At 68.1% G+C, this 46,020-nt stretch carries 43 protein-coding genes, 1 pseudogene and 1 riboswitch (1 of these 45 only partly in view); of the genes and pseudogenes, 31 read left to right on the top strand and 13 right to left on the bottom strand.

Annotated elements, in window-relative coordinates:
* Positions 1-380: 380 nt before the first annotated feature.
* From AADH62_RS06400 to AADH62_RS06385, 4 genes and pseudogenes are all read left to right on the top strand, one after another.
* Positions 381-614, top strand: a complete 234-nt coding sequence (locus tag AADH62_RS06400; protein ID WP_300590740.1) for a hypothetical protein — start codon at positions 381-383, stop codon at positions 612-614.
* A gap of 691 nt (positions 615-1,305) precedes the next feature.
* Positions 1,306-1,500 carry a hypothetical protein gene (locus tag AADH62_RS06395; protein WP_300590741.1) on the top strand — a complete coding sequence of 65 codons (195 nt, stop codon included), beginning with the start codon at positions 1,306-1,308 and terminating at the stop codon, positions 1,498-1,500.
* A gap of 140 nt (positions 1,501-1,640) precedes the next feature.
* Positions 1,641-1,991 (top strand): annotated as a pseudogene (locus AADH62_RS06390) (transposase); the annotation flags it as partial.
* Positions 1,992-2,297: 306 nt separating this feature from the next.
* Entirely contained in the window at positions 2,298-2,687 is a 390-nt protein-coding gene (locus tag AADH62_RS06385) for a hypothetical protein (protein ID WP_341578747.1), read from the top strand.
* Here the strand turns inward: AADH62_RS06385 and AADH62_RS06380 are convergent.
* On the bottom strand, positions 2,680-3,498 hold the full coding sequence (locus tag AADH62_RS06380; protein WP_341578746.1) for an ABC transporter permease: 819 nt from the start codon (positions 3,496-3,498) through the stop codon (positions 2,680-2,682). The two genes, AADH62_RS06385 and AADH62_RS06380, sit on opposite strands and share 8 nt — an antisense overlap.
* On the bottom strand, positions 3,495-4,601 hold the full coding sequence (locus tag AADH62_RS06375) for an ABC transporter ATP-binding protein (protein ID WP_341578745.1): 1,107 nt from the start codon (positions 4,599-4,601) through the stop codon (positions 3,495-3,497). Before AADH62_RS06375 ends, AADH62_RS06380 begins: the two co-directional genes overlap by 4 nt.
* Before the next feature lie 125 nt (positions 4,602-4,726).
* Here AADH62_RS06375 and AADH62_RS06370 point away from each other — a divergent pair, with 125 nt between their 5' ends.
* Entirely contained in the window at positions 4,727-5,776 is a 1,050-nt protein-coding gene (locus AADH62_RS06370) for an enoyl-CoA hydratase/isomerase family protein (protein ID WP_341578744.1), read from the top strand.
* Between the two features lie 25 nt (positions 5,777-5,801).
* On the opposite strand, the gene AADH62_RS06365 is transcribed toward AADH62_RS06370, so the two are convergent.
* Positions 5,802-7,232 carry a D-alanyl-D-alanine carboxypeptidase gene (locus tag AADH62_RS06365; protein ID WP_341578743.1) on the bottom strand — a complete coding sequence of 477 codons (1,431 nt, stop codon included), beginning with the start codon at positions 7,230-7,232 and terminating at the stop codon, positions 5,802-5,804.
* 38 nt (positions 7,233-7,270) lie between these two features.
* A riboswitch (TPP riboswitch) is annotated at positions 7,271-7,381 on the top strand.
* Between AADH62_RS06365 and AADH62_RS06360 the strand changes: the two genes are divergently transcribed.
* The 4 genes from AADH62_RS06360 to AADH62_RS06345 all read left to right on the top strand — a co-directional run bounded on the left by AADH62_RS06360 (position 7,373) and on the right by AADH62_RS06345 (position 11,069).
* A complete protein-coding gene (locus AADH62_RS06360) occupies positions 7,373-7,993 on the top strand; it encodes an ECF transporter S component (RefSeq protein ID WP_341578742.1) in 621 nt (206 codons plus the stop codon). Its footprint overlaps the riboswitch before it by 9 nt.
* On the top strand, positions 7,953-9,470 hold the full coding sequence (locus AADH62_RS06355) for an ABC transporter ATP-binding protein (RefSeq protein WP_425355651.1): 1,518 nt from the start codon (positions 7,953-7,955) through the stop codon (positions 9,468-9,470). Before AADH62_RS06360 ends, AADH62_RS06355 begins: the two co-directional genes overlap by 41 nt.
* Positions 9,467-10,252 carry an energy-coupling factor transporter transmembrane component T gene (locus AADH62_RS06350; protein WP_341578740.1) on the top strand — a complete coding sequence of 262 codons (786 nt, stop codon included), beginning with the start codon at positions 9,467-9,469 and terminating at the stop codon, positions 10,250-10,252. The genes AADH62_RS06355 and AADH62_RS06350 overlap by 4 nt, the downstream gene beginning before the upstream one ends.
* 52 nt (positions 10,253-10,304) lie before the next feature.
* Positions 10,305-11,069, top strand: a complete 765-nt coding sequence (locus tag AADH62_RS06345) for an SDR family NAD(P)-dependent oxidoreductase (protein ID WP_341578739.1) — start codon at positions 10,305-10,307, stop codon at positions 11,067-11,069.
* A 33-nt stretch (positions 11,070-11,102) separates the two neighbouring features.
* Here the strand turns inward: AADH62_RS06345 and AADH62_RS06340 are convergent, their stop codons facing one another.
* Complete coding sequence (locus AADH62_RS06340; protein ID WP_341578738.1) at positions 11,103-12,539, bottom strand: LssY C-terminal domain-containing protein; 1,437 nt, start codon at positions 12,537-12,539, stop codon at positions 11,103-11,105.
* A gap of 182 nt (positions 12,540-12,721) precedes the next feature.
* Here AADH62_RS06340 and AADH62_RS06335 point away from each other — a divergent pair, with 182 nt between their 5' ends.
* Together AADH62_RS06335 and AADH62_RS06330 are read left to right on the top strand one after the other, a co-directional pair.
* Entirely contained in the window at positions 12,722-13,537 is an 816-nt protein-coding gene (locus AADH62_RS06335) for an enoyl-CoA hydratase/isomerase family protein (protein WP_341578737.1), read from the top strand.
* The gene (locus AADH62_RS06330) at positions 13,534-14,373 is read left to right on the top strand and encodes an NAD(P)-dependent oxidoreductase (protein WP_341578736.1); all 840 of its coding nucleotides are present in this window, start codon (positions 13,534-13,536) and stop codon (positions 14,371-14,373) included. The genes AADH62_RS06335 and AADH62_RS06330 overlap by 4 nt, the downstream gene beginning before the upstream one ends.
* Positions 14,374-14,407: 34 nt before the next feature.
* On the opposite strand, the gene AADH62_RS06325 is transcribed toward AADH62_RS06330, so the two are convergent.
* Entirely contained in the window at positions 14,408-14,884 is a 477-nt protein-coding gene (locus AADH62_RS06325) for a GNAT family N-acetyltransferase (RefSeq protein WP_341578734.1), read from the bottom strand.
* A gap of 99 nt (positions 14,885-14,983) precedes the next feature.
* On the opposite strand from AADH62_RS06325, the gene rlmN reads away from it, so the two are divergent.
* Positions 14,984-16,216: a 23S rRNA (adenine(2503)-C(2))-methyltransferase RlmN gene (rlmN, locus tag AADH62_RS06320; protein ID WP_228178356.1), complete on the top strand. Its 1,233-nt coding sequence runs from the start codon at positions 14,984-14,986 to the stop codon at positions 16,214-16,216.
* 17 nt (positions 16,217-16,233) lie between these two features.
* Here the strand turns inward: rlmN and AADH62_RS06315 are convergent, their stop codons facing one another.
* Complete coding sequence (locus tag AADH62_RS06315; protein WP_341578733.1) at positions 16,234-17,682, bottom strand: carboxylesterase/lipase family protein; 1,449 nt, start codon at positions 17,680-17,682, stop codon at positions 16,234-16,236.
* Between the two features lie 67 nt (positions 17,683-17,749).
* Between AADH62_RS06315 and AADH62_RS06310 the strand changes: the two genes are divergently transcribed.
* Positions 17,750-18,823: an aldo/keto reductase family protein gene (locus AADH62_RS06310; RefSeq protein WP_341578732.1), complete on the top strand. Its 1,074-nt coding sequence runs from the start codon at positions 17,750-17,752 to the stop codon at positions 18,821-18,823.
* 12 nt (positions 18,824-18,835) lie between these two features.
* Here AADH62_RS06310 and AADH62_RS06305 read toward each other — a convergent pair whose 3' ends face one another.
* Entirely contained in the window at positions 18,836-20,371 is a 1,536-nt protein-coding gene (locus tag AADH62_RS06305; RefSeq protein ID WP_341578731.1) for a carboxylesterase/lipase family protein, read from the bottom strand.
* Positions 20,372-20,490: 119 nt separating this feature from the next.
* Here AADH62_RS06305 and AADH62_RS06300 point away from each other — a divergent pair, with 119 nt between their 5' ends.
* Together AADH62_RS06300 and AADH62_RS06295 are read left to right on the top strand one after the other, a co-directional pair.
* Complete coding sequence (locus tag AADH62_RS06300) at positions 20,491-22,455, top strand: ABC1 kinase family protein (RefSeq protein ID WP_341578730.1); 1,965 nt, start codon at positions 20,491-20,493, stop codon at positions 22,453-22,455.
* Positions 22,455-22,952: an NUDIX domain-containing protein gene (locus AADH62_RS06295; protein ID WP_341578729.1), complete on the top strand. Its 498-nt coding sequence runs from the start codon at positions 22,455-22,457 to the stop codon at positions 22,950-22,952. The genes AADH62_RS06300 and AADH62_RS06295 overlap by 1 nt, the downstream gene beginning before the upstream one ends.
* Here the strand turns inward: AADH62_RS06295 and AADH62_RS06290 are convergent.
* Together AADH62_RS06290 and AADH62_RS06285 are read right to left on the bottom strand one after the other, a co-directional pair.
* Positions 22,945-23,763 (bottom strand): hypothetical protein, encoded by an 819-nt coding sequence (locus tag AADH62_RS06290; protein WP_341578728.1) that lies wholly within the window; start codon positions 23,761-23,763, stop codon positions 22,945-22,947. The two genes, AADH62_RS06295 and AADH62_RS06290, sit on opposite strands and share 8 nt — an antisense overlap.
* 54 nt (positions 23,764-23,817) lie before the next feature.
* Positions 23,818-24,621: a hypothetical protein gene (locus AADH62_RS06285; protein ID WP_341578727.1), complete on the bottom strand. Its 804-nt coding sequence runs from the start codon at positions 24,619-24,621 to the stop codon at positions 23,818-23,820.
* A gap of 129 nt (positions 24,622-24,750) precedes the next feature.
* Between AADH62_RS06285 and AADH62_RS06280 the strand changes: the two genes are divergently transcribed.
* The 13 genes from AADH62_RS06280 to AADH62_RS06220 all read left to right on the top strand — a co-directional run bounded on the left by AADH62_RS06280 (position 24,751) and on the right by AADH62_RS06220 (position 38,062).
* Positions 24,751-25,122, top strand: a complete 372-nt coding sequence (locus AADH62_RS06280; protein WP_228178364.1) for a VOC family protein — start codon at positions 24,751-24,753, stop codon at positions 25,120-25,122.
* A gap of 98 nt (positions 25,123-25,220) precedes the next feature.
* Positions 25,221-25,871 (top strand): GntR family transcriptional regulator, encoded by a 651-nt coding sequence (locus tag AADH62_RS06275; protein WP_341578726.1) that lies wholly within the window; start codon positions 25,221-25,223, stop codon positions 25,869-25,871.
* Positions 25,868-27,394 (top strand): MmgE/PrpD family protein, encoded by a 1,527-nt coding sequence (locus tag AADH62_RS06270; protein ID WP_292726184.1) that lies wholly within the window; start codon positions 25,868-25,870, stop codon positions 27,392-27,394. Before AADH62_RS06275 ends, AADH62_RS06270 begins: the two co-directional genes overlap by 4 nt.
* Positions 27,394-28,308: a methylisocitrate lyase gene (gene prpB / locus AADH62_RS06265; protein WP_292800902.1), complete on the top strand. Its 915-nt coding sequence runs from the start codon at positions 27,394-27,396 to the stop codon at positions 28,306-28,308. The genes AADH62_RS06270 and prpB overlap by 1 nt, the downstream gene beginning before the upstream one ends.
* 2 nt (positions 28,309-28,310) lie before the next feature.
* Entirely contained in the window at positions 28,311-29,501 is a 1,191-nt protein-coding gene (locus AADH62_RS06260; protein ID WP_341578725.1) for a bifunctional 2-methylcitrate synthase/citrate synthase, read from the top strand.
* Complete coding sequence (locus AADH62_RS06255; RefSeq protein WP_228178369.1) at positions 29,498-30,673, top strand: thiolase family protein; 1,176 nt, start codon at positions 29,498-29,500, stop codon at positions 30,671-30,673. Before AADH62_RS06260 ends, AADH62_RS06255 begins: the two co-directional genes overlap by 4 nt.
* Positions 30,674-30,765: 92 nt before the next feature.
* Positions 30,766-31,554: an enoyl-CoA hydratase-related protein gene (locus tag AADH62_RS06250; protein ID WP_292726178.1), complete on the top strand. Its 789-nt coding sequence runs from the start codon at positions 30,766-30,768 to the stop codon at positions 31,552-31,554.
* Positions 31,555-31,623: 69 nt separating this feature from the next.
* Positions 31,624-32,400: an electron transfer flavoprotein subunit beta/FixA family protein gene (locus AADH62_RS06245; protein ID WP_292726176.1), complete on the top strand. Its 777-nt coding sequence runs from the start codon at positions 31,624-31,626 to the stop codon at positions 32,398-32,400.
* Positions 32,401-32,410: 10 nt separating this feature from the next.
* Positions 32,411-33,391, top strand: a complete 981-nt coding sequence (locus AADH62_RS06240; RefSeq protein ID WP_341578724.1) for an electron transfer flavoprotein subunit alpha/FixB family protein — start codon at positions 32,411-32,413, stop codon at positions 33,389-33,391.
* 4 nt (positions 33,392-33,395) lie between these two features.
* Complete coding sequence (locus tag AADH62_RS06235) at positions 33,396-35,132, top strand: cytochrome b/b6 domain-containing protein (protein WP_341578723.1); 1,737 nt, start codon at positions 33,396-33,398, stop codon at positions 35,130-35,132.
* A gap of 127 nt (positions 35,133-35,259) precedes the next feature.
* Complete coding sequence (locus AADH62_RS06230; protein ID WP_341578722.1) at positions 35,260-36,525, top strand: sensor histidine kinase; 1,266 nt, start codon at positions 35,260-35,262, stop codon at positions 36,523-36,525.
* On the top strand, positions 36,513-37,190 hold the full coding sequence (locus AADH62_RS06225) for a response regulator transcription factor (protein WP_228178375.1): 678 nt from the start codon (positions 36,513-36,515) through the stop codon (positions 37,188-37,190). The genes AADH62_RS06230 and AADH62_RS06225 overlap by 13 nt, the downstream gene beginning before the upstream one ends.
* Positions 37,187-38,062 carry a hypothetical protein gene (locus AADH62_RS06220; protein ID WP_341578721.1) on the top strand — a complete coding sequence of 292 codons (876 nt, stop codon included), beginning with the start codon at positions 37,187-37,189 and terminating at the stop codon, positions 38,060-38,062. Before AADH62_RS06225 ends, AADH62_RS06220 begins: the two co-directional genes overlap by 4 nt.
* A gap of 26 nt (positions 38,063-38,088) precedes the next feature.
* Here AADH62_RS06220 and cofE read toward each other — a convergent pair whose 3' ends face one another.
* Together cofE and AADH62_RS06210 are read right to left on the bottom strand one after the other, a co-directional pair.
* Entirely contained in the window at positions 38,089-38,880 is a 792-nt protein-coding gene (gene cofE / locus AADH62_RS06215; protein WP_341578761.1) for a coenzyme F420-0:L-glutamate ligase, read from the bottom strand.
* A gap of 43 nt (positions 38,881-38,923) precedes the next feature.
* Positions 38,924-39,430, bottom strand: coding sequence for a GNAT family N-acetyltransferase (locus AADH62_RS06210; RefSeq protein WP_228178377.1), 507 nt, complete (start codon positions 39,428-39,430; stop codon positions 38,924-38,926).
* Between the two features lie 132 nt (positions 39,431-39,562).
* Here AADH62_RS06210 and AADH62_RS06205 point away from each other — a divergent pair, with 132 nt between their 5' ends.
* Together AADH62_RS06205 and AADH62_RS06200 are read left to right on the top strand one after the other, a co-directional pair.
* Positions 39,563-40,123 (top strand): acyl-CoA thioesterase, encoded by a 561-nt coding sequence (locus AADH62_RS06205; RefSeq protein WP_292729494.1) that lies wholly within the window; start codon positions 39,563-39,565, stop codon positions 40,121-40,123.
* A 166-nt stretch (positions 40,124-40,289) separates the two neighbouring features.
* Positions 40,290-44,015, top strand: coding sequence for a bifunctional proline dehydrogenase/L-glutamate gamma-semialdehyde dehydrogenase (locus tag AADH62_RS06200; RefSeq protein ID WP_341578720.1), 3,726 nt, complete (start codon positions 40,290-40,292; stop codon positions 44,013-44,015).
* Between the two features lie 62 nt (positions 44,016-44,077).
* Here AADH62_RS06200 and AADH62_RS06195 read toward each other — a convergent pair whose 3' ends face one another.
* Positions 44,078-44,818: a YidC/Oxa1 family membrane protein insertase gene (locus AADH62_RS06195; protein ID WP_292736064.1), complete on the bottom strand. Its 741-nt coding sequence runs from the start codon at positions 44,816-44,818 to the stop codon at positions 44,078-44,080.
* A 125-nt stretch (positions 44,819-44,943) separates the two neighbouring features.
* A complete protein-coding gene (locus tag AADH62_RS06190; RefSeq protein WP_341578719.1) occupies positions 44,944-45,216 on the bottom strand; it encodes a DUF6412 domain-containing protein in 273 nt (90 codons plus the stop codon).
* A gap of 70 nt (positions 45,217-45,286) precedes the next feature.
* Here AADH62_RS06190 and AADH62_RS06185 point away from each other — a divergent pair, with 70 nt between their 5' ends.
* On the top strand, positions 45,287-46,020 hold the 5' portion of the coding sequence (locus AADH62_RS06185; RefSeq protein WP_341578718.1) for an FAD-binding protein. 514 nt of this gene lie beyond the right edge of the window; the window shows 734 of its 1,248 coding nt (coding positions 1-734); its start codon is at positions 45,287-45,289; its stop codon lies off the right edge, out of view.

Genomic DNA, 46,020 nt, shown 5'->3' with positions numbered 1-46,020 from the left:
TCTAGAGCCTTCCAGGCATACGTGAGCGTCGTCTTGGATCGCCCCCCAGTAGCCGCCGGACGCTGCTTCGCGCCCCGGCGATCGCGGCAAAGGTCGGGTGAATCCTGCTCATTACTGAGCAGCCTCTTGCGTAGTCGGGCGTTGGTGGTGACGGACAGCACAGCGTGTTGTGGTGGTCGGCAATCCGGTTGTGCAGGAATCGCGGCGCGTTGAGATCGTTCCGAATACCCCGTAGTCATGCGGGGCCTGGGGTTCTCCAGGAGGGTAAGTGTCGAACCTGTCGTGTGCCGTTTGCGTCCTGTCGGCGGGCTACAGTTCCGATTTGTTCATCGGGAGGCATCGCTCTTTCCTAAAGAGGAGCCAGTCGGGAAGATGGTTCCATGGACATAAGCCGAGTCGACCCGCGTGACGCAGCGTACGAGATGGAAGATCCGGTCTATCGTGTCTACTTCAGTGAGCTCGGTGCCACTGATGAGTGGCAACTTGAGGGTGCATCGTCGGTAATCGAGGTCATCGACTGGGCGCGGGCCGATGGACGAGAGTTCACGGCTTACGTGGAGACCGGCTGGCCATCTGGGATGGGATTGTTGCGTGTCTTCAGCTGGGCGGGGTAGCGCAGACGCACCCCGCCCAGCCTCGGTTTAGGGCACCCAGAGGAAGCTCGAGGCTGCGCTCGGGGGCGCAGCTAGCGGCAGGAGGGGCGGCGCAGTGTTCGCCGAAGCTGAAGCTCTGAAGTAGGCGGCCCGAGAAATATGCGTACCGCTGTTCAGTGCCGGGACATACCAGGTTGTCGTCGGTCCCCAATTGACGGTACTGGTGACTTGCACGTACTGCGTGTACAAGGACTGCGCTACGATCCCCATGGTGGCAACGTCGTTGTAGGCGGTCTTTCCAAGGTACATCTGCACCTGCACTGGAATCGTGCCGGATGGACCCTTACACCGAACGCGTGACTTAGCGATGACACTGGCCGAGCCGTTCGACCAATGCGGGTTGTCGACCGTCAACAGGCACGTATAGCTTGAAGCAGCGGCCGCCGCCACGCCCCCTTCAGACCTGGACGTGGAGGTCGCCGGGACGGCGAAGACTACCTCCGAGGTGGATGATCCAGGGCTCATCAGCGCTGTTTCAGCCGGGGCTTCCGGTCCGGGCGGGACTTGTTCTGCACCTGCCGGTGATGCGATGGCGACAGTGAGAAGCGCCGCAGCAAAACCAGCGGCAATCAGTGATACTCGACGTCGACCAATTCTTCGTTCCGTATCAATCTCCTTTCTGAGACAGCAGTCACGCTAGTGACTCGCTGTAGTGCTGTCTGTAGGTAGAAAGGGGGACAAGGGATTCGGGGCGGCGGGAGACCTGGAAAACGGCACCGGGGTCGAGATCAACTCGCGCCACCACGGCAGCCCGGAGCACTACGAGGCTCTGGCCGGGACCCTCGTGGTAGAGGAGATGAGGGTTACAGGCAAGAACGTGTGGATGCGCTCGCTCCTCGTGAGTTGAGTCCCGCATAGTGTGTAGCGCGTGGTGGCTGGCCGAGCTTGTCGCTATGACGTAGACGCGGTCACCGTGTGATCCTTCGAGGAAACTCTCACATCCCTCTCGAACGGAGTCATCACGATGATCGCACCTCTTATTGTCTTATTGTCGACCGTGCGAGCGTGCTCGCTGAAGCCCTGACCGACGCATCGCCGGATCTGATGCGCTCGCTGCTGCAGACCATGATCGACGCGCTGCTGTCCGCCGACGTGGACGCCGTCGTCGGCGCCGAATGGGGCAAGCCCAGCGCCGACCGTGTCGCGCAACGCAACGGTTATCGGCACCGTGACCTGGACACCCGGGTCGGTACGATCGACGTCCAGATCCCGGAGTGGTTGCTCGCGCGCCGCAAGCGCGCCGAAACGGCGATGATCACCGTCGTCGCGGACTGCTACCTCGCAGGCGTGAGCACGCGGGGGATGGACAAGCTCGTGAAGACGCTCGGGATCCACGCGCCTAAGCGCAGACCCGAAGGGTCGGACTCTGGAAAGAGCGATCGCACGGAGCGAGCGGTGGAGCCGACCTATGATCGGATGCCGACAAGGGACCAGGAATCAGTGGAGGCTCGCTGAGGAGCTCAAGCTCCCGGTTCGGCGCGCGGGACGCCGCAGTCGTTGTCGACGGTGCAGTTGACGCGGAGAGTGCACGTGCTGTCGATCGCGCCAGAGCGTCTGCCGTTGGAGGGAGGGTGCAGAGGGATCGTTGCGGGCTTGTAAGCAAACTCCCCGTAAGGGCGGGAACGGCGCTGGCAGACTAGCTTCATGGTGACGCTGCTGCTCGACTCCTCCCAGCTGGAGGTGACGTTGTCGGGGTCGGAACGTCTGCTTGCATTCCGTCGGCAGAATGTAGACATCCCGCGCAGCACGATCGCAAAAGTCCAACTCACCGACGACGTCTGGACCTGGCTTCGCGGGGTGCCGAGTCCCGGAACGCATGTGCGCGGAGTCATCGCGATGGGCACGTGGAAGTCGGCGAGCAGCGAGGACTTCGTCGTCGTGCGAGGTCGACGTCCCGGCGTCGTGATCGACCTCGAGGGGCACCCGGACTATCAGCGCATCGTTCTCACGACGCGCCACGGGCTAGCGCTCGTTCAAGCGCTGCGGCTCGACGTCGACGGCCCTGCCGAAGACGTCGCCGACCTCGTCAGCTGACGTCGCGGCGCCAGTTCAGCGCGTAGCCGAGCACGAGCAGCACGGCGGCATAGGCGAGAAGGACGGCGCCGCCCGCCCACCATTCGAGTCCGCTCGTGCTGGTGCCCGCGCCCGCCATCTGGAAGATGCTTGCCCCGACCAGGGCATCGCTCGCTGCGCCCGGCAGGTAGTTGGTGACGGTATCGAGTCCTGACACGAACGCTCCCGCCGCGCGGGCGATGGGCTCGAGGAACTGGGTGAACACGAGCACCCCCACGACGGCAGCCACTTGGTTGCGCACAAGCGCGCCGACGCCGATCCCGACGATCACCCAGATCGTGAGAGCGAGTACGACCCGCGCGATCAGCGCCCAGGTTGAGCCCACACCGAGGTCGGTTTCGACCCCGAACGCTGCGAGGAGGCCAGCGGCCGGCCCGACGGATGACAGCGCGCCGACGATCCCGAAGCCCGCGCCCACGACGATGCCCGCGACGATCTTCGCCCACAGCACGGTTCCCCGGCGCGGTGTCGTGAGGAACGTCGCCGTGAGGGTCTTGTGCCGGAACTCCGAGGTGACCATGAGGGTTCCGAGGATGAGAGGGATGACGTATCCGACACTTGCCGCCAGTGAATACAACACCGGTGCGACTCCCTCGGTCGGAACCGGTGCGCCCTCGCCAGGGAGCATCCCGCTGCCGACGGCCCCGATCGCGAAGGCGAGCGCAGCTGCCGTGAACGCGATGTAAACAACGAGCACGAGGCCGAGCACCCACCACAGGGATGTCGAGAAGAACTTCGTGAACTCCGACCGGGTAACGGTGGCGACGGTCATCGGTTCGCCCCGTCCTCGTCGGCTCTCGCTTCAGGGTCCATGTCAGGCTCCGCCGGTCCTGTCGCGCCTTCGGGCTCGTCCGTCCCGTCAGCTACCGAGGCGATATCGGCGTCCGAGTCAGTCACGGTTTCTGCCTCCGGCTCTTCGTCAGCGTCGTCAGCGTCCGCGGGTGTCACACGTCGCGGATCATCCGTCAGCAGGAGAGGGGGCCTAGTCCCGTTGACGTACTCGAGGAAGATTTCCTCGAGAGCCGGCCCCCGGTCGGTCAGCGCCGAGAGGGCGACGCCGGCAGAGGCAGCGATCGCTCCCACATGAGCAGCGTCAAGGCCCTGCACCTGGATGCCGGTGCGCAGGTGCTCGAGCGGAGCCGCGGCATCCTCCAGTGCTGCGATAAGGGCGCCGCGGTCGGGTGCGTCGACGAGGGTGACAGGAACCTCCTGGTAGGCGAGGTCCGCAAGCGACCCCTCGAAGACGAGGCGGCCGCCCGAGATGATGAGCGCGGCATCCACCGTCTGCTGCACCTCGGCGAGCAGGTGAGACGACACCAGGATGGTCCGCCCCTCGCCAGACAGGGTGCGCAGGAACGACCGCATCCAGCGGATGCCTTCGGGATCGAGGCCGTTGGTGGGCTCGTCGAGCACGAGCACGCCCGGGTCGCCGAGCAGCGCGAACGCCACCCCGAGCCGTTGACGCATTCCGAGCGAATACCCACCGACTTTGCGTCCCGCAGCGTGCGTGAGTCCGACAAGCTCCAGCACCTCATCGACGCGCGAGCGCGGGATGCCGGCAGCCTGCGCGTACACGGCCAGATGGGCTGCACCCGTGCGGCCGGGATGGAAGCCGGTGGCCTCGAGGACCGCGCCGACAGTGTGCAGCGGATGGGCGAGTTCGTCGTAGCGGCGACCACCGATGGTCGCCGAGCCCGATGTGGGACGGATGAGTCCCAGCAGCATCCGCAGCGTCGTGGTCTTGCCGGCCCCGTTGGGTCCGAGAAACGCCGTGATGCGTCCGGGCTGGATGCTGCACGTGAGATCGGCGACCGCCGAGATCGTCCCGAAGCGCTTGGTGAGCCCCGCGAACTCCAGAACCTGTCCGTCGGGCATGAAGAGCCCCTCCCTGGGTGTGGATTGCGCACCAGTTTGGCTGACGGAGCGGTCCCGGATGCGGCACCACGCCCGAGGCGGGTCGAAGACCCCCCTTCGTGGCGGCCTGTCGCTACCGTGGAACGGTGGAGACGACGGCACCGACGGTTGAGATCGAGCAGCGCGGCGAGATCGGCATCCTCACCCTGCAACGCCCCCGCGCGCTCAACGCCCTCGACCTCGAGATGGTCGAGGCTCTCGCTGCGGCCCTCGATCGGTGGGAGCAGGACGACAGTATTCGGGCTGTTGTTCTGCGCGGCGCCGGCGATCGCGGGTTCTGCGCCGGGGGCGATGTTCGTGGGCTGTACGACACACTCATCGGCGATCACCCCGAACAGGTCGAAGCCTTCTTCCGCGCCGAGTACGCCCTCAATGCCCGGATCGCGGAGTATCGGCATCCGATCGTCGCGTTCGCCGACGGGATCACGATGGGCGGCGGCATTGGCCTTGCTGGCCACGTATCTCACCGTCTGGTCACCGAGCGATCAATGCTCGCGATGCCCGAGACACGGATCGGCTTCACGCCGGATGTCGGCGGGTCCTGGCTGCTGGGTCGCGCCCCCGGGCGGATCGGCGAGTACCTGGCGCTGACCGGAAACACCGTCGGACCTGCCGACGCCATCGAGGCGGGTCTCGCCGACCATCACGTGCCAAGCGAGCGGCTCGAGGCTCTGCTGTCGGACCTGGCTGCCGGAGCCGATGTCGACGGTGCGATCCAGGCGGTCGCGACAGAACCGGCTCCGGGAACCCTGACCCGGGAGCGGGAGTGGATCGACGGCGCGTTCTCACAGCCAACTGTCGCCGAGATCATCTCGGCGCTGCAGGGGCTGCCTGAGGATGCCGCGCGCGAGACCGCCGCGCATCTGGAGTCGCTTCCCCCGACTGCGCTCGCGGTCACGCTCGAGGCTGTGAGGCGCGCGCGGAAGCTTCCGGACCTGCGGGCGGCTCTTGACCAGGAGTACGGGCTTGTGCTGTGGTTCGGGACGACGCAGCCGGATCTCGTGGAAGGGATTCGCGCGCAACTCGTCGACAAAGACCGCTCACCGCGCTGGGATCCTGCTCCCGGTGAGGAGCTTCCCGCCGACCTTCTCGATCAGGCTTTCTCGTTCCAGCCGCCGACGCCCCTCTGGAGCTGACTCAGCCCCAGAGGCATCCCGTCTGTCAGTCGATGAGTCCGAACAGCTGCAGCGGGTGGGTAAGGCGCCACCACGGGGACGGTTGCTCGATCTCAGCGGACACGGCAGCTTCGACGGTGGTCGAGTTCACGGGGCCCGTGAGGGTGAAGGTCCCCGCGGGAGATCCGGCTTCCCACTCGTCGACCGCGAGGGCGGATGACGAACTCGACGTCGCGCCATTCCACAGGATGACGGCGGCATCCGCTGTGGTGCGGATCTCCGGGTTCGATCCCCACGCGGTCTCCACGGTCCCGACGACCGTGCCTGCCGGGATGACGTAGGGGGTCGTGAGCTCAGCTTCGAGCTGAGCCAGCAACGCCCGGGCCGAGCTGTCGCGCAGTTCGTCGCTGGGTTGGGCGAGGACGGTGGCATACGCGCGGACCGTCTGGTCACCGACGGTGATGTTCTTCGCGGTGGCCAGGTCATCGACCTCGCGGCCGTTCACAAAGAGGGACCCGGTCTTGATACCGACGACGCCGGGATCTGCGAGCAGATCGTTCGTGTTCGTGACCACTCCGGCACCGGGAAGATCGACCGACGGAGTCGCCACGATCTCGGCGATCACGGGGTTCTCGAGCGCCTTTCGTCCGAGCGCGATGACCCCCGCGGGTGTGCCCACGTTGTCGGAGTCGATGCCGGTCGGCTCCACGACCGTGATGCCGCTGATGCCGTGGGTACGCAGCCAGTCCGCGGCGGCGCTCTCGAACACCTCGTCGGTAGGCCAGAACTGGTCGGCCAGTCGAGACGCATAGTTGTTCGCGGAACCGATCAGCAGTCCCTGCAGCATCTGGTACTCGCTGAGGGAGCCGCCTACGGGAACGTTCAGGGCCGACTCGCCGCGCCCGCGATAGTTCCAATACGTCGACCGATCACGCGAATTGAAGGCGTACTCCGGGCCGGTCTCACCGGGCGCGAGCGGCTGGCGGTCCAGCACCATGAGTGCGGTCACGAGTTTCGTGATGCTCGCCAGCGGTGCGTCATCCGTCGTTGAGACCAGCGTTGCGTCGGCAGCCGTCGACTCGAACCCGTCGACGGCCACCGCAGCCGATCCATCTGCCGGCCACGCCGGCGCGGCGGCGGATGCCGTGAGAGGGGAGACATCGACGGGCCGCGCAGTCGGCATGACCGCTGTCAGCGGCCAGAGCAAAGTGACCGCGGCGTACGCCGCGACGACAGCGAGAACGACAAGGGTCGGGCCCATGACGGTTCCGCGCAGCAGTGACCGACGCGGCATCCCGTCGAGGAGATCGCCGGTGTCCGAGCGTTCCGGCGCCCGCCGCGACACGGGGGCTCCCGTGGGGCTGGCCCATTGCAGGGCGGCGGTGTCGGCGCGCTCAACGGCGACGCCCGCGGCCGCACTCGACGCCGGGTCGGCGTCGGTCGGGTCGGGGGCGGTCGGCGCCTCCGTGTCAGTCATCCCGCCCAGATTATCCGTACCTGACGCGTATACTCGGCACCACGAACCACGGGAGTCCGGTGTGCCGGGCTGAGAGGAAGCGAATCCACGCTTCGACCGTCGAACCTGATCTGGGTCATGCCAGCGCAGGAAGGAGAACAATGTCTGTTTCGTCGTCCACCCCCACCACCGTCGCGAACCGGTTCCGGTGGCGGATCGTCGATATCGTCGTCGCCAGCGTGATCGGTGTCGCATCCGGTCTGATCTTCCTGGCCTGGAATGTCGGCTACGTCGGGCCGAGCACGCTCCTTGAGCCGCTGCTGCCGGGCATCCAGGGTCTGCTGGACGGGCCCTGGCTCTTCGCCGGAGTTCTGGGTGCTCTCGTCATCCGCAAGCCGGGTGCCGCCATCTACACCGAGCTGCTCGCTGCCGTCGTCTCGGCACTGGTCGGCAACCAGTGGGGCGGGTTCCTGACGCTCGAGGCCGGCTTTGTGCAGGGTCTCGGCGCCGAGATCATCTTCCTGATCTTCGCCTACCGCGTCTGGACACTGCCGGTGGCCATCCTCGCCGGCGCTGGCGCAGCCCTGGCCGGTGGAATCAACAATCTGATCCTCTGGTACGCGGGGGCAGACGTGACCTTCACGATCGTGTACCTCATCAGCACCGTGATCTCTGGGGCGGTGATTGCTGGCCTTCTCTCGTGGCTGCTGGTGCGAGCGCTCGCCGCCACCGGAGCACTCGATGCCTTCCCGGCCGGTCGCGAGGTCCGGCAGCGCGTCTGACGTGACGGCACAGTCTCCCCAGATCCCTTCCGCTCCGCGCCATTCCGTCGCCGTCGGCATCGACGGGTGGGGGTGGCGGCACGGGAGCCGGCGGGGGTGGGCCCTGCGTGGGCTCGACCTGCGGATCGAGCCGGGCGAGCGTGTACTGCTGCTCGGGGCGTCGGGGTCTGGCAAGTCGACGCTCGTCCGGGCGATCGCCGGCGTGCTCGGCGCGGACGAGGGCGAGAGTGAAGGCTCCATTCGCCTCGACGGTGTTTCGCCAAGCGCGGCGCGCGGCAGGGCCGGCCTCGTGCTTCAGGACCCCGACTCTCAGGTCGTTCTTGCGCGCGTGGGCGACGAGGTCGCGTTCGGATGCGAGAACCTCGGCGTCCCCCGCGACGAGATCTGGCGGCGCGTGCGCGAGGCACTCGAGCTGGTGGGACTCGACGTGCCGCTCGATCACTCCACGAGCGCCCTGTCCGGAGGGCAGAAGCAGCGGCTGGCGCTCGCCGCTGTCGTTGCAATGCGGCCAGGGCTCATCATCCTGGACGAACCCACCGCCAATCTCGACCCCGACGGCGTCGTGCAGGTGCGGAATGCCGTGGCTCGCGTCGTCGAGCAGACGGGGGCAACCCTCCTTGTCGTCGAGCACCGCGTGGCGGCCTGGGAGTCGCTCGTCGATCGCGTCGTGGTCCTCGAGGCGGGCGGCGTCGTCGCCGATGGATCGCCCGAAGCGGTGTTGCGTGAACGAGGCGACGAACTCGCCCGGTCCGGTGTGTGGGTCCCGGGGCATCGACCGGCATGGCCGCCCCGGGTCACCCGCTCTCGGGGATCCGTTCTCGTGTCGACGGATGACCTCGTGGTTGCGCGCGTGCCGGGGCATCCGGTCGCCGAGATCCCTCACCTGGAGGTGACGGCAGGGGTCGCGACGGCCATCACCGGGCCCAACGGCGCAGGCAAGTCCACGCTCGGTCTGACCCTTGCGGGGCTGATCCCGCCCGCGTCGGGGACGGTCATACCCTCCCCGGCTCTTGCGGACGGTCAGCGCGGTCACCCTCACCAGTGGCCTTCGCGCGCGCTGCTGACGCGTCTCGGCATGGTGTTCCAGGACCCCGAGCACCAATTGCTCGCACGGACTGTTCGCGGCGAGCTCGAGGTCGGACCCCGCGCCCTGGGGATCGCGGAGTCCGAGGTCACGGCGCGGGTCGATGAGCTGCTGCACCGGCTGCGGCTGGACCGCCTCGCCGAGGCGAATCCGTACACACTCTCGGGGGGCGAAAAGCGCAGGCTCACGGTGGCAGCAGCCCTCGCGACGCGGCCGCGTGTGCTCGTTCTCGACGAACCCACGTTCGGCCAGGATGCTCGCACCTGGGCCGAGCTCGTCGCGCTCCTTGCGCGGGTGCGCGACGAGGGCTCGGCGGTCGTGACGATCACGCACGATCTCGAGGTCGCCGATGCCCTGGATGCCGACCGCTTCGTGCTGGGTGGGGCGTCGTGATCGACATCCACATCGCCGCACCTTCGCGGGTGGCGCGACTGAACCCGGTGGCCAAGCTCCTCGCGATCGTCGTGCTGACGATTCCGCTCGTGCTGACCCTGGATGCGGTATCGGCGGGGGTGGCGCTCGTGATCGAACTCGCCCTGTTCGCCTTCGCTGGCCTCGGCTGGCGGCAGTTCTGGCGGCGCACCTGGATCGTCTGGCTGCTCGCGCCGTTGACCGGCGTGACAATCGCCCTGTACGGCCAAGCGAGCGGCCACATCTATGCAGAGTGGTTCGTGGTGCGGATCAGCGAGGGGTCGCTCACCCTGGCGCTCGCGACGATGCTTCGAGTACTCGCGATAGCGCTGCCGTCGGTTGTTCTCTTTGCCACCGTTGATCCGACCGACCTGGCCGATGGGCTGGCGCAGGTGCTCCGTCTTCCGGCCCGATTCGTCCTCGGTGGGCTCGCTGGGCTACGGATGGTCGGCTTGTTCGTCGATGACTGGCGTGCTCTGGAACTCGCGCGCCGATCACGCGGCGTCGCCGACCGTGGCCGCATCCGTCGCTTCCTCGGGATGGCCTTTGCCCTGCTCGTGCTCTCCATCCGCCGTGGCACGAAGCTCGCTGTGGCGATGGAAGCCCGCGGCTTCGGGGCGCCCGGCCCGCGGACGTGGGCGCGAGAGTCTCGCTTCGGGCTGGCCGAGTGGTTGCTCGTACTGCTCGGTGCCGCAATCGCCGCTGTCGCCGTGACCGCCGCCGTCCTGACCGGCTCCTGGAACTTCATCCTCGGCCCGTCCTGAGCCGGACGTCGCCTCGGTTGTAGCCTGGTGCGCGACATCGAAGGAGAGTCGGATGAAGGTCACTGGTGCTGCAGCTCTCGTCACCGGCGGAGCGAGCGGTCTGGGATTGGCAACGGCGGAGCGGCTCGCCGCTGGCGGTGCGCTGGTGACGATTGTCGATCTACCCGGGTCGCCTGGCGCCGAAGTCGCTGACAGGCTCGGTGGCACGTTCGCTCCGGCCGATGTCACGGATGCTGAAGCCGTGCGCGACGCGGTGGCAGTGGCGTCGGCATCCGGTCCGCTGCGGGTCGTCGTCAACTGCGCCGGGATCGCGCCCCCGGCCAAGGTTCTCGACCGTGACGGGGAGCCGTCGTCGATCGCCGCGTTCGAGCGGATCGTGCGCATCAATCTCGTCGGCACGTACACCGTCGTCGCCCAGGCTGCGGCAGCGATCGCGAGGACGGAACCGGATGCCGAGTCCGGCGACCGCGGCGTGATCATCAACACCGCCAGCGTCGCCGCGTTCGATGGGCAGATCGGGCAACCGGGGTATGCCGCCAGTAAGGGTGGCGTGCACGCCATGACGCTGCCGATCGCACGAGAACTTGCCCGTCACGCCATCCGTGTCGCAACGATCGCTCCCGGAATCATGGAGACACCGATGCTCGCAGGTCTGCCTCAGGCGGCGCAGGACTCGCTCGGTCAGCAGGTGCCGTATCCCGCACGGCTCGGCCGGCCGACCGAGTACGCGGCGCTGGTCATGAGCATCGTCGAGAACGGCTACCTCAACGGCGAGACGATCCGCCTCGACGGAGCGATCCGGATGGCGCCCCGCTAGCGGCTCCCTCTGCGTCGGGTCTCTGTAGCGGCCTCAGCGGCGCCGTTCGCGACGTCGAGAGTAGGCGGCAGCGCTGCGACTGGAGAGCGCGAGCAGAATCAGCACATCGAGACCGACCGCGAGCAGAGACGTTCGAAGCGTCACGTCCTGCTCCCGCAGGAACCAGGTCGTGAATGCCGTCGATATCGAGATGACCGCGAAGACCATGACGATCAGGCGTGCCCAGTTGCGGCCCCACCACAGCGAGAGCACAACGCTCACCTGAACCGCAAGGCTCACACACATGAGGGCGATCACGATCCAGAGGGCGAACTGTTCCTCTTCGGCGGTGAGCACATCGCCGGCGAAAGCGAGGTCGGCGCTGTCCATCACGTCGGGCCACTCCAACCACAGCCCGATGATCAGAGCGATGCCGGCGAGCACGCGCAGCAGCACCAACAGAGTTCCTGTGGTGATCGTGGCGGGTCGGCGCATCCGGGGATCCCGGGTGAGCGGGGCGAACAGTGTGGTCGGCGGTTCGAAAGCTGCCCGCTTGCGGGGCAGCCCCTGCGGGGCTTCCGTCGCCGCCGCAGATTTCAAGACACCCACGCTGCTATCAGAAGCCGGGAGGGACGCATCCGTGGTGTCGGGGCCTGTTTCGATGGCGGCGGCCTCGGCTACCGCCAGGGGGCGCAGATCCAGGATCGGCAGGTCGCCGTCGGTGCGGATCGAGTCGCCGCCGCCGTTACGAGCGTGATAGCTCGTCGAGAAGTCTTCGATGATCTCGACACGGATCGTCGGGTCCGCGGCGAGGAGCGAACTGACGATGTGGTCGCGTTCGACATCCGTGTCGGCGTCAATGCGGTGGGTGACCTGGAGCGTGAACAGCGACAAGCCGACGGAACTGTCGAAGGTGCCAGCCGCCAGCCACTCGACGCGGCGACCGCCGGGGAGCGGCCAGTCGTCAGGGCACCGCCAGAACCGCACATGGTGACGCTGCGCGGGATTGCCGTCGACCTCTTGCTGGTAGGCGAAGTCCTGCATCCGGCCGAAGAGGAACAACGGGCTCACGGGCGCCCGGTGGTAGCTGCGCCGAGTGAGCGTCGAGGTCACGATCCGAACCGATGAGCGCAGCGTCACGGGATCGGCGAGAGTCCAGCCCGCCCGCTCCATCGCCTCGTGCAGCGCAGCCGCCTCGCCCATGAAGGCAAGGTTGACGGGATCGCCGAGCAAGCCGTCGCTGGTGCGGGTGCGTCCGATGAAATAGCCGGGTACGTAGATCGTGGTGAGAATGCGGTGGATGCGCGGCAGGACCAGGTAAGCAAGCAGCGCCCAGAAGGCGATCGCGACGAGGATCCCCCACCACCCGACACGGAACGACTCGGTCAAGCTCAGGTACGCGAGCCACAGCGCCGAGATGCCGGCGAACACGAAGAAGAACCAGTCGAGCGCGACTCCGATGGAGTAGCTGCGCCGCCGTTCTCCGCTCACGCCGCCACCCTACCGCCGCTGGCCCTGCGGATCGCTGCTTCGTCGCCGGCAGATATGAGTGGGACGCAGTGTCACAGATCGTGAAACGCGGGCTCGCGCGCGATGGTGGCGAGAGTAGAGTGGCGGGAGGTTTCAAAGGGGAACGCCGTGTGGCCGCACCCTCACCGCTGAAGGAGGCTGAGATGAGCGATTCCATCCGGGTCGAGGTCGCCGATGGCCTCGCCCACGTCACGCTGAACCGCCCCGCACGCCTGAATGCCGTCGACTTCGAGATGGGCCGTCGGTGGCGAGATGTGGCTGTCGAGCTCACCGGGGATCCCACCGTGACAGCGATTCTGCTGGATGCCGCAGGCCCCGCATTCTGCGCGGGCGGCGACGTTGTCGCGATGTCCGAGGCCGACCCCGGTGACGGGAGCGCGGGTGAGGCAGTCACCGCCATGGCGCGGATCATCCACCAGGGGATCCTCACCCTGGTGTGCTCGTCGACCCCGATCGTCGCGGCAGTTCAGGGAGCGGTGGCCGGCGGCGGTCTCGGGCTCATGCTCTGCGCCGACTACATCGTCGCCTCCGACGCTGCGCGATTCGTGAGCAAGTACGCCAACATCGGGCTCACCCCCGACCTCGGCGTCTCCACCCTGCTCCCCGCGGCGATCGGGCAGCGCCGCGCACTCACGCTGCTGCTGCAAGATCGCTCCCTCACCGCCGACGAAGCCCTCGACTGGGGCCTTGTGAACGAGGTGGTTCCCGCTGACCGGGTGGCCTCGCGCGCTCACGAGGTTGCCGAATTCTGGCAGTCAGGCGCTGCCGCGGCCTTCGGCGAGGCGAAGCGTCTTGTGCGCTCCGGTGCGGGCCGCGCCTTCGCGCAGAATCTCGAGGACGAAGCGCAGACGATCGGGGACCAGTTCGTCACTCACGAGGCCCGCACGCGAATCGCCGCATTCGCTGCCGCCTCGCGCACGCCGAAGAACGACGCCGCCACCAGGAAGGACCACGCGTGACCGAGAAGAAGCTTGCTGGAAAGACAGTTCTGCTCTCCGGCGGTAGTCGCGGGATCGGGCTGGCCATCGCACTGCGGTGCGCCGCCGACGGCGCGAACATTGCGATCCTCGCGAAAACTGATACGCCGCATCCGAAGCTTGAGGGCACTGTCCACACCGCGGCAGATGCGATCGAGGCCGCAGGTGGTCGCGCCCTCCCGATCGTCGGCGACGTCCGCAACGATGACGACGTCGCGGCGGCGGTGCTCAAGACCCAGGGTGAGTTCGGCGGCATCGACGTCGTGGTCAACAACGCGAGCGTCATCGATCTGTCGGGCTCTCTCGACCTTTCCGCCAAGAAGTACGACCTCATGCAGGGTGTCAACGTACGGGGCACGTTCATGCTGTCGCGGGCAGCGGTCCCGATTATGCGCGAGGCCGAGAACCCCCACATCCTGTCGCTGTCGCCGCCCCTGAACCTCTCGCCGCGGTGGCTTGGCGGGCACACGGGATACACGCTGGCGAAGTACGGGATGACGATGGCGACCCTCGGGATCGGTGCCGAGTTCGCGAAAGACGGCATCGCGGCGAACACGCTCTGGCCGCGCACCACGATCGCGACAGCAGCCGTGCAGTTCGCCCTCGGCGGCGACCAGATGATGAAGGTCAGTCGCACCCCCGAGATCTACGCGGATGCCGCGTACGAGGTGATCACGAAGCCTTCGCGGGAGTACACCGGCCAGACGCTGATCGTCGAGGACGTGCTGGAGGCCGCGGGTGTCACTGATTTCTCACGCTATGCTGCCGTGCCGGGCACCCCGGATGACCGGCTGTTCCCCGACATCTTCCTCGACTGACACGGGGTTTCGGCGACGGATCAGCCGCGGATGATCAGTCGAGTTTCTTGCGCAGGAACACCTGCTCGATGCCATCATCGCCCGGCACGCGCTCGCTTTCGACATACCCTTCGCGCTCGTACAGGCGCAGATTCGCCTCCGACAGCGACCCGGTGAACAGCTCTGCCGCCGTCGCGCCGGCTTCCCTCCCCCTCTGCTCGACGGCTGCCAGCAGTGCGGTGCCGGTTCCCTCACCCTGCTGATCGGGGGCGATGGCGAGCCGCCCGATGAGCAGCAGCCCGCCGCTCTGCTGCGCGCGGACGGCTCCGACGATCCGGGGTCCGCGCAGGGCGACGCAGCCGAGGTTCTCGCCCAGTTCCGCAGTGATCTCGTCCAGTGTCTGGGTCAACGGAGGCATGTGCGGGGTGCCGTAGATGAGCGCCTCTTGTACGAAGGCGGCGCGCTGGAGCGTGAGCACCTCGCCGGCGTCGTCGGGGGTGATCGGGCGGATGTCGAGATCGTCGTGGGCCACGACCTCACGGTACTGGGCAGGTCCCCTCGCGGGCAGGGCTTGACAGGGCTTCGCCGGTCGAGCAGGGTCGCGCGGCATCCGCTCGCTTACCCTGGAGTCATGGCTCGCGCGCTCCCTCCCACGTCCTCCGGCGCGCCTCAGGTGCGCCCAGCCACCGAAGGATGGCAACAGAAGAAGGATGCCGAGGGCCGGCCACTCTTGCAGTTCGCGAGCCCCAAACGCGGCAAGCCTCCCGTGCACCTGGCCGATCTGACTCCCGAACAGCGCGTCGAGAAGGCCAAGGAACTCGGTCTTCCGGGCTTTCGCGCCGGTCAGCTTGAGCGCCATTACCTGACCCGCTGGACGAGCGATCCGGCAGAGATGACCGATCTGCCGGCATCCGGTCGTGAGGAACTTGTCGCGGGGCTGCTGCCGCCGCTGCTGACTGAGGTGCGCCGGCTCGACACCGACAAGGGCGACACGATCAAGTTCCTCTGGAAACTGCACGACGGTGCGCTCGTCGAGTCGGTTCTCATGCGGTACCCGGGTCGGATCACCCTGTGCGTATCAAGCCAGGCCGGATGCGGAATGAACTGCCCGTTCTGCGCGACCGGCCAGGCGGGGCTCACCCGGAACATGTCGGCTGCCGAAATCGTCGACCAGGTGGTGCGCGCCAATCAAGCGATCGCCCGAGGTGAACTCGGCGGCAAGCGCAGCACCGATCAGTCGCTGGAGCGGGTGTCGAACATCGTCTTCATGGGGATGGGGGAGCCGCTTGCCAACTACGCCCGTGTCATGCAGGCGGTTCGGGTGATGACCGACAAGAAGCACGGCATGGGCATGAGCGCTCGTGGCATCACGGTGTCGACAGTGGGACTTGTGCCCGCGATCACCAAACTTGCCGCCGAAGACATCCCGGTCACCTTCGCCCTTTCTCTGCACGCTCCCGACGACGAACTGCGCGACGAACTCATCCCCGTGAACTCGCGGTGGAAGGTCGACGAGGCGCTGGATGCCGCCCGCGGATACTTCGAGCGGACCGGGCGGCGCGTATCGATCGAGTACGCCCTCATCAAAGACATGAACGACCATCCGTGGCGGGCCGACCTGCTGGCGCAGAAGCTCAACGCGCGCGGGCGCGGTTGGGTGCACGTGAACCCGATTCCGCTCAATCCGACGCCAGGTTCCATCTGGACGGCATCCGAACCGCACGTGCAGAACGAGTTCGTGCGGCGCCTGAACGCCGCGGGCATCCCGACGACACTGCGGGACACGCGCGGCAAAGAGATCGACGGCGCGTGCGGGCAACTGGTCGCTACCGAGGACGACGAGGCCGCGGCGTCAGCCTCGTGACCGTCTCGTAAGTCCCGTCAGGATGCCGGTCTGAAGGCGTCCACGGCCGCAGCGCGCGGGAGCGGCAGCGTCCGCGAGTCGACATCGAAGACGCGCACGCGGCGGCCGGGGGCAAACGGCTCCCATCCCGGGTCGCCGTCGCGGATCATCCGCACCCACGCGCCGTGCATCTCATCCGCGAGGCGCTGCGGCGGAGCATCCCCGGCCATCCGGATGCTGTCGGGATTGCCCACGCCGTCGAAGACGAAGCCGAGTTCGAGAGCGTGCCCGGCGCCGAGGCCGTCGACCGGGCTCTGCCAGGCGAACTCGTAGACGAAGGTCGGCGCCGTTCGGCGATCCGCCACCTGGGTCATCGGCGCTCGCAGCATCGAGTCAGTGAGCGCTTGCCCGAGCCGGTCGCCGGTGCCGGCATCCGGGAACGCGGCCCGGTAGGCGCGCACCGCGGCACGCGGGATTCTCAGGGCAAGATGGCCGAGGCTGGCCTGCCACGGCGAGATCTTCGCGAGCGCGTCGGGCGTGAACCAGAGCCGGTACTCGTCGGTGTTGGTGCCGATGAGGATAGGGGCTGAGGCCGTGGGGAGTGCCTGGCGAGGGGATTCGGGGAGGCTCTCGGGGTCGCGGGCCAGCAGGAACCCGGGTGCGCCCCGCAGCGGCGAGCTGCCGGCAGCCTGTGTCGTTCGCGCCGCCAGCAGCTCGGCCGGCGACAGCGCCGCAAATGCCTCGCGCGTCGCCGGGATCCCGAGCCGCTTGGCGAGCGCGCGGGTGACCCGGCCCGCCCGCTTCGGGTCGACGGCATCCAGGGGCCCCGACTCGATGATTGCGCCGGCGATGAGGGGCGCGGTGTCGGGTCGGGAGAGGAGCGCGGCGACCAGCGCCCCGCCGGCAGACTCTCCCATGAGCGTGATGCGCGAGGGGTCTCCACCGAACGCCGCGATCTCAGCGTGCGTCCAGCGAAGGGCCGCAGCGATGTCTTCGAGGCCGAGATTGCGCGGGGCATCCTCGAGCACCGAGAAACCCTCGGACCCGAGGCGGTAGTTCGCCGAGACGAACACGACTCCGTCGCGGGCGAAGCTCGACCCGTCGTACCCGGCGATCGAACTCCCGCCGCGCTCGAACGCGCCGCCGTGGATCCAGAGCACGACAGGCAGCGGCCCGGATGCCGGGTCGGTCGCGTCCGTCGGGGCCCAGACGTTGACGGTCAGGATGTCTTCGTTGGTGCCGTCGCTGGTCAGGCTCGGCAGGAGTTCTCCGATCCTGCCGCGGTAGGGCGTTTGCGGTGCCGAGGGACCGAACTGCGTCGCATCGCGCACCCCGGTCCAGGCGTCCGGCGCTGCGGGCAGCCGGAACCGCCGCGGACCGAAGGGAGGGTCGGCGTACGGGATGCCGAGGAAGCGACGGATGCCGTCCGTCACGCTCCCGCGGAGTGTTCCGGTGCTGATGGTCGTTTCGATTGCTTCGGTGCCCACGCCCTCAGGGTAGGCCGTTCCATCACGGGCCGGCCCCGCTGTCGCGGCGCGGCGATAGCGTGGAGCAATGGTCAACTATCGCTATCTCGGCAACAGCGGCTTCAAAGTCACAGAGATCACCTACGGCAACTGGATCACCCACGGCTCGCAGGTCGAAAACGACGCAGCCATCGCGACAGTTCACCGAGCACTGGACCTCGGCATCACGAGCTTCGACACCGCCGACGTGTACGCGAACACGGTCGCCGAGCAGGTTCTCGGCGAGGCGCTGAAGGGCCAGCGTCGGGAGTCGCTCGAGATCTTCACGAAGGTCTACTGGCCCGTCGGGCCGGGCGGCGCCAATGACTCGGGTCTGTCGCGCAAGCACATCATGGACGGCATCCACGGCTCGCTCGAGCGGCTCGGAACCGACTACGTCGACCTCTACCAGGCGCACCGGTACGACTACGAAACCCCGCTGGAAGAGACGATGCAGGCCTTTGCCGACATCGTCCGGCAGGGCAAGGCGCTCTACATCGGCGTGAGCGAGTGGACGGCCGAGCAGCTGCGCGCCGGGCACGCGCTGGCCAAGGGTCTCGGCATCCAGCTCGTTTCGAACCAGCCCCAGTACTCGGCGCTGTGGCGCGTCATCGAGGGGAAGGTCGTTCCGACCTCCGAGGAGCTCGGAATCTCGCAGATCGTCTGGTCGCCGATGGCGCAGGGCGTGCTCAGCGGCAAGTACCTGCCCGGTCAGCCGGCTCCCGCCGGTTCGCGGGCCACCGACGAGAAGAGCGGCGCGGGCTTCATCAAGCGGTTCATGACGGATGACGTGCTCAGCGCAGTGCAGAAGCTGCATCCGGTAGCCGAGCAGGCGGGTCTGACCCTGCCGCAGCTCGCGATCGCGTGGGTGCTTCAGAACCCCAACGTGTCGGCGGCTCTCGTCGGCGCCTCGCGTCCCGAGCAGCTCGACGACACCGTGAAGGCGTCAGGCGTGACGCTGGATGCCGACACGATGGTGGCGATCGATGACGCTCTCGGCTCGGTGGCCGAGACCGATCCGGCGCTCACCGAAGAGTCCTCGCCACCGTCCCGCCATAAGGGCGCGACGTCTGGCACCGTCCCGCCCGTGAGGGCGCGACGTCTGGCACCGTCCCGCCCATAAGGGCGCCACGGCTCAGGGGAAGGCGAGAACCTCGTCTCCCCAGCCGGTGCGCAACTCGTGATCGAGGTCGGGGACCACACGGTCCGCGGCCTCGATCACGAGCGTTGCGCGGGTATCGACATCGAATGCCGGCCACTCCACGGCGCCGTCGGCGTTCGGGGCCTCCCCCGTGGCGAACGCCGTCCATCGTTGCTGCATTCTCGCCGAGATCCGTTCGGCCTCATGGCGGCCGCCGAGTCGGAAGCTGATGTCGTGCGCGCGGCGGCCGAACGTGCCCCATACGTAGGGGAGCTCGGTCGCGTGCGTTGCGCCGATGCGCAGCAGGTGCAGCATCGGCGTCGCGTGGTCAAAGCGGTAGAGCCAGACCGGCGCGACGCGGGAATGGCCCTCGACGGCCCAGAGCGTCGGCATCCGGAATCCGATGTCACGGGCGATTCCCAGCCCGACCGCGTGGTGACGAACGCCCTCGTACGCTGAGAGCACCTGCGCCATCGACGGCAGGTCGATACCGGGGCGTTCGGTGCCGAGTTCGGCGAGCATCTGCTCGATCTGCTCCTCGCGGATGGGCATGAGCGGTGACTTCATCATCCGGAAGAGGGATGCCTCGTCCTTGTTTGTGCCGATCAACAGCGGTACCGGCAGACCACGCCCCTCGGCAAGGACTGTCGCCGGCGCCTCGGGCAGCAGGTCACCGTCGATCACCGGACCGAACGCGATCGTTCCCGGATGCTGTGCCGGGACTTCCGCGAACACCGTCATCCCGGCTTCGACGATCGTGTCGACCGGCAGTGTTCGCAGATCTGCCGGGGCGGGATTACCGACCGCCGCCAAGAACAGGTCGGTGACGGTCTCGGCCCGGGCCGCGTCGTAGACGCTCGAGACCGGCGAGGATTCGGCGATCGCGCGCGAGAAGAGCCCCGCAGCGCTCGGGACGGCGAGCAGCGTCGTCACGAGGCCCGCGCCCGCGGACTCGCCGAAGACGGTCACGCGCTCGGGGTCGCCCCCGAACGCTGCGATGTTCCGCTGCACCCAGCGCAACGCCAGCATGACGTCCTTCAGGGCGAGGTTTCCGTCGAAGGGATGCTCCGGGGTGGACTTGCTCGACAGATCGAGGAATCCGAGCGCGCCGATGCGGTAGTTGATCGTCACTACGACCACGCCGTGGCCCGCGAGGGCTTCGCCGTCATAGACCGGCTGGCTGCTGGAGCCGAACGTGTAAGCCCCGCCGTGCAGCCACACCATGACCGGAGCCGGAGCATCAACATCCGCCCCGCTCCAGACGTTCAGGAAGAGGCAGTCCTCGTCGAAGATCGGGTCCGGCCCGAGGTCCATGGCCGGATTCGCCTTCTGCGGTGCGGCGGGCCCGAAGCTTGTCACCTCGACCGTCACGCCGGCATCCAGCGGCTCGGCCGGAACAGGGTCGCGCCAGCGGGCGTCGCCGGTCGGGGCCTGGGCATAGCGGATGCCGCGCCAGACGCGGATGCCGCCTGCAAGCTCCTCTCCGGCGAAGCGCCCGGCGGGTGCGGCTGCAACAGGGGTCTCGTCCATGGGGGCCTTCCGGGTCTGGTGAGAGGGCGGCGTCGCGAGACAGCGTAGACGGTGGCGCTATGCGGCCGGGTTTCGGTGCAGTTCGTGCGCCCGGATCATGCTGCTGACACAATCGGGACATGCCGATCTGGCTTGCTGTCCTTCTGCTCACTGCCGCCTTCGCTGCGCTGTCCGCATGGGTCAGCAGGCGACTCCTCGACGCCCAGATCGGATGGGTTCGCGCTCTCGTGACCTCCGCCGTGGTGTTCCTTGGCTCACTTCCGCTGACAGCGTGGGTGTTCGAGCAGGCCGACGTCATCGACGGTGATCGCGTCGTCGTCGAAAGCCCGATCGTGGTGGCCTTCGTCGCCCTCGTACTCGGCTGGATCTTCGCCGTCGTCGTCGTCATCCTCGTCACCCTGGAGTTCCTCTGGCCCAGTCGCCCGCTCGGAAATCCGGTGACGATCGTCCGGGAGGCGTTCCGTCGCCGCGATCGCGCCCGCCGATACGCGCAGATCGTTGCCATCGCCTCCCGGCACGGCCTGGGAATGTACCGCGGCCGATCGGATGCCGCGCGAGACGCGTTGCCCCAGGCGCTGGTGGCGGCCCTGGCCGAGGCCGGCGTCACCTTCGTCAAACTCGGCCAGGTGCTCTCGACGCGCGAGGACGTGCTGCCGCGAGACCTCATCGAAGCGCTCTCGACGCTGCAGATGGACTCGACCCCGATTCCCTGGCCGGAGGCCGAAGCGGCGATCCGTGCCGAACTCAGGCGGCCGATCACCGAGGTGTTCGCAGAGATCGAGTCGGAGCCGATGGCTGCGGCATCCGTCGCCCAGGTGCACGCCGCGACGCTGGTGTCGGGCGAGCGCGTCGTCGTGAAGATCCAGCGGCCCTCCGCACGCGCCCAAGTCACCACCGATCTCGACATCCTCGAGCGCCTCGCGCGTGATGCCGAACGTCGCACTGCGTGGGCAGCCGACTATGGTGCCGTCGCCCTTGTCGCCGAGTTCTCGCGCGCACTCACCGAGGAGCTCGACTATCGCATCGAGGTGGCCAACGCCGAGATGCTGCGGGGCGCCATCGCGAAGACGCACGCGATGCCGTTGCGGGTTCCCCGGGTCTTTCCGGATCTGTGCACCCAGCGAATGATCGTGCAAGAGCGCATCGAGGGGGTGCCCTTCGGCAAGCTCCCCGAGGGAGCGGTGGAGCCGGGCGCAGCCCGCGCGCTCGCCGACGGGGTCCTGGATGCCGTGTTCGAGCAGATCGCCGTGCGCGGGGTCTTCCACGCCGACCTGCATCCGGGAAACCTGATCCTCTGCGATGACGGAGAGGTAGCCCTGATCGATTTCGGCGCCGTGGGCATACTGGAGGCCAGTATGCGGCGCCTTCTTGTGCCGCTGCTGACAGCGATCGCCGCCGACGATGATCAGGCCGCCACCGATATCGTGCTGCTGCTGTGCGAACCCGACCCGGCGGGCGCCGATCAGGCAGCGCTGCAGCGTGATGTCGGAGCGATCATCACTCGGGTTCGCAACGCCCCCGCGGGCGAGGATGTCTTCCGGCTTCTGCTCGACACCCTCCGCCACCACCGACTGGCGATGCCCCCGTCTCTGCTGCTGGTATTCCGGACTCTCGGCTCGCTCGAGGGGAGCCTCCGCCGGGTGTATCCGGGGTACGACATGGTCGGTCAGGCGCTTGCGCGGGCACCGCACTTCGCCCGCAGCATGCTGTCGCTGCGTACCGCAGCGCTGTCGGCGCAGACGCAGCTCGTGCTCGCTCTGGAGCAGGTGCGCCGCGTGCCGCGGCGCCTGGAGAACATTTCGCGCTCTCTCGAACAGGGCACCTTCTCGGTGCGCCTTCGCTCGTTCGAGGGTGCGGGTGAGCGGCGATGGATCGAGGGAATGCTCGGCCAGGTGACGAGCACGCTCGTCGGTGTGACTCTGCTGGCCACGGGCATCGCCCTGGCGATTTCCTCGGGCGGACCGCAACTGACCGAGGACGTTCCCCTGTTCCCGTTCCTTGGCAGTGTCGTCGGCCTGGGCGGTCTGCTGCTGCTCGTGCGGAGCCTTCGCGCGGCGCTGCGGCGCCGAGACGGCGCCGGCTGATGCCGGTAACGAGCGCCGGCTTGCTGGTGTATCGCCTCGTAGTGTCCGCGTCGGGTGGCTCGAGCGCGCTCGAGGTACTCATCGCCCACATGGGTGGACCGTTCTGGCAGCGCAAGGATGCCGGAGCCTGGACGATCCCCAAGGGCGAATATGACCCGGCGGAGGAGTCCCCACTTCAGGCCGCGCGGCGCGAGTTCCGTGAGGAGCTCGGGATCGATCCGCCGGATGGCCCTGTGGTCGAGCTCGGGTCTTTCGCGGCATCACGCAAGACGGTCAGCGTCTTCGCCATTGAGGACACCGGGCTCGATATCTCGCGCCCGGTCTTCGGGGAGTTCGAGCTCGAGTGGCCGCCGCGATCGGGGAGGACGGTGAGCTTTCCCGAGGTCGATCGTGTCGAGTGGATGCAACCTGCCGTTGCCGCCGAGAAGCTCACCGCGTCACAGCGACCGGTGATTGCTGCACTTGCTGCAGCGCTCGGTGCTCACGGCGTCAGTTGACCGGGTCCGGCGGTGCTGAGTCGACGAAGACGCCGACGCGGTCGCCCTCCAGGACGAACTGCAGCGAGGACCCTTCTCCGAAGCGTTCCAGAGCCTCGGCCGGCGAACCCGCATGGATCTGTAGTGACGCGGTCGGCGGGAAAGTCCCGGCGCCGCATCCGTAGTACGTCGGCCCGTTCGGAAAGCCCGACTCGTCGTCAACGTCCTCAGTTCTGAAGGCGACAAGGCACTCGCTGTCGACGCCGTCGCTCGAGTTCGTGGCCGTGATCAGCGTGTAGCCCGCGAACTGGAATCCCACCGGGGGTGTGTCGGTGTTCCCAAACGGCGGGGCTGTGGCTGACGGGTCGGGATCGAGCGCCGCAATCTGTCGCGCTCCCGAGCCCTCGGAGATCACCGGAATCGAGGCGAGGCCCCAGGTGACGGATGCGGCGAGCGTCGCTACCGCCATCACCGAAATGAGCCAGAAGGCGCGCGCGAGCGGGGGCACGCGGGTGAGCGGCGACCAAGCCGCGCGGGCACCTGATTCGCTGGCCCGTTCGGTGCTGCGGGGGACTGCCGTGCCCGCGGACTCCTGATCGCCGGTGCCGGCCGCCGCTGCCGCGGACGATGGGGCACCCCCTTCGGTGCTGGATGCCACTGACGACGTACCTGGGACCGCACCGCTGCGCTCCGGCCCTCGCTGCTCGCTGCGCAGCTGCGCTTCGAGTTCCTGCAGTCGGTCGTAGGCGACCGGGTCGCGCAGGATGTCGGCGTCGGGACCGTAGGCTCGCGCGCGCAACGCTTGCAGCTCAGCGGCGGCATCGTCGTTCATCGCTTCATGCTCGCATGACCCGTGCTCGCTGACGGTGTCGCCCGCGTCCGGAAGCTAGGCCGCGGTCGCGCCGCCGTCCCAGAAGACACCGATCCGGTCGTCCTGCAGAACGAACTGCAGTGCGCCGCCCTCGGGGAATTGCGCGCGCAAGCGCTCCGGCGCTGTGTCATCCAAGGGAACTTCGATCGTCGCGGGGAAGGCCCCGGCCCGGCATCCGTAGTAGAACGGCCCGTTCACGCCTTGACCATCGGCAGTCAGGTCGTCTTCGTCCAGCCCGATAAGACACTCGCTCTCCCCGTTCGGGCTCATGGCCGACGATTGCGCCATCAGAAGCCCGTAGTACTCGTAGGCGATGGCCTGCTCCGACGTCGTGCCGAAGAATCCCTCGGGTATCGCAACGTCGTCATCGATCTCGAGAGTGGCTACCTGACGGCTCGCGCTTGTCTGCGAGATCATGGGAAGAGACGCGAGTCCCCAGACGATGGATGCCGTCAACGCAATCGCCGCTGCGATCGACACGGCGACGATGGCGGTCGCGACAGGTGGCAGCCGCGAGGTCAGCATGCGCACCAGTGCCCACAGGCGGCGTGTCGCCGGGTCGTCTGCGGCTTCGGCGTCGAGGTCTGCGGCGGGCGCATCGGGCGATTGTGCCTCGGCGGCTGGGCCTGGCTCGCGGCCCGTTCCGGATGCGCTGGACGCCGTAGCCACCGGAGGCCGCTCTGCCTCGCGCTCCGCTCGAAGCTGTGCTTCAAGTTCCATCAGGCGCGAGCTGGCGGCGGGGTCCTCGAGCAGGTCGGCGTCGGGGCCGTATGCCCGGGCGCGGAGCCTCCGCAGTTCGGCAGCCGATGCGTCATCCATTGCCTCATCGTCGCACGGTGTGCATTGCAGGTTCGGCGTGACGAACGCCCTTGTCAGTGCCCCGCGCGACGATCAGACTTGCACCGTCGGGTGAGTCCCGGCTGCTCAGCACTCATCGAGGAGAACGACATGGCACACGGTGACATCACGCACATCGACATTCCGGTCGCCGACATGGCGGCAGCGACAGCGTTCTACGAACGGCTCTTCGGGTGGCAGATCCGAGAGGCTCCCGGTTTCGAGGGCTACCCGATGTGGCAGGCGCCGAACCAGATCAGCGGTGGGGGCCTCGCCCCACGCAGTGAGGGCTTCACGCAGCCGCGGTCCTACGTCGAGGTGGATTCGATCGACGAGACTGTCGCGTCGGCGACGGATGCCGGTGGCGCCGTCTTGATGTCGAAGCAGCCGATCGATGACACGAGCTGGTGGGCGGTCATCAGCGACCCCGACGGGAATGTCATCGGCCTGTACGAGGGCTCGCCGGGAACGGACGGCTCCTAGCGAACCGTCGCTCTTTGTATACCTAGAGCTATCACAGGAACCAGTATTGATAGCTGGATAGCTTTTGTGTATACATGGAGGCGGGGAAGGGAGAGTCGATGCGAGCGAGCGATCGTGCGTACCGGACGCTCCTGACCGAGATCCAAGACGGCCTCCTACCCGCGGGTGCCGTGCTCGGCGAAGTCGAGCAGGCGGCCCGCCTCGGTGTGAGCCGTACGCCACTGCGTGAGGCGCTCGCGCGCCTGGCTGCAGACGGGCTCGTCGTGCAACAGTCGCCGAGGGTCACTGTCGTGTCGGACGTCGATGCTGATGACATCCGTGCCCTGTTCGAGTTCCGCCGGGCGCTCGAAGAAGCTGCTGCGCGCCTCGCGGCGACCCGGGCAGACCCGGCCGAGTTCGCGGAACTTGCCGCGGAGTTCGACAGGACGTCACTGCGCGGTGAAGGCCGCGAGCACTACTACGACCTGATCGCGCGGTTCGATGCCGCCCTCGACGATGCCGTCGACAACATCTACCTGAGCTCGGCGCTTCGTACGATCCGCACCCACCTCGTGCGCGTTCGCCGCCTCGCCCGCGAGAATCCCGCACGGCTCTCCGCATCCGTCGGCGAACATGCGCTGATCGCGCACGCGATCGCCGCGAAGGATGCCGACCTCGCCGCGCACGCGACCCACGTGCATCTGCACAACGCCCTGACCAACATCCTCGCCTCCCTGGCTGAGGCCCGCACCGAACCCGGAGCAGCATGACAATCACGCACCACGTCCGTGTCCACCGCAGCGACGAGAACCTTGCCCGCGAGGGACAACTCGCCTGGCACATCGCGGAGGTTGCCGCCGACCCGGTAGCGGTCGAACCCGAGGTCGTCGACATGATCATCAACCGCGTGATCGACAACGCCGCGGTTGCGGCGGCATCCCTCACTCGCCGACCGGTGAGTGCTGCACGACAGCAGGCGCTCGACCACGCGGTGTCGGTCAGCGGTGCCGGATCGACGGTCTTCGGCTGCGCGAACGAGCGTCGCACGAGTCCGGAGTGGGCGGCGTGGGCAAACGGAGTCGCGGTGCGTGAGCTCGACTACCACGACACGTTCCTGGCTGCCGAGTACTCTCACCCGGGTGACAACATCCCGCCGATCCTGGCCGTCGCCCAGCACGTCGGGGCCGATGGTGCCGCGGTGGTGCGGGGTCTCGCGACGGGCTACGAGATCCAGATGGACCTCGTGCGCGCGATCTCGCTACACAAGCACAAGATCGACCACGTCGCACACCTCGGTCCGTCGGCAGCTGCCGGCATCGGCACCCTCCTGGGCCTGTCCGTCGAGACGATCTACCAGGCCGTCGGGCAGGCCCTGCACACGACCACCGCGACCCGCCAGTCCCGCAAGGGCGAGATCTCGACGTGGAAGGCCCACGCCCCTGCCTTCGCCGGCAAGATGGCAGTCGAAGCCGTGGACCGGGCGATGCGCGGTGAGACGAGCCCCAGCCCCATCTATGAGGGCGAGGACGGCGTGATCGCCTGGCTGCTCGATGGCAAGGATGCCGCCTACGAGGTGCCGCTTCCGGCGCCGGGCGAGTCCAAGCGGGCGATCCTCGACTCCTACACGAAGGAGCACTCGGCCGAGTACCAGGCGCAGGCGTGGATCGACTTGGCCCGCAAGCTCGGTACCGAGCGCCCCGAGCTGCGCGACCCCGCCAACATCGCGAGCATCGTGCTGCACACGAGCCACCACACGCACTACGTCATCGGCTCGGGGGCGAACGACCCGCAGAAGTACGACCCGCAGGCATCTCGCGAGACCCTCGATCACTCGATCCCGTACATTTTCGCGGTCGCGTTGCAGGACGGCGCGTGGCATCACGTCGACTCGTATCTTCCCGAACGTGCCGCACGGCCCGACACGGTGGAGCTCTGGCGCAAGATCACGACGGCCGAGGATGCCGAGTGGACGCGCCGCTACCACTCCGAGGACCCCGACGAGAAGGCCTTCGGGGGTCGCGTGGAGATCGTTATGGCCGACGGTTCCACCGTTGTCGACGAGATCGCTGTTGCCGACGCGCACCCGTTGGGCGCGCGGCCGTTCGCTCGCGAGGACTACGTTCGCAAGTTCCGGCTGCTTGCCGAGCCCGTGCTCGCTCCCGAAGAGATCGAACGGTTCCTCGACCTCGCCCAGCGCCTCCCTGAGCTCTCGGCAGACGAGGTCGGGCAGCTCAACATCGTCGCGAGAATCGGTGTTCTCGCCTCGGCGCCCGCGCCCAAGGGGCTCTTCTGATGCTCTACAGCCAGACATCCGCGGCCGAGAAGCGAAGGCTGTTTCGGGAGCGCCTTGCGTCGGGAGAGCTGTTGCGATTCCCGGGAGCCTTCAACCCGCTGTCGGCGCGCCTGATCGAGCGCAAGGGCTTCGAGGGGGTCTACATCTCCGGTGCCGTCCTTGCGGCCGACCTCGGGCTCCCCGACATCGGCCTGACGACCCTCACCGAGGTCGCGGGCCGCGGGCAGCAGATCGCCCGGATGACCGAGCTTCCGGCGATCATCGACGCCGACACCGGGTTCGGCGAGCCGATGAACGTGGCACGCACCATTCAGACCCTCGAAGACGCAGGCCTTGCGGGCACCCACATCGAGGATCAGATCAACCCCAAGCGGTGCGGTCACCTCGACGGGAAGGCCGTCGTCGATGCTGACACCGCGGTCAAACGCATCCGTGCCGCCGTCGACGCGCGTCGGGACGAGAACTTCCTCATCATGGCTCGCACCGACATCCGTGCCATCGAGGGACTGGATGCCGCGATCGACCGCGCGAAGGCGCTGGTGGATGCCGGTGCCGACGCGATCTTCCCCGAGGCGATGCGTGATCTCGGCGAGTTCGAGCGGATGCGTGCGGCGCTGGATGTGCCGGTGCTCGCGAACATGACCGAGTTCGGGAAGAGCGAGCTGTTCTCGACGGCGCAGTTGCGCTCGGCCGGGATCAACATTGTGATCTGGCCGGTCTCGCTGCTGCGGATCGCCATGGGCTCCGCGGGGCGTGCGCTCGATGAGTTGGAGACGAAGGGGCACCTGCGCGACAGGCTCGACGAGATGCAGCACCGCGCCGACCTCTACGACCTGATCGATTACGAGCAGTACAACCACTTCGACTCGAGCATCTTCAACTTCACTGTCTCTGCACCCATCACGAAGGAGTGAGCATGGCCGACACCGACATCAAGAAGGGGCTTGCCGGCGTCGTCGTTGACTACACGGCAGTCAGCAAGGTCAACCCCGACAGCAACAGCCTGCTCTACCGCGGATACCCGGTTCAGGAGCTCGCCGCCACACAGCCTGTCGAAGCCGTCGCGCACCTGCTGTGGACCGGCGAGCTGCCCTCAGACGAGCAGCTTGCCACTCTGCGCAAGACGGAGCGCGAGAACCGCGCACTGCAGCCCGACGTGAGGGCCGCGATCGATCTCATCCCGCTCGATGCTCATCCGATGGATGAGGTGCGCACAGCCGTCAGTGTCATCGGGGCGCGTGAGACCCGCGGCATCGTGAATGTCATGGACGCGGTGGGCACTCCGCAGCAGAACCTCGAGCGCAGCATCCGTCTCTTCGGCGAACTTCCGGCGATCGTCGCCTACGGGCAGCGGCGCCGCCACGGGCTCGAGCCGGTCGAAGCTCGCGACGATCTGGACTACGCCGCGAACTTCCTCTGGCTGACTTTCGGTGAAGAAGCGGACGAGGTCGTCGTCGAAGCGTTCAACCGCTCGATGATCCTGTACGCCGAGCACTCATTCAATGCGTCGACATTCACTGCCCGCGTCATCACCTCGACCCTCAGCGACCTTTACTCCGCAGTGGTAGGTGCGATCGGCGCGTTGAAGGGACCCCTGCACGGTGGCGCGAACGAGGCAGTGCTGCACATCTTCGACGAGATCGGCTCGGCCGAGAACGTGTCAGCGTGGCTCGACACGGCTCTCGCCGAGAAGCGCAAGATCATGGGCTTCGGGCATCGCGTGTACAAGCGCGGTGACTCGCGCGTTCCCACCATGAAGGCGGCGCTCGACACCCTTGTCGCCCACTACGACCGCCCGGATGTCGCAGCCCTCTACGACGCCCTCGAATCGGAGTTCGTGGCGCGTAAGGGCATCTACCCGAACCTCGACTACCCGTCGGGTCCGGCCTACAGCCTGATCGGCTTCGACACGCTGACCTTCACGCCGCTGTTCGTCGCTGCCCGCGTTGTGGGCTGGACCTCACACATCATGGAGCAGCAGGCCTCGAACGCGCTCATCCGGCCGCTGTCGGCCTACAACGGCCCCGATGAGCGCCACATCGAGGGCTACGTGCCCGACACCTCCGCGATCAACGTGCAAGAGCGCCCGGAGGAGGCCACCGAGTGACCACCGCCGTCATCGTCGACGTCGTCCGGACGCCCTCCGGTCGGGGCAAGCCCGGAGGCGCGCTCTCCGGTGTGCATCCCGTCGACCTCGCAGCCGGCACGCTGACCGCGATCCTCGAGCGCAACGGGCTCGAGTCGCGCCAGATCGATGACGTCCTGATGGGGTGCGTCAGTCAGGTCGGCGACCAGGCCGCCAACATCGCTCGTCAGGCTGTTCTTGCGGCGGGCTTCGACGAGTCGGTGCCGGCCGCGACGATCGACCGGCAGTGCGGCTCGAGCCAGCAGGCTGTGCACTTCGCGGCCCACGGGATCATTGCCGGTGCCTATGACGTCGTGATCGCGGCGGGCGTCGAGTCCATGAGTCGCGTTCCGCTGGGATCGGCTGGTGCCGGCGGTGCGGATGCCGACGGCATCCGTCGCCGCTACCCTGAGGGCCTCGTGAACCAGGGCGTCTCCGCGGAACTTATCGCGGCGCGGTGGGGCCTCGGACGAGATGAGCTCGACGCGTATGCTGCCCAGTCGCACCGACGGGCCGCCGAAGCCGCGGCGGCAGGCCGTTTCGCGGCCGACGTGCTGCCGGTCGTCACGCCGGGCGGGCTCGTGGACGCCGACGAGACGATTCGAGCCGGCACGTCCGCCGAACAGCTGGCGAGCCTTGCGCCGGCGTTCCGCACACCGGAACTCGCCGAGCGCTTTCCCGACGTCGACTGGCGGATCACCGCGGGAAACTCGTCGCCGCTGACGGATGCCGCCTCAGCAGCGCTCATTATGAGTGAGGAACGCGCGAATGCGCTGGGCCTGACGCCTCGCGCCCGCTTCCACGCCTTTGCCGTGGTCGGCGATGACCCGATCATGATGCTCACCGCACCGATCCCGGCAACCCGGAGGATCCTCGACCGGGCAGGGCTCACGATCGATGACCTCGACGCCTACGAGGTGAACGAGGCTTTCGCGTCAGTACCACTTGCGTGGCAGCGGGAACTCGGCGCCGATCCCGACAAACTCAACCCGTGGGGCGGCGCGATCGCGCTCGGGCATGCGGTCGGCGCATCCGGAACCCGCCTGCTCGGGACCCTCCTGGCTTCGCTCGAACACAGCGGCGGACGCTACGGACTGCAGACGATGTGCGAAGGCGGCGGGATGGCGAACGCCACCATCATCGAGCGGCTGTAGCCAACCGACAATCGGTTGGCGACACCGCCTGTGGATTCGGCAGGATCGATCCGGACGGCACGCCCCAGCGACACCGAAGAAGGAGAGCGAACGTGACCGAGAACACCGGTGATTTCCAGACGATCTTGGTCGACACGCGCGGTCGCGTGGGCTGGATCCAGCTGAACAGGCCCGAGGCGCTCAATGCGCTGAACTCGACCCTCGCCACCGAGCTTGGCGCGGCAGTGGCAGCTCTCGATGCCGACGAGCAGATCGGATGCATCGTGCTGACCGGTTCGGAGCGCGCCTTCGCCGCGGGAGCCGACATTAAGGAGATGGCCGACAAGACGGTGCGCGACATGACAGTCGACAGCCCCTTTGTCGGCCTCGAGGCCCTTGGCCGGGCCCGCACACCGATCGTCGCCGCCGTTTCGGGCTTCGCACTCGGAGGCGGGTGCGAGCTCGCGATGAGTTGCGACATCATCCTCGCCGCCGACACCGCGAAGTTCGGGCAGCCGGAGATCACCCTGGGAGTCATTCCGGGCCTGGGCGGCACGCAGCGCCTGACCCGCGCGATCGGCTACTACAAGGCCGCCGAGCTTGTCCTGACGGGGCGCATGATGGATGCCGTCGAGGCCGAGCGCGCGGGCCTCGTATCCCGAGTGGTTGCGGCCGCAGATCTTGCCGACGAGGCGATGGCGGTCGCCGAGTCGATCGCCGCGAAGTCACTGCCCGTGGCCTACGCGGCCAAGGAAGCCCTGCGCGCCTCACAGGAGAGCGGACTTGCCGAGGGGCTGAGGTTCGAACGGCAGGCGTTTGCCGCACTGTTCGCCCTCGACGACCAGAAGGAAGGGATGGCCGCTTTCCGCGAGAAGCGCGCCCCCCGATTCACCGGCCGGTGACCGATTCACCCGCACGGATTCGCCCTGGGCTGGCGCGACCATAGACTCGATGCAAGAAGGAGGAGCGCGATGAGGATTCTCGTCCTGGTGAAAGAGGTCCCCGACACGTGGGGGGATCGAGTACTGAATCTCGAGACGGGACTGGCCGATCGAGGCGCAAGCGATGCCGTCATCGACGAGATCGGTGAGCGCTCGCTCGAGGTCGCGCTCTCGTACGCGGACGCCAACCCCGGCACCGAGGTCGTCGTCGTGATGATGGCGCCGGAGTCGGCAACCGGATCGGTGCGCAAGGCGCTCGCCATGGGGGCAGCATCCGCCGTGCACGTCGTCGATGACGCGCTGCTGGGTGCCGATCTGGGGCTCACCGCACAGACCCTGGCCGCCGCGATCTCACGGGCCGGGTTCGACCTCGTGATCACGGGAAACCAGTCCACCGACGGATCGGGTGGGGTCATGGCGGCGATGCTCGCCGAACTGCTGGATGTGCCGAGCATCACGAGCATGAACTCCGTGACCATCACCGAATCTGAGGTCTCGGGTGAGCGGTCGGTCGACGGTGGGTCGATGACGGCATCCGCTGCTCTTCCCGCCGTGATCTCGATCACCGAACGGCTGCCCGATGCGCGGTTCCCGAACTTCAAGGGGATCATGGCGGCCAAGAAGAAGCCGGTCGACACGGTCTCGCTCGCTGACCTCGGCGTCACCGCCGATGACCCGGATGCTGCTCGCTCGATCATGATCGCGGTGGCGCAGAAGCCGCCGCGGGCGGCGGGCGTGAAGGTCGTCGACGAGGGCGATGCGGGCGTGAAGCTCGCCGAGTTCCTGATCTCGAACCGGTTGGTCTAAGGGGCAGATGATGGTGGATATTGCAGCTGATGCTGTTCTGGTCGTTCTCGATGTCACGCCCGGCGGCGCGCTCGCCGCAAGCGCCGCGGGCCTGCTGGGTGCTGCGGCCGGCGTGGGAACCCCCGTCGCGCTGATCGTCGGCGAGCACGCCGAGACCCTCGCGCCCACGGCCGCTGAACTCGGCGCCGCGCTGGTGCTCACCGCCACGCCAGAGGGCCAGGGGGCGGCGCTGGGTGTGCCGGCGACCGATGCGGTGGCTGCCGCCGCGGCGCTCGTGAATCCTGACGCCGTGCTGCTGTCGCACTCGATCGAGTCGCGCGAGACCGCGGGCCGGTACGCTGCCCGGTCTCGTTCGGCGCTCTGCGTGGATGCTGTCGGCGTGACCCGCGACGACGAGGGAATCGTGGCGCACCACTCCGTGTATGGCGGCGCTTACAACGTCGAGGCAGCGGCTACCTTCGGTGCTCCCGTCATCACGGTGCGCCAGGGCTCGATCGATGCGCGAGCGGAGGCTCAGCCGCTTGTCGCCGAGAAGCTCGAGGTGGCGGCATCCGGGCGCAAGGCCGCGACCATCGGGTCTGTCGAAGAGGTCGTGGTGACCTCGGCGCGGCCTGAGCTGCGTGGCGCCGCCAAGGTCGTCTCGGGCGGGCGTGGCCTCGGCTCGGAGGAGAAGTTCGCCCTCGTCGAGGAACTCGCCGATGTGCTCGGCGCCGCCGTCGGTGCATCGCGTGCTGCGGTCGACGCCGGCTACATCGCCCAGTCCGCGCAGGTCGGTCAGACCGGTGTCTCGGTTGCTCCGCAGCTGTATGTCGCGCTCGGCATCTCCGGAGCGATCCAGCACAAGGCCGGCATGCAGACGGCCAAGACGATCGTCGCGATCAACAAGGATGCCGACGCCCCGATCTTCGAGATCGCCGATTTCGGCGTCGTCGGAGACCTCTTCACCGTCGTGCCGCAGTTGATCGAGACGCTGCAGGCGAAGAAGGCCTGACCCCATGGCGACCTACGCGCGCACCCTGCGGCGCGGGCTGCCCCGCATCCCGGGCGGCGACCCCTGGCCGCCCGCCGGTGAGACGCCCGGCGGGGCGGCCGCGGAGTCCGCGGAAGCCCCCGCACCCTCCGCGGCCACGCCGGCTGCGGCATCCGTGCCTGCCGGCGGCTCACACGAGAGCGGCAGTTCTGCGCAGGAGCTGCGGAAAGATGCGCCGCAGTCGCACGAAACTGCCGCACCCGCAGGGGTCGCCGCAGCGACGGATGCCGCCACAGTCGCGCCGGCTTCACGGGCTGTGCGCCGGGGTCTGCCCCGCGTCCCCGGCGGCGAGCCGTGGCCGCCGGCCGCGCCGTCCCCCGAGCGCGGCACTTCTGTGCAAGCGCTGCGGGAAGATGCACAGCAGTCGCACGAAACTGCAGCACACACGGGAGTGACCGCCACGGCGGTGACGGATGCGGCATCCGGCGTTCCCGAGTCTCGCTTGCCGCAACACGCCGCGTCGGCGACGGACGAAGCGCGGTTTGCGGCAAACGAAGGTGCCGCGCGCCCGGTGCGCCGAGGCCTCCCTCGCGTTCCCGGCGGCGAGCCGTGGCCGACCGCCGAGATGGTCGCGGCGATTGCAGCATCCAGCGCCGAGGCTCGGTTGCCCGAAAACGCCGGCTCCGACGACGACGCACGGCGTGTTGCGGCAAGCGAAGCGCACCCGGATGCCGCCCCTGCCGAGACCTCAGTGGTCAGTGCTCCGGCACATGACGTCAGCGTGCCGCTCCCGTTCACGCCGACGGTCTGGGAGGGGGCATCAGCCCGCACGCGCCCCGCGCCGCGGCCAGAGCCCGCCCGCGTCGGCCCGTTCACACGGGCGCAGTGGGCAGGCGCCGTCATCGTGGGGGGCCTCGGGCTGCTCTTCGCTGCGGGCATGGCGGTGCTTGCGGTGCGCTGGCTGCTCTCGCTTGATGGGATGCAGGACTTCCTTACGACCTACCCCGGCGAGTACCACCTGCCCGAGGGAGCTCCCGTGGGCTTCCCGGCGTGGCTCGGATGGCAGCACTTCTTCAACGTGTTCCTGATGGTGCTGATCATCCGGTCCGGCCTCACCATCCGCACCGAGAAGCGCCCGAGCGTGTTCTGGGCGCCGCGGAACAAGCCCAAGGGCAAGGTCAGCCTGACGATCTGGTTCCACCAAGCCCTCGACATCCTGTGGATCGTGAACGGCCTCATCTTCGTGGTGCTGCTGTTCGTGACCGGACAGTGGATGCGGATCGTTCCCACAAGCTGGGAAGTGTTCCCCAATGCCCTGTCGGCGGCGCTGCAGTACGTGTCGCTGGATTGGCCGACCGAGAACGGATGGGTCAACTACAACTCGCTGCAGCAGCTCGCATACTTCACGACGGTGTTCATCGCGGCTCCGCTGGCGATCATCACCGGCGTGCGGATGAGCGGGATCTGGCCGAAGAACGCGAAGGCGCTGAACCGGGCCTACCCGGTCGAGTGGGCACGCACGGTGCACTTCCCCGTGATGCTGTACTTCGTCGCGTTCATCATCGTCCACGTCATCCTGGTCTTTGCGACCGGGGCCCTGCGCAACCTCAACCACATGTACGCGGCCACCGACGCCGAGAACTGGGCCGGTTTCTGGCTGTTCGTCCTGTCGATGATCGTGATCGCGGCAGCGTGGGTTGCGGCGCGCCCGCTCGTACTGGCGCCGATCGCGCGCCTGTTCGGCACGGTGTCCAGCCGCTGACGGGGTCGGGTTCGGGCGGCATCCGTCAGGACCCGGCGAGCCCGGCCGGATGTCGGGGGTTATCCCCCCGTGATTCGACCGGCTGGCAGGGACGCGGAAAGCGGATGCCGGAACCTACCGTGGAGGCATGACGACAACGTATTCGCCACCTCGGCCCGTCGCGACGCCCGCGCGCGTGGCTGGCGCGATCGCCCAGCTCGCCGCGCTCGGTGTGATCGGCCCCGGGGTGTTCGCCATTCTCATGACGCTTCTGGGTCTCGGCCTCGGGCTTCTGCCCGTGATCGGGATCGGGCTCCTCTTCCTGCTGGCCTTCGTGTACGTGCTGTTCGCGCTGAGTTGGCTCGAGAACGCGCGCATCGACGGGCTCTACCGCTTCGGACTTCCTGCGCGTCGCCCCCGCCGCAGCCCCAAGCCGGGATTCGGTGGCTTCCTCCACACGATTTGGCTGCAGTTCATCGACCCGGGCATGTGGCGCGCTGTGGCAAACGGCGCGATCGCCACCATCCTCGGCTGGATCGTGCTGAGCCTCGTCGGCGTCACGGCATCCGGTGTCGCGCTCGCGTTCTCGCCCCTGTACGCCGGAACAGCGGATGCCGTTCGCCTCGGCAGCACGTGGATCGATGTGTCCACGGCGTGGGCGGTCCCGGTCGGCATCGTCGTGTCGCTGCTGGCGCTGGCGACCATCGTGGGTCTTGCCATCTTGCACGGTGTGCTGGCCCGCGCGATCATGATCCCCTCGCGGGAAGCGCTTCTGGCTGAGCAGGCCCGGCAGTCCCAGGCGCAGCGTGCCGGGGCTGTGCGCGCCGCCGACGTCGAGCGCACCCGGATCGAACGTGACCTCCACGATGGCGTGCAGCCGCGGCTCGTGTCGGTGGGGATGACCCTGGGGCTGGCGCAGCAGAAGATCGATTCCGATCCCGCAGCCGCGAAGGAACTCATCTCCGAGGCCCACACGTCGACGAAGGCGGCGATCACGGAACTGCGGCAGCTGGCGCGCGGCATCCACACCTCCGTGCTCGACGACCGCGGACTGGATGCTGCGCTATCCGCCCTGGCTGCCCGGTCGCCCGTGCCCGTTGTGCTCGACGTGAGGATCACCGAGCGCTGCGCACCGACAGCGGATGCCGCCGCCTACTTCGTGATCGCGGAAGCGCTCACCAACGCGGCAAAGCACTCGCGTGCGACCGAAGCGCGGGTGCTGGTGCGCCAGCGCGAGGGAGGAGTGCTCTGGGCCCGCGTCGAAGACAACGGCATCGGCGGTGCCCAGGTCATTCCCGGCGGGGGACTGGACGGCATTTCGAACCGTGCTCTCGGCGCCGGCGGCACCTTCTCCGTCGACAGTCCCGTCGGCGGCCCGACGACCGTGGAAGTGAGCCTGCCATGCGCATCGTGATCTGCGAAGACTCCGTCCTGCTGCGGGAGGGTCTGGTCCGCCTGCTCGAGGATGCCGGGCACGAGGTGGTCGCCGCCCTCGGCGACACCGACGGCCTGACCGACGCGGTAGCCGACCTCGACCCCCAGCTGTGCATCCTGGACGTTCGCCTTCCCCCGACCCGCACCGATGAAGGCATCCGTGCTGCAGTCAGCCTTCGCGCGTCGCGCCCCGATCTTCCCGTCCTGGTGCTCTCGCAGTATGTGGAGGAACGGTACGCGAGCGAGCTCATCGCCGGACGCGGCGGCGCCCTCGGTTATCTGCTGAAAGACCGGGTCGCCGACGTGGCCGAGTTCCTCGAGTCCGTCGACGACATCGCGGCGGGAGGGACTGTCTTCGACCCCGAGGTCGTCGCCCAGTTGCTGGGCAGGCGAGCCCGGGATGAGCGGATGCAGCGGCTGACCGACCGCGAGGCCACGGTGCTCGCACTCATCGCCGAAGGAAAGTCCAATCAGGCCATCGGGCGGACCCTCCACATCAGCGAGGGCAGCGTCGAGAAACACATCACGGCGGTCTTCCAGAAGCTCGAACTCGAGCAGGACGACTCCGGCAACCGGCGGGTGCTCGCGGCCCTCGCCCACATCGCTCACGGCGGGATGCCGCCCCAGACGGGAGAATTGTCATGACCACGAACCTCACACCGCCACCCGCTCCCACTTCGCCGCAAGGCCCCGATGCCCCGGCTCCCGGCTCCGAGCCCGCGTCTTCCGGACCACGCGGATCCTCCACCGTCGTCGCGATCCTGATCATCGTCCTCGGCGCGCTGATCGTGCTCGGCACGATCGTCGGTGCGGTGTTCAGCACGATCCGGGCAGCTGCCGTTTCCACTGCCTCGTCGACTGTCGCCGTGGCTGGAGTCGACGCCCTCTCGATTGAGTTGAACGCCGGGTCGTTGACCGTCGAGTACGCGGATGTCGACGAGGCAGAGCTCGAGGTCACCGCACCCTTCGGTGGTGATCGCTGGACTCTCGAGCGTGCCGGTGACACCCTCACGGTCGCCTCCCCGAGCTGGGAATGGGGGATGGGCTGGATCTTCGGCGGCAGCGGCCGCGCCGTGCTCGTCCTGCCTGACAGTCTCGAGGGCCTCGACGCCGACGTGCAGATGGCGGCTGGGTCACTGCGCGCCGACGGCGACTTCGGTCTCGTCGACCTCACTGTCGGTGCGGGGGAGCTCACGCTCGACGGATCCGCCGAGGACGTGTCGGGCGACCTGTCTGCGGGGCGCGCAGTGCTCAACCTCGCGGATGTTGACACCGCGGACCTGACGGTCAGCGCCGGGTCGATGGATGCCGCGTTCAGTGGGGCTCAGCCCAGCGACATCCGTGCCGGAGTGAGCGCGGGTTCGCTCACCCTCGTCGTTCCCGACGGGGCGTACGACGTCACCTCTGACGTCTCAGCCGGCAACTTCCGCAATCAGCTCGGCAGCGATCCCGGCGCTGACAGCACGATCTCAGTGGAGGTCTCGGCCGGACAGGTGATGCTGCGCGCCGCACGCTGATGCGAAAAGCGACGGAGGGGGGAAGCTCAGAGCTTCGCCCCTCCGTCGCCGTCGATCGCCTCCCGAGCCGCAACGAGCCCCGCGGCGCGGCCGGCGGCGTAGGACTCGGCGGCGCCGGTGTGGAACATGTCGTGCTCGCGTGCTCGGATGATCGAATGGGCACCGGGCAGCTCGAGCGAACCCACGAGGTCGCTTCGTCCCCGAATGACCGCAACCGGCGTGCGTCCGGTCTTTCCCTTCACAAGGTCGGCAGCTGCAGCGAGCTCGTCGGCCACACACGGCATCGTCACCACGAGCGGCCGGCCCTCGGCATCCGTGCCGCCGCGCAGGTCGTCGAACACTCGGATGCCGGCCGCGCCGATCGCGGCATCCGTCTGGCCCTCGCGCCACGCGCGCCCGAGGGTGTCGCTGATGATGACGCCGACCTCGGCGCCGGTTGCCTCGCGTAGCCCCGCGGCGAGGGCGCGGGCCGAGGCATCCGGATCGATGGGAAGCAGCAGCACCGTCCCGTCGGGCGTGTTTGACGCGTCGACGCCTGCGGCCGCCGCGATGATTCCCAGACGGTTCTCGACGATGCGGGTGGTATGACCGGATGCCGCGACCCGGGTGGCGACGACACGCACAGTCTCGGCGGTGATCGCTTCCTCGCGGTCGGCGGCGGCGACGAATCGATCTTCGGCCTTCGAGACGATCTTGGAGGTGACCACCAGGATGTCACCGTCGACAAGCGAGTCTCCGGCGGCGGCGCCGATCAGAGCGACGAGGTCATCTCCGGCGACGATCTCGCGAATGCCGTCGAGCGCCCAGATCTGCAGCATCGTCACGGACGTTCAGTTCGTGTCGAGCCGTCACCTCGGGCGGTCACCGGACGAAGCGCACCTCGGTGAGCGACTCGCCGAGGAACGCCTCGTCGTGGGTTGCTCCGTCCAGAGCGAAACCGTTTCGGGTGTAGAACCGATGTGCGCGGGGGTTATCAGCGGCGACCCACAGGTACACCCCTTCGCCCTCTTCGATCGCTGCGTCGAACAGGAGCTGGCCCACACCGGTGCCGTGGAACCGGTGCAGCAGATAGATGAAGTACAGCTCGCGCTCACGCGGAGCATCCTCGTCCCGGGCCGGCCCGGAACCGACGAAGCCGATGATCTCGCCGTCGACGAGCGCCGCGCTCATGCGGTATTCCTCACCCTGGGCTGCCCAGTGCGTCCACAGCTCGGCAAGTCTCTTCGGTGAGACGTTCTCGAGAGCTGCCTTGCTGATGAGGTGGTCGTAGGTCTCGTGCCAGCACGTCGCGTGGACGCGACCGAGTTCCTGTGCGTCGACATCGCGCACGGGCCTGACGATGACATCCGTCTGCGTTTCGGCGTTCATGGCCAGACTCTACGCGGGCGATCACGCGGGAAAGAAATCGGCGCAAAGCCGGGGCGGATGCGGCGGGTTTGTGCTGTGGGAATCCCACAACGGCGTACCCCGTCGATGCGTTCTCCCCTAGCATCGCCCCTCGTGAACGTGATGTGGCGAACGATGCTGGTGATCTGGCGAGCCCGGTGGCGCAAGCGCCGAGAGGGTCTGGTCTCACCCACGGGCGTTGCGCGGATTCGCTTGACGACGCTGCCGACAGATATCGACATCCTGCGCCACATGAACAATGGACGATATCTGTCGCTGTTCGACCTCGGCCGGTGGGACTTGCTGGTGCGCTCAGGCCTGCTCGACGCGATGCGGGAGCAGGGTTGGTATGCCGTGGTCTCGAGCGAGACGATCTCTTTTCGCAAATCCCTCCAGCTCTGGCAGCGTTTCGACGTCGAGTCGCGCTTCATCGGTCACGACGATAAGGCGCTGTATCTGGAGCATCGCGCGGTCGTAAACGGCGAGATCTTCGCCCGCGCGATCATCCGGTCGCGGATGCTCAAGCGCGCGGGCGGCACGGTCAGCCACGACGAGTTCTTCGCCGCCGTTGGCCGCCCCGACGACACCCCGGACGTCTCGTCCTGGATCCACGACTGGGCAGCGGCATCTGCCCTCCCGCCCACCAAGGCCGAGGCGCCCAGCATCTGGGCCTGATCGGGCTCGCGGACGCGGCGTCGCTAACTCCTCAGCCCCGGGCCTCATGGCGGGGTTTATTGCGTTCCGGATGCTGATTCGGGGCGGAGTTGCGGAGTTAGCCACGTCCCGAGAAGACCGCCCCGCGCAACCTGTTCCGCGGGCCGGCCGGACGTAGGCTGATCGCATGCAGGAGACCCCCGACCCGGCGCCACCCGCGCCGTCGGGCGACCTGGCGCAGCGCGCGATCGACCTCGCCGCACGCTGGGTTGCCGAAGCCGCCGAGTTCCCCGCTGATGCCTCGGCCCAGCGCCTCGCCGGAGTCCTGAAAGATCCGAACGGTCTGCCGTTCACGATCGGCTTCGTCGACGGTGTCATGCGGCCCGAGAGTCTCACTGCGGCAGCATCCACGCTCTCTCGCATCGCGCCGCTCGCGCCGGAGTTTCTGCCCTGGTACCTCCGGGGGGCCGTGAAGGTCGGCGGGGCGGTCGCTCCCGTGCTCCCTTCGCCTGTCGTGCCAATCGCCCGCCGCGCCCTGCGCGAGATGGTCTCGCACCTCGTCGTCGACGCTCGCCCCGAAAAGCTCGGGCCTGCGATCGCAGCGCTGCGCGAGGGCGGCGCGAAACTGAACCTCAACCTGCTCGGCGAAGCCGTTCTCGGCGAGCGTGAGGCGCTGCGCCGGCTCGAGGGCATCCACGACCTCATCCGTCGCCCCGATGTCGACTACGTCTCGGTGAAGGTCTCGGCGATCGCGAGCCACATCTCGATGTGGGCCTTCGATGAGATCGTGGATGCCGTCGTCGAGCGCCTCACTCCGCTGTACCTCACCGCCGCGACGGGGCTGCCTGAGAACGGCGGCCGCACCTTCATCAACCTCGACATGGAGGAGTACCGCGACCTCGACCTGACGATCGCGGTGTTCACTCGCATCCTTGAGGATGAGCGGCTCCGCGACCTCGAGGCGGGGATCGTGCTGCAGGCCTATCTGCCCGATGCGCTCCCCGCGCTGCGGGAGCTCACGGCCTGGGCGCGCCAGCGCGTCGCGGGCGGCGGTGCTCGCATCAAGATCCGGCTCGTCAAGGGCGCCAACCTCGCGATGGAGCGGGTGGACGCGATCATGCACGACTGGCCCCTGGCGACCTACGACCGCAAGCTCGAGACCGACGCCAACTACCTGCGGTGCCTCGACGAGGCGTTGCAGCCGAAGAATACGGATGCCGTGCGGCTCGGCGTCGCGGGGCATAACGTCTTCGACATCGCATACGCGTGGCTGCTGGCCGGCGAGCGCGGAGTACGCGAGGACATCGAGATCGAGATGCTCCTGGGCATGGCGCAGGGGCAGGTCGCGGCGATCTCGCGCGAGGTCGGACACGTGCTCCTGTACGTGCCGGTTGTGCACCCGCAGGAGTTCGACGTTGCGATCAGCTACCTGGTGCGCCGACTCGAAGAGAACGCGTCGAGCGAGAACTTCCTGTCTGCTGCGTTCGATCTCGCCGACGACCCCGCGCTGTTCGAGCGGGAGCGGGATCGTTTCGTCGCGTCGCTCGAGCGCTCCACTGAGCCGGGGCTGTCGACCGGCCCCAACCGCCGCCAGAACCGGGGGGCGGAGGAAACCGCCGACGGCGCTGCCGAGTCCCGCATCCTTCGCGACGCTCCTTCGCCGCAAGCCGGTGGCCTGACACAGGCTGTGCTGGGGATCGCGAGTTCCGCGACATCCGACGACGGCATCGCCCGCTTCGGTGGGGTCGAATACGTCGAGACCGCGATCTACTCCGCGACCGAGTCGGACGGTGTAGCCGCGGGCGCGCCGGGGTTCCGCAACGCGCGTGACACCGACCCGGCGCTCCCGGCGAACCGCGAGTGGGCGCGGCACGTGCTCGAGCGCATGGCGGTGTCGACGGCAGGGGATGCGACGATCGAGGCATCTCGGGTCACGGATGCCGATCGGCTTGAGGAGATCATCGCCGGAGTCCGCGACGCGGCATCTCGGTGGGGCGCGATGCCGGCGGCCGACCGATCGGCAGTGCTGCAGGCCGCGGCGCGGGCATTGGAAGCCCGGCGCGGCGAACTGATCGAGGTCGCTGGATCCGAGACGGGCAAGGTCTTCGCTGAGGCGGATGTCGAGGTGAGCGAGGCTGTCGACTTCGCGAACTACTACGCCGCGACCGCGCGAGAGCTCGATCGTGTCAGCGGTGCGGTGTTCGTGCCCGCGCGCCTCACGGTGATCACCCCACCATGGAACTTTCCCATCGCGATTCCCGCGGGCGGCGTGCTGGCTGCGCTCGCCGCGGGCTCGGGTGTGATCTTCAAACCGGCGCCGCAGGCGAGACGCTGCGCTGCGGTGGTGGCGGAGGCCCTCTGGTCGGCTGGCGTGCCCCGGGACGTCCTCGCCCTGGTTGACATTGACGAGGGTGGCCTCGGGCAGCAGTTGATTTCGCATCCGGATGTCGACCGCGTCATCCTGACCGGCTCGTTCGAGACCGCATCCCTGTTCCGCTCTTGGCGTCCTGATCTGCCCCTTCTCGCTGAAACGAGCGGCAAGAACGCCATGGTCATCATGCCGTCCGCGGACCTCGACCTCGCGGCATCCGATCTCATCAAGAGTGCCTTCGGGCACGCGGGGCAGAAGTGTTCCGCAGCATCGCTCGCGATACTCGTCGGCCCGGTCGGGCGCTCGGAGCGCTTCGCGCGGCAGCTCGTGGATGCCGCGACCTCGCTGCGGGTAGGACCACCGACCGATCCGCGCTCCGAGATGGGGCCGGTGGTCGAACCGCCCCGCGGCAAGCTGGAGTGGGCGCTGACGACCCTCGATGAGGGCGAGCAGTGGCTCGTCGCCCCCGAGCCGCTCGACTTCGGGCCCGAGTTTGCCGGCCGGTTCTTCCGCCCCGGCATCCGGGTCGGGGTTCAGCCGGGGTCGCGCGTGCACCTCGAGGAGTTCTTCGGACCCGTGCTCGGGATCATGCACGCGAACTCCCTTGCCCACGCGATCGAGCTGCAGAACGCCGTCGCGTACGGCCTCACCGCGGGTCTGTACACGCAGAACCCCGACGATCTCGCGCTGTGGCTCGACCGCGTCGAGGCCGGCAACCTTTACGTGAACCGCGGGATCACGGGAGCGATCGTGCAGCGTCAGCCGTTCGGTGGCTGGAAGCGCTCGTCGGTCGGCCCCGGCACGAAGGCGGGCGGACCGAACTACCTCATCGGCCTCGGCAGGTGGCGGGGGACGGATGCCGGCGCGCCGTCGTCGACGCTGCACCTGCGCGGCCTCGATTCGCGGATCACGACGGTCATCGAAGCTGCTCAGGCATCGCTCGACTACCCCGCGTTCGAGTGGCTTCGCCGCGCCGCGCTCTCGGACGCCGTAGCGTGGAACGAGGAGTTCGGGCGGGTGACGGATGTCTCGCGGCTGGGCGTGGAGCGAAACCTCTTCCGCTACCGGCCGGTCGAGGTCGCGATCCGGGCGACGGGGGATGCGACGTGGCAGGCGCTGCTGCGTGTCATCCTTGCCGGCATCCGTACCGGGTCGATGACCACCGTCAGCGCGCCCGTCGGGCTGCCCGCGGCGGTGCGCCGCGCGCTGAGCGAGCAGGACGTGAACGTCTTCGTCGAGACCGAGAACGAGTGGCTCGCCCGCGTCGCCCGCCCCGAGCAGGACGTCGCGGATGCCGTTGCCGGCGAGCCCCGGCCGACTCGCCCGCCCCGGGTGCGGCTGGTCGGCGGTGTCGACGCGGTGGCGGTGCTGCATTCTGCGCTCGCCAAGGCCGTCGGTGGGGATCCGGATGTCGCGATCTATGACAACGAGGTGACAACGGCGGGCCGCATCGAGCTGCTCCCGTTCCTGCACGAGCAGTCGATCACCATCACCGCCCACCGCTTCGGCAACCCCGACGCGTGGTCGGCGGACGTCATCTGAGGGGCGATGGTGGTCGCAACGGCGCAGATTCTGCGTAACGCGGCGCCGTTGCGAACGCGACATCACTCAAGCGGGTAGCGACGCCGCAGAACCCAGCGCTGGCCGAGCGTCCAAGTGACTGTCACGGCGAGATAGAGCGCGGCGGCCAGTGGCACGAACGCCGCGAACACGACGGACAGGTACGGCAAGAACCCGAGCGCACGCTGCACGCCGCCGGATGCCAAGGGCGAGGCATCCGGCTCTGCGGGAACCGCCGGGCGGAAAATGCGCCGCGTGACCTCGGCGACTGCTGCCATCAGCACCATGAGCGTGCCGAACACGACAGCCGTCTCGACCGAGAAGGCGCCGGCGGACCCCACGAGGCTCGTACCGAGAGATACGCCGAAGAGATGCTCGGTCAGCAGGTCGTTCGGATGGTTACCGACGATGCTCCGGAGGAACACGGCGTAGATCAGGCCGACGATCGGCGCCTGGATCAGGGCGGGCAGGATGCCGGCAAGCGGTGAGGTGTTCTCATCGCGATACAGCTGCATCATCTCGCGCTGCATCCGCTCGGGGTTCTTTCGGAACCGCTTCTGTATCTCGCGCAGTCGGGGAGTAATTTGCATGCGCACCTGCTCAGAGCGGGCCTGGGCTATGCCGGCGGGAATGAGCGCGGCGCGGACGAAGAGGGTGATGATGACGATCGCGAGGGCGGCGGAGGCAGCTCCCGCGACCGGGCTGAGGAGGGCAGACAGGCCCATGAGGGTTCGGTAGGTGGTGTCGAGAAGAAAGGCGAACGGAGGAAAGGCGAACAGGTCCACGGCGGACTCCCGGTAAGTCGATGACGGATGCGGGTGCGTCTGGCCGCAGGGTCGTCGAACGTCCGGCTGCACGCCGTGAGGGGGGCGTGCGTGAACCCCGGAGGAGGTGAACGAACGGGTGCGGCCTAGGCCGCGAGTCCCGGCGCCCTCGGGCGGGCGTGACCCTCGGCATCCGGGTCGCTCTGCTCTACGAGCGCGGAGGGGTCGATCTCTCCGCCGGCTCGGGCAAGCCGTTGCTGCGCTGATCCCGGCCGCGCGATCGCGTGAAGGGCGAGGACCGCGAGCGCAATCGTGGTGACGACGACAACCGCGAGCGTCACGGTGTTCGCGTCGGCGAGGGTCAGCAGGCCGAGCGTCGACAGGATGAGCGCGAGCAGCGCAGCGGTCGCGTTACGCATCTGTCGGCCTCCTCTCGCCAGTGACACGCTAACACCGCGCTGCGTGGCATGCGCGTGCTGGAATGGGGGCATGGCCGAGAAGAACTGGGCGGGGAATCTCACGTATCGGGCGGCGGCGGTGCGGGAGCCCGCGAGCCTCCGCGAGCTCTCCGACATCGTCGCCCGGACTCCGGGGGTCCGGGCGCTCGGTAGTCGCCACTCGTTCAGCCCCATCGCCGACACGGACGGAACACTCGTGTCGCTCGCGAGGATGCCACGCGAGATCGAGATCGATACGGATGCCGGGACAGCCCGGGTATCGGCGGGGCTTCGGCACGGCGACCTGGTGCCGGCCCTCGATGCCGCCGGGTTCGCGCTTGCCAACCTCGCCTCGCTGCCGCATATCTTGGTCGCCGGCGCCGTGCAGACCGGGACGCACGGTTCGGGAGATCGGATCGGGTCGCTTGCCACCCAGGTGCTCGGCGTCGAGATGGTAACCGCCGACGGCGAGGCGCTGACCCTGCGGCGCGGTGATCCGCAGTTCGACGGAGCGGTCGTGGCACTCGGAGCGCTCGGCGTCGTCACGCATCTGACGCTTGAGCTCGAGCCGGCATACGAGATCGCGCAGACGGTCTACGACGGCGCCCGCTGGGACGACGTGCTCGCAGGGTTCGACGCGATCACGGGCGCGGGAGACAGCGTCAGCCTGTTCACCAGCTGGCAGGATGCCGACACGATCGACCAGATCTGGGTCAAGGCGCGTCCGGGGCGAGCCAATGCCGACGCCGTGCTCGCAGCGGGTGGACGCGAGGCGGACGGGCCGCG

This window comes from Microbacterium schleiferi (assembly GCF_038150145.1).
Taxonomy (GTDB): Bacteria; Actinomycetota; Actinomycetes; order Actinomycetales; family Microbacteriaceae; genus Microbacterium; species Microbacterium schleiferi_B.
This window is presented reverse-complemented; position numbering and strand designations above follow the sequence as displayed.

What these genes read in the sequence shown, in the direction of transcription:
- AADH62_RS06400 (WP_300590740.1), top strand. Translation starts at nt 381, where the DNA reads ATGGACATAAGCCGAGTCGACCCGCGTGACGCAGCGTACGAGATGGAA.
- AADH62_RS06385 (WP_341578747.1), top strand. Translation starts at nt 2,298, where the DNA reads ATGGTGACGCTGCTGCTCGACTCCTCCCAGCTGGAGGTGACGTTGTCG.
- AADH62_RS06380 (WP_341578746.1), bottom strand. Translation starts at nt 3,498, where the DNA reads ATGACCGTCGCCACCGTTACCCGGTCGGAGTTCACGAAGTTCTTCTCG.
- AADH62_RS06375 (WP_341578745.1), bottom strand. Translation starts at nt 4,601, where the DNA reads ATGCCCGACGGACAGGTTCTGGAGTTCGCGGGGCTCACCAAGCGCTTC.
- AADH62_RS06365 (WP_341578743.1), bottom strand. Translation starts at nt 7,232, where the DNA reads ATGACTGACACGGAGGCGCCGACCGCCCCCGACCCGACCGACGCCGAC.
- AADH62_RS06360 (WP_341578742.1), top strand. Translation starts at nt 7,373, where the DNA reads ATGTCTGTTTCGTCGTCCACCCCCACCACCGTCGCGAACCGGTTCCGG.
- AADH62_RS06355 (WP_425355651.1), top strand. Translation starts at nt 7,953, where the DNA reads ATGCCTTCCCGGCCGGTCGCGAGGTCCGGCAGCGCGTCTGACGTGACG.
- AADH62_RS06345 (WP_341578739.1), top strand. Translation starts at nt 10,305, where the DNA reads ATGAAGGTCACTGGTGCTGCAGCTCTCGTCACCGGCGGAGCGAGCGGT.
- AADH62_RS06335 (WP_341578737.1), top strand. Translation starts at nt 12,722, where the DNA reads ATGAGCGATTCCATCCGGGTCGAGGTCGCCGATGGCCTCGCCCACGTC.
- rlmN (WP_228178356.1), top strand. Translation starts at nt 14,984, where the DNA reads ATGGCTCGCGCGCTCCCTCCCACGTCCTCCGGCGCGCCTCAGGTGCGC.
- AADH62_RS06310 (WP_341578732.1), top strand. Translation starts at nt 17,750, where the DNA reads ATGGTCAACTATCGCTATCTCGGCAACAGCGGCTTCAAAGTCACAGAG.
- AADH62_RS06305 (WP_341578731.1), bottom strand. Translation starts at nt 20,371, where the DNA reads ATGGACGAGACCCCTGTTGCAGCCGCACCCGCCGGGCGCTTCGCCGGA.
- AADH62_RS06300 (WP_341578730.1), top strand. Translation starts at nt 20,491, where the DNA reads ATGCCGATCTGGCTTGCTGTCCTTCTGCTCACTGCCGCCTTCGCTGCG.
- AADH62_RS06295 (WP_341578729.1), top strand. Translation starts at nt 22,455, where the DNA reads ATGCCGGTAACGAGCGCCGGCTTGCTGGTGTATCGCCTCGTAGTGTCC.
- AADH62_RS06290 (WP_341578728.1), bottom strand. Translation starts at nt 23,763, where the DNA reads ATGAACGACGATGCCGCCGCTGAGCTGCAAGCGTTGCGCGCGCGAGCC.
- AADH62_RS06285 (WP_341578727.1), bottom strand. Translation starts at nt 24,621, where the DNA reads ATGGATGACGCATCGGCTGCCGAACTGCGGAGGCTCCGCGCCCGGGCA.
- AADH62_RS06280 (WP_228178364.1), top strand. Translation starts at nt 24,751, where the DNA reads ATGGCACACGGTGACATCACGCACATCGACATTCCGGTCGCCGACATG.
- AADH62_RS06275 (WP_341578726.1), top strand. Translation starts at nt 25,221, where the DNA reads ATGCGAGCGAGCGATCGTGCGTACCGGACGCTCCTGACCGAGATCCAA.
- AADH62_RS06270 (WP_292726184.1), top strand. Translation starts at nt 25,868, where the DNA reads ATGACAATCACGCACCACGTCCGTGTCCACCGCAGCGACGAGAACCTT.
- prpB (WP_292800902.1), top strand. Translation starts at nt 27,394, where the DNA reads ATGCTCTACAGCCAGACATCCGCGGCCGAGAAGCGAAGGCTGTTTCGG.
- AADH62_RS06260 (WP_341578725.1), top strand. Translation starts at nt 28,311, where the DNA reads ATGGCCGACACCGACATCAAGAAGGGGCTTGCCGGCGTCGTCGTTGAC.
- AADH62_RS06245 (WP_292726176.1), top strand. Translation starts at nt 31,624, where the DNA reads ATGAGGATTCTCGTCCTGGTGAAAGAGGTCCCCGACACGTGGGGGGAT.
- AADH62_RS06240 (WP_341578724.1), top strand. Translation starts at nt 32,411, where the DNA reads ATGGTGGATATTGCAGCTGATGCTGTTCTGGTCGTTCTCGATGTCACG.
- AADH62_RS06235 (WP_341578723.1), top strand. Translation starts at nt 33,396, where the DNA reads ATGGCGACCTACGCGCGCACCCTGCGGCGCGGGCTGCCCCGCATCCCG.
- AADH62_RS06230 (WP_341578722.1), top strand. Translation starts at nt 35,260, where the DNA reads ATGACGACAACGTATTCGCCACCTCGGCCCGTCGCGACGCCCGCGCGC.
- AADH62_RS06225 (WP_228178375.1), top strand. Translation starts at nt 36,513, where the DNA reads ATGCGCATCGTGATCTGCGAAGACTCCGTCCTGCTGCGGGAGGGTCTG.
- AADH62_RS06220 (WP_341578721.1), top strand. Translation starts at nt 37,187, where the DNA reads ATGACCACGAACCTCACACCGCCACCCGCTCCCACTTCGCCGCAAGGC.
- cofE (WP_341578761.1), bottom strand. Translation starts at nt 38,880, where the DNA reads ATGCTGCAGATCTGGGCGCTCGACGGCATTCGCGAGATCGTCGCCGGA.
- AADH62_RS06210 (WP_228178377.1), bottom strand. Translation starts at nt 39,430, where the DNA reads ATGAACGCCGAAACGCAGACGGATGTCATCGTCAGGCCCGTGCGCGAT.
- AADH62_RS06200 (WP_341578720.1), top strand. Translation starts at nt 40,290, where the DNA reads ATGCAGGAGACCCCCGACCCGGCGCCACCCGCGCCGTCGGGCGACCTG.
- AADH62_RS06190 (WP_341578719.1), bottom strand. Translation starts at nt 45,216, where the DNA reads ATGCGTAACGCGACCGCTGCGCTGCTCGCGCTCATCCTGTCGACGCTC.